Origin of the sequence: Aquimarina brevivitae, assembly GCF_004216895.1 — a bacterium.
Classification (GTDB): domain Bacteria; phylum Bacteroidota; class Bacteroidia; order Flavobacteriales; family Flavobacteriaceae; genus Aquimarina; species Aquimarina brevivitae.
The window spans coordinates 979754-1037424 of record NZ_SGXE01000001.1; the positions used below are offsets into that span (position 1 = coordinate 979754).

General features: G+C 36.0%; 51 protein-coding genes (1 of these 51 cut by a window edge). 20 read left to right on the forward strand and 31 right to left on the reverse strand.

Annotated elements, in window-relative coordinates:
* Window positions 1-126: 126 nt before the first annotated feature.
* Window positions 127-732 carry a thioredoxin family protein gene (locus EV197_RS04040; protein WP_130285447.1) on the forward strand — a complete coding sequence of 202 codons (606 nt, stop codon included), beginning with the start codon at window positions 127-129 and terminating at the stop codon, window positions 730-732.
* Window positions 733-738: 6 nt separating this feature from the next.
* Here EV197_RS04040 and EV197_RS04045 read toward each other — a convergent pair whose 3' ends face one another.
* The 7 genes from EV197_RS04045 to EV197_RS04075 all read right to left on the reverse strand — a co-directional run bounded on the left by EV197_RS04045 (window position 739) and on the right by EV197_RS04075 (window position 5231).
* Window positions 739-1389 (reverse strand): hypothetical protein, encoded by a 651-nt coding sequence (locus EV197_RS04045; protein WP_165388998.1) that lies wholly within the window; start codon window positions 1387-1389, stop codon window positions 739-741.
* Between the two features lie 62 nt (window positions 1390-1451).
* Window positions 1452-2159, reverse strand: a complete 708-nt coding sequence (gene truB, locus EV197_RS04050) for a tRNA pseudouridine(55) synthase TruB (protein WP_130285449.1) — start codon at window positions 2157-2159, stop codon at window positions 1452-1454.
* A 12-nt stretch (window positions 2160-2171) separates the two neighbouring features.
* Window positions 2172-2963 carry an undecaprenyl-diphosphate phosphatase gene (locus EV197_RS04055; RefSeq protein ID WP_130285450.1) on the reverse strand — a complete coding sequence of 264 codons (792 nt, stop codon included), beginning with the start codon at window positions 2961-2963 and terminating at the stop codon, window positions 2172-2174.
* A 63-nt stretch (window positions 2964-3026) separates the two neighbouring features.
* A complete protein-coding gene (locus EV197_RS04060) occupies window positions 3027-3692 on the reverse strand; it encodes a hypothetical protein (RefSeq protein ID WP_130285451.1) in 666 nt (221 codons plus the stop codon).
* A 2-nt stretch (window positions 3693-3694) separates the two neighbouring features.
* A complete protein-coding gene (locus EV197_RS04065; RefSeq protein ID WP_130285452.1) occupies window positions 3695-3961 on the reverse strand; it encodes a DUF3098 domain-containing protein in 267 nt (88 codons plus the stop codon).
* Between the two features lie 4 nt (window positions 3962-3965).
* A complete protein-coding gene (locus tag EV197_RS04070; protein ID WP_130285453.1) occupies window positions 3966-4349 on the reverse strand; it encodes a hypothetical protein in 384 nt (127 codons plus the stop codon).
* 3 nt (window positions 4350-4352) lie between these two features.
* Entirely contained in the window at window positions 4353-5231 is an 879-nt protein-coding gene (locus tag EV197_RS04075) for a cell division protein FtsX (protein WP_130285454.1), read from the reverse strand.
* A 263-nt stretch (window positions 5232-5494) separates the two neighbouring features.
* Here EV197_RS04075 and EV197_RS04080 point away from each other — a divergent pair, with 263 nt between their 5' ends.
* From EV197_RS04080 to EV197_RS04095, 4 genes are all read left to right on the forward strand, one after another.
* The gene (locus tag EV197_RS04080) at window positions 5495-6424 is read left to right on the forward strand and encodes a ketopantoate reductase family protein (protein WP_130285455.1); all 930 of its coding nucleotides are present in this window, start codon (window positions 5495-5497) and stop codon (window positions 6422-6424) included.
* Between the two features lie 112 nt (window positions 6425-6536).
* Window positions 6537-9539 carry a leucine--tRNA ligase gene (locus EV197_RS04085; RefSeq protein ID WP_130285456.1) on the forward strand — a complete coding sequence of 1001 codons (3003 nt, stop codon included), beginning with the start codon at window positions 6537-6539 and terminating at the stop codon, window positions 9537-9539.
* A 319-nt stretch (window positions 9540-9858) separates the two neighbouring features.
* Window positions 9859-10974, forward strand: a complete 1116-nt coding sequence (gene ald, locus EV197_RS04090; RefSeq protein ID WP_130285457.1) for an alanine dehydrogenase — start codon at window positions 9859-9861, stop codon at window positions 10972-10974.
* 99 nt (window positions 10975-11073) lie between these two features.
* Complete coding sequence (locus tag EV197_RS04095; protein WP_130285458.1) at window positions 11074-11766, forward strand: zinc metallopeptidase; 693 nt, start codon at window positions 11074-11076, stop codon at window positions 11764-11766.
* Between the two features lie 58 nt (window positions 11767-11824).
* Here the strand turns inward: EV197_RS04095 and EV197_RS04100 are convergent, their stop codons facing one another.
* Together EV197_RS04100 and EV197_RS04105 are read right to left on the reverse strand one after the other, a co-directional pair.
* Window positions 11825-12295, reverse strand: coding sequence for an Lrp/AsnC ligand binding domain-containing protein (locus EV197_RS04100; RefSeq protein ID WP_130285459.1), 471 nt, complete (start codon window positions 12293-12295; stop codon window positions 11825-11827).
* Between the two features lie 122 nt (window positions 12296-12417).
* Complete coding sequence (locus EV197_RS04105) at window positions 12418-13785, reverse strand: saccharopine dehydrogenase family protein (protein ID WP_130285460.1); 1368 nt, start codon at window positions 13783-13785, stop codon at window positions 12418-12420.
* 145 nt (window positions 13786-13930) lie between these two features.
* Between EV197_RS04105 and EV197_RS04110 the strand changes: the two genes are divergently transcribed.
* A complete protein-coding gene (locus EV197_RS04110; RefSeq protein WP_130285461.1) occupies window positions 13931-14320 on the forward strand; it encodes a DUF423 domain-containing protein in 390 nt (129 codons plus the stop codon).
* A 68-nt stretch (window positions 14321-14388) separates the two neighbouring features.
* A complete protein-coding gene (gene pckA, locus EV197_RS04115; protein ID WP_130285462.1) occupies window positions 14389-16005 on the forward strand; it encodes a phosphoenolpyruvate carboxykinase (ATP) in 1617 nt (538 codons plus the stop codon).
* Between the two features lie 101 nt (window positions 16006-16106).
* Here pckA and EV197_RS04120 read toward each other — a convergent pair whose 3' ends face one another.
* Window positions 16107-16853, reverse strand: a complete 747-nt coding sequence (locus EV197_RS04120) for a uroporphyrinogen-III synthase (protein WP_130285463.1) — start codon at window positions 16851-16853, stop codon at window positions 16107-16109.
* A gap of 22 nt (window positions 16854-16875) precedes the next feature.
* Window positions 16876-17532 (reverse strand): DUF4271 domain-containing protein, encoded by a 657-nt coding sequence (locus tag EV197_RS04125; RefSeq protein ID WP_130285464.1) that lies wholly within the window; start codon window positions 17530-17532, stop codon window positions 16876-16878.
* Window positions 17533-17677: 145 nt separating this feature from the next.
* On the opposite strand from EV197_RS04125, the gene EV197_RS04130 reads away from it, so the two are divergent.
* Genes EV197_RS04130 through EV197_RS04140 form a run of 3 tightly spaced genes read left to right on the forward strand, consistent with a single transcriptional unit; the run spans window position 17678 to window position 20285 of the window.
* Window positions 17678-18409, forward strand: coding sequence for a polyprenol monophosphomannose synthase (locus tag EV197_RS04130; RefSeq protein ID WP_130285465.1), 732 nt, complete (start codon window positions 17678-17680; stop codon window positions 18407-18409).
* Window positions 18406-19752 (forward strand): dihydroorotase, encoded by a 1347-nt coding sequence (locus tag EV197_RS04135; protein ID WP_130285466.1) that lies wholly within the window; start codon window positions 18406-18408, stop codon window positions 19750-19752. Before EV197_RS04130 ends, EV197_RS04135 begins: the two co-directional genes overlap by 4 nt.
* Window positions 19749-20285, forward strand: a complete 537-nt coding sequence (locus EV197_RS04140) for a DUF4296 domain-containing protein (protein ID WP_130285467.1) — start codon at window positions 19749-19751, stop codon at window positions 20283-20285. The genes EV197_RS04135 and EV197_RS04140 overlap by 4 nt, the downstream gene beginning before the upstream one ends.
* Here EV197_RS04140 and EV197_RS04145 read toward each other — a convergent pair.
* Window positions 20251-21264 (reverse strand): NAD-dependent epimerase/dehydratase family protein, encoded by a 1014-nt coding sequence (locus tag EV197_RS04145; RefSeq protein ID WP_130285468.1) that lies wholly within the window; start codon window positions 21262-21264, stop codon window positions 20251-20253. The genes EV197_RS04140 and EV197_RS04145 overlap by 35 nt on opposite strands.
* Window positions 21265-21373: 109 nt before the next feature.
* Between EV197_RS04145 and tyrS the strand changes: the two genes are divergently transcribed.
* The gene (gene tyrS, locus EV197_RS04150) at window positions 21374-22669 is read left to right on the forward strand and encodes a tyrosine--tRNA ligase (protein WP_130285469.1); all 1296 of its coding nucleotides are present in this window, start codon (window positions 21374-21376) and stop codon (window positions 22667-22669) included.
* A 106-nt stretch (window positions 22670-22775) separates the two neighbouring features.
* Here the strand turns inward: tyrS and EV197_RS04155 are convergent, their stop codons facing one another.
* The 11 genes from EV197_RS04155 to EV197_RS04205 all read right to left on the reverse strand — a co-directional run bounded on the left by EV197_RS04155 (window position 22776) and on the right by EV197_RS04205 (window position 39738).
* The gene (locus EV197_RS04155; RefSeq protein ID WP_130285470.1) at window positions 22776-23231 is read right to left on the reverse strand and encodes a YHS domain-containing (seleno)protein; all 456 of its coding nucleotides are present in this window, start codon (window positions 23229-23231) and stop codon (window positions 22776-22778) included.
* Window positions 23232-23285: 54 nt separating this feature from the next.
* Entirely contained in the window at window positions 23286-23804 is a 519-nt protein-coding gene (locus EV197_RS04160) for a DUF350 domain-containing protein (RefSeq protein ID WP_130285471.1), read from the reverse strand.
* Window position 23805: 1 nt separating this feature from the next.
* On the reverse strand, window positions 23806-24828 hold the full coding sequence (locus tag EV197_RS04165; protein ID WP_130285472.1) for an MIF4G domain-containing protein: 1023 nt from the start codon (window positions 24826-24828) through the stop codon (window positions 23806-23808).
* A complete protein-coding gene (locus EV197_RS04170; RefSeq protein ID WP_130285473.1) occupies window positions 24828-25808 on the reverse strand; it encodes a LuxE/PaaK family acyltransferase in 981 nt (326 codons plus the stop codon). The genes EV197_RS04165 and EV197_RS04170 overlap by 1 nt, the downstream gene beginning before the upstream one ends.
* A gap of 89 nt (window positions 25809-25897) precedes the next feature.
* A complete protein-coding gene (locus tag EV197_RS04175; protein WP_130285474.1) occupies window positions 25898-28582 on the reverse strand; it encodes a T9SS type A sorting domain-containing protein in 2685 nt (894 codons plus the stop codon).
* A 98-nt stretch (window positions 28583-28680) separates the two neighbouring features.
* The gene (locus EV197_RS04180) at window positions 28681-29025 is read right to left on the reverse strand and encodes a T9SS type A sorting domain-containing protein (protein ID WP_130285475.1); all 345 of its coding nucleotides are present in this window, start codon (window positions 29023-29025) and stop codon (window positions 28681-28683) included.
* Between the two features lie 435 nt (window positions 29026-29460).
* Entirely contained in the window at window positions 29461-31380 is a 1920-nt protein-coding gene (locus EV197_RS04185) for a beta strand repeat-containing protein (protein ID WP_130285476.1), read from the reverse strand.
* A gap of 22 nt (window positions 31381-31402) precedes the next feature.
* Complete coding sequence (locus tag EV197_RS04190) at window positions 31403-34258, reverse strand: TonB-dependent receptor (RefSeq protein WP_242610686.1); 2856 nt, start codon at window positions 34256-34258, stop codon at window positions 31403-31405.
* A gap of 853 nt (window positions 34259-35111) precedes the next feature.
* Window positions 35112-36275, reverse strand: coding sequence for a multidrug transporter (locus EV197_RS04195; RefSeq protein WP_130285477.1), 1164 nt, complete (start codon window positions 36273-36275; stop codon window positions 35112-35114).
* A 41-nt stretch (window positions 36276-36316) separates the two neighbouring features.
* Entirely contained in the window at window positions 36317-39172 is a 2856-nt protein-coding gene (locus tag EV197_RS04200) for a TonB-dependent receptor (protein ID WP_130285478.1), read from the reverse strand.
* A gap of 206 nt (window positions 39173-39378) precedes the next feature.
* A complete protein-coding gene (locus EV197_RS04205) occupies window positions 39379-39738 on the reverse strand; it encodes a toxin-antitoxin system YwqK family antitoxin (protein ID WP_130285479.1) in 360 nt (119 codons plus the stop codon).
* A 421-nt stretch (window positions 39739-40159) separates the two neighbouring features.
* On the opposite strand from EV197_RS04205, the gene EV197_RS04210 reads away from it, so the two are divergent.
* The 3 genes from EV197_RS04210 (at window position 40160) to EV197_RS04220 (ending at window position 44444) form a co-directional block, all read left to right on the forward strand.
* On the forward strand, window positions 40160-42547 hold the full coding sequence (locus EV197_RS04210) for an inorganic phosphate transporter (protein WP_130286186.1): 2388 nt from the start codon (window positions 40160-40162) through the stop codon (window positions 42545-42547).
* Window positions 42548-42680: 133 nt separating this feature from the next.
* Window positions 42681-43364: a response regulator transcription factor gene (locus EV197_RS04215; RefSeq protein WP_130285480.1), complete on the forward strand. Its 684-nt coding sequence runs from the start codon at window positions 42681-42683 to the stop codon at window positions 43362-43364.
* Complete coding sequence (locus EV197_RS04220) at window positions 43365-44444, forward strand: sensor histidine kinase (RefSeq protein WP_130285481.1); 1080 nt, start codon at window positions 43365-43367, stop codon at window positions 44442-44444.
* Here the strand turns inward: EV197_RS04220 and EV197_RS04225 are convergent.
* On the reverse strand, window positions 44382-45437 hold the full coding sequence (locus EV197_RS04225; RefSeq protein WP_130285482.1) for a glycosyltransferase: 1056 nt from the start codon (window positions 45435-45437) through the stop codon (window positions 44382-44384). The two genes, EV197_RS04220 and EV197_RS04225, sit on opposite strands and share 63 nt — an antisense overlap.
* A 111-nt stretch (window positions 45438-45548) precedes the next feature.
* On the opposite strand from EV197_RS04225, the gene trmB reads away from it, so the two are divergent.
* The 3 genes from trmB to EV197_RS04240 are packed head-to-tail and all read left to right on the forward strand — an operon-like array spanning window position 45549 to window position 47191.
* Complete coding sequence (gene trmB / locus EV197_RS04230; RefSeq protein WP_130285483.1) at window positions 45549-46223, forward strand: tRNA (guanosine(46)-N7)-methyltransferase TrmB; 675 nt, start codon at window positions 45549-45551, stop codon at window positions 46221-46223.
* Between the two features lie 12 nt (window positions 46224-46235).
* On the forward strand, window positions 46236-46865 hold the full coding sequence (locus EV197_RS04235) for a LysE family translocator (protein ID WP_130285484.1): 630 nt from the start codon (window positions 46236-46238) through the stop codon (window positions 46863-46865).
* Window positions 46856-47191 carry an MGMT family protein gene (locus tag EV197_RS04240; RefSeq protein WP_130285485.1) on the forward strand — a complete coding sequence of 112 codons (336 nt, stop codon included), beginning with the start codon at window positions 46856-46858 and terminating at the stop codon, window positions 47189-47191. Before EV197_RS04235 ends, EV197_RS04240 begins: the two co-directional genes overlap by 10 nt.
* 129 nt (window positions 47192-47320) lie before the next feature.
* On the opposite strand, the gene EV197_RS04245 is transcribed toward EV197_RS04240, so the two are convergent.
* The gene (locus EV197_RS04245) at window positions 47321-48160 is read right to left on the reverse strand and encodes a hypothetical protein (RefSeq protein WP_130285486.1); all 840 of its coding nucleotides are present in this window, start codon (window positions 48158-48160) and stop codon (window positions 47321-47323) included.
* Between the two features lie 213 nt (window positions 48161-48373).
* Here EV197_RS04245 and EV197_RS04250 point away from each other — a divergent pair, with 213 nt between their 5' ends.
* On the forward strand, window positions 48374-49519 hold the full coding sequence (locus EV197_RS04250; RefSeq protein WP_130285487.1) for an Mrp/NBP35 family ATP-binding protein: 1146 nt from the start codon (window positions 48374-48376) through the stop codon (window positions 49517-49519).
* A 4-nt stretch (window positions 49520-49523) separates the two neighbouring features.
* The gene (locus EV197_RS04255) at window positions 49524-49763 is read left to right on the forward strand and encodes a NifU family protein (RefSeq protein ID WP_130285488.1); all 240 of its coding nucleotides are present in this window, start codon (window positions 49524-49526) and stop codon (window positions 49761-49763) included.
* A 20-nt stretch (window positions 49764-49783) separates the two neighbouring features.
* On the opposite strand, the gene EV197_RS04260 is transcribed toward EV197_RS04255, so the two are convergent.
* The 5 genes from EV197_RS04260 to EV197_RS04280 form a co-directional block, all read right to left on the reverse strand.
* Entirely contained in the window at window positions 49784-50674 is an 891-nt protein-coding gene (locus EV197_RS04260; protein WP_130285489.1) for a metallophosphoesterase family protein, read from the reverse strand.
* Window positions 50675-50748: 74 nt separating this feature from the next.
* Window positions 50749-51498, reverse strand: coding sequence for a LytR/AlgR family response regulator transcription factor (locus EV197_RS04265; RefSeq protein WP_130285490.1), 750 nt, complete (start codon window positions 51496-51498; stop codon window positions 50749-50751).
* A 3-nt stretch (window positions 51499-51501) separates the two neighbouring features.
* Window positions 51502-54561, reverse strand: coding sequence for a sensor histidine kinase (locus EV197_RS04270; protein WP_130285491.1), 3060 nt, complete (start codon window positions 54559-54561; stop codon window positions 51502-51504).
* Between the two features lie 246 nt (window positions 54562-54807).
* Window positions 54808-55371: a hypothetical protein gene (locus tag EV197_RS04275; RefSeq protein ID WP_130285492.1), complete on the reverse strand. Its 564-nt coding sequence runs from the start codon at window positions 55369-55371 to the stop codon at window positions 54808-54810.
* A 198-nt stretch (window positions 55372-55569) separates the two neighbouring features.
* Window positions 55570-55842 (reverse strand): acylphosphatase, encoded by a 273-nt coding sequence (locus EV197_RS04280; RefSeq protein ID WP_130285493.1) that lies wholly within the window; start codon window positions 55840-55842, stop codon window positions 55570-55572.
* Window positions 55843-56059: 217 nt separating this feature from the next.
* On the opposite strand from EV197_RS04280, the gene EV197_RS04285 reads away from it, so the two are divergent.
* The gene (locus EV197_RS04285) at window positions 56060-56698 is read left to right on the forward strand and encodes a response regulator transcription factor (RefSeq protein WP_130285494.1); all 639 of its coding nucleotides are present in this window, start codon (window positions 56060-56062) and stop codon (window positions 56696-56698) included.
* Between the two features lie 3 nt (window positions 56699-56701).
* Here the strand turns inward: EV197_RS04285 and EV197_RS04290 are convergent, their stop codons facing one another.
* Window positions 56702-57671 carry the 3' portion of an MFS transporter gene (locus tag EV197_RS04290; protein WP_130285495.1) on the reverse strand. The gene runs 275 nt beyond the window's last position, so 970 of the gene's 1245 nt are visible here — the last part of the coding sequence; its start codon lies off the right edge, out of view; its stop codon occupies window positions 56702-56704.

Genomic DNA, 57671 nt, shown 5'->3' on the forward strand with positions numbered 1-57671 from the left:
TAAACCCTTTATCTATCTGACGAGATGCTTAACTTAGTCTTAGTATTGGTTAAAATGGATGGTAATTCAGTATCCAAGTAAGTATGCTCATAAAATTGCGTCTTACAAAAACAAAAAAGATGGACCATGGCATCAGACAGAAAAATTGAAGTAATCGAAAAAGCGTTACAACATTCTTACACCTATGACGAATATAAAGAATTGATCAAAAACTTATTGGCCGAAGGAAAATCGACTGGCCACGTCCAAACTGAGGATTTGTATAACTATAGTGTGTTGAACGAACGTAGAATGAAGCGATGGGATAAAACAGTTACTATTGATAAAGCGATTATTGAAAAGGCAACGCAAGCCAAGCTAAATATTACCTGGTTGGTCATCACCGAGGGTTGGTGTGGGGATGCTGCGCACGCACTGCCGATTATCCATAAAATTGCAGCGCTAAATCCAGGGATTGAACTACGGTTAGTACTACGAGATGACAATGAAGATTTGATGCATCTTTTCTTGACTAATGGTGCTAAATCCATACCAAAACTAATCAGTTATGCTACAGATTCAAAAGAAGTATTAGCAACCTGGGGTCCGCGTCCGTCAGAAGCCACTCAACTTGTAGAGGCTTATAAAGCAGAACATGGTAGTTTAGATCCTGTTTTTAAACAAGAATTACAAATGTGGTACAACAGAAATAAAGGTAAAAATATTGCCGAGGATTTAGCAAAATTGATCTGATATGTTTTACTCACTGTAATTGAAAAAATAAGTAATAGTTCCTTCCTGTTCTTCAATAGAAGACTTAGAAAATAATGCTTCTCGAGCGTAAGCCATTGCATTATCAAATAAACACTCATTACGGGTAGAGGACTTTCGCTTATCAATTTTGGTGTCAACAACGTAACCGTTGCTATTCACTTCAATCTTTACGACTACTTTACCACTACCGTTACAGGTGTATACAGGGTTTGGTATTTTCCCCATTAGCTTTCTTCCCTTTAAGCTCCAGCTGGATGAGCTATAGGAGCTGTTGGGTTTTACCTCTTCTTCAACTTTTTCTAAAGGTTTTTGAGTTTCTATAGCATCCTCAACTTCTTCTTCCGGCGAATCTTCAGTTTCTGTCTCTGGACTTTCAGTTAAGGATTTTAAGCGCTCTTCAAAATCATCATGGCTTTCAAAATCTTCATTAAAGGCTTTATGGGTTCGTTCAGAGGCTAACAGTTTACGGTCTTCTAATGGATCTTCCTCTTCTGGTTCTTCTTCTTCAACCAATTCTTGCAACATTTCTTCGGGGATCTCCATTAAGATTTCTGCCTGCTCTTTTTTCTTGTTGATCATATTGATGTTATACAACCCCATGATAAAGATACCCATTAACATGAGAGTGATAATCAATGCTTTATGTTTCTCTATAAACTCCATTACGTACTCAATAACTACATTTGTTCCATAATATTTTATGGAACGTTGACTTTATGTTGTATTTGGTGCTCAAAATCTACTACAGATATTCCATTTTCAACTCGATAATCTCCAATTTTTGTCCTTCTTAGCGCTGTTAGGTGCCCTCCGTTATCTAAGGCTTTACCAAAATCGTGAGCTAAAGATCGGATATAGGTTCCTTTGCTACAAACTACTCTAAAATGAACTTCAGGAAGAGATATTTTTGTAATTTCAAACTCGCTAATCTCCACGGTTCTCGTAGGGATATCAACTTCTACGCCTTCTCTTGCATACTCATATAATCGTTTGCCCTCTTTTTTTAAAGCAGAAAAGACCGGTGGTTGTTGTTGTATGCTGCCAATAAATTGGTGTGTAGTTTTTCGTATTGCTTCTTCGGTAATAGTATCCAACGAAAAGGTTTGATCTATCTCGGTTTCAAGATCATAGGAGGGAGTAGTAGCACCCAATGTAATCACACCAGTGTATTCTTTTACCTGTCCTTGAAGCGATTCTATTTTTTTGGTAAACTTACCCGTACAAATTAATAGAAGTCCGGTAGCTAATGGATCTAAAGTACCCGCATGCCCGACTTTTATTTTTTTAATCTTAAAGTTTTTGCGAATTAACCAACGAAGCTTATTAACTACCTGAAAAGAAGTCCAGTGCAGTGGTTTATCGATCAAAATAAGTTGACCGTCTTTAAAATCTTGTTCGGTTAACATTGAAGGGGTCGTTTAAGTCAATCCAAAACCGATGGCGATCAAGCCAACGACTATACAATATAAAGCAAAATAACTTAATTTACTCTTTTTTACTAAGGAAATCATCCAGGTACAGGCAAATAAACCTGAGATAAAAGCAGCGATAAAACCAACACCAATGCTCATACTTTGTTCGGTAGCAAAGGTAAGCTCACCACTCAACAGGTCTTTAGCTATTTTTCCAAAGATTAAAGGAATAACCATTAAGAAAGAGAATCGTGCGGCCTTTGTTTTGTCATTACCTAACAAAACTGAGGTGGATATGGTAGCTCCACTTCTTGATATTCCAGGAAGCATAGCGATGGCTTGCGCTACACCAATCACAAATGCGTTGGAGTAACTTACGGGTTTTAGTGTGTTTTTGGCTTTGTCAGCCAAAAATAGTAGCACTGCTGTGATCAATAACATACAACCCACAAATAGTACATTACCACCAAAAAGTTGTTCTAGTTGTTCTTCAAAGAATAAGCCGACGATAACAGCAGGGATCATCGAAATAATGATTTTAATAGAAAAGCGTGTCTGTTCATTGTTTTTAAACTGAAATAGCCCTTGTAGAATCCAAAAGATATCTTTTCTAAAAACTACAATGGTACTCAGTGCAGTAGCAAAATGAAGTACAACCGTAAACAGTAATGATTCTTCAGGCACGCTTTGATCACCCAGAATAGCCTTACCTAGCTCTAAATGACCGCTAGAGGATACCGGTAAAAACTCGGTTAAACCTTGAACAATACCTAAAATAATTGCATCAATGACTTCCATAATTCGTAGTGGATTATCAAAATTTGATGCAAATATAAAATTACCTATAAATTAATGAGGAGATTACTTCTTTTTCTTAGGTTTGATTATTAATAGGATGTCTGATATCAAATAAGAAAATCCAATCAGAAAGATAATTGTACCATATAGAAATGCTTCAGCTGCGAAAAATATAGTTAAGCCCAGGTAAATTAGAAATATGGAGAGAGGATAAAAGACAATTCTTGTAATTATTCTTAAAATTGAAAACCCCTTTGGTTTTTTTGTTATGGGCTCTTCATTGATACCGATGACATAACATAATTTTTGATATGCTATCTTGGCTTCAAAGGAATAGATACTTCTAGGGAGAAAAATAATTATAATAAAGCAAAGAGACCAAACTATTAAAAAGGATATTAAAGAATGCGTTATTTTGGCATCATACAACATCAAGAAAAGCGGTAATAGGTACCCAGCGATTAAGAAATATCCTAATGCTTTACCAAATTTATTTATACTAGGTTCAATCTTTGTAAGATTATTTTCATCATCAAATCTTAATTTAAAAACAGGATATACTCTTCTTGCCCAAAAGCTGGAAAACCAGATGTATATCAGATTATTAGTTTCGTCAATGTGTCCTGTGAATGGTTTCTTGCTAGAGTACCAAAGATGGGTTAAAAACGTATTTTTTTTATAAGTATGGATGTGCTTCAGGACATCCTTCTTAGTAATATGCTCACTCAATCTTACTTCTTTTTCTTCTTTTCAGGATCCAGTAAGATCGCATAGACTTCAATACCAAATCCAATTAATACCACTATAGGAGCAAGACGGATACGTCTAAAATTATAGATATCTGGATTAAAAACATTAGGATCGTCACTACCGCCTCCAGACATTAATACAAAGCCGAGTGTAATTACAGCAATTCCAATAGCCATCATTACATAATTTTGCTTTTTAAATACAAAGTCAGGTTGGTGTATGTTTTTTTTATTTTTTGCTTCGCCCATAGTTTTATTCTTTTATTTCGTTAAAGAGCGTCTTGTCTTTATACGTCAATTTTGCAATATGACCCATATTACCATCGGTGGTAAATATAGTCCATCTTTTAACAGGATACAATGTAACCGTTTTATTTTGGATTTGATCTTGTAGTTCCTGCACAGAAAGCCCCAATTGTAAACCTCTATTGATATAATAGTAATGGGGATCATCTTGCAAAGTTATGACAATGTCAAAACCAGATCCTTCTTGTACATCAGTAACCGTCCCTGTAATTTTTAATATATCCTCTGAAGTTACATTACGCACTGGTCTAAAGGTTTGTATCGCTAAAGCCATTACTACAACAAAAATTACCGCCACTATGGCAAACCAAATCTTAGCAATCTTACCCATATTTTAGTAGTATAATTCGTCTGTTCTTAAATTCAAAAAGCGCTGTGTGGCAAAAAACGTACTAATCCAGGTGATTACCACCCCAATCCCAAAAACAGTTACAAATAGTATAGCTAATAACAATTCATCTTTGACCAATTGCAGTTCTGGGAATGCCTCGTTGAGGTAATACAATACCACTGCTACTCCGATGAGTGCTACCACAGCTCCAACCATACCTAATTTAATGCTTTTCCAAATAAATGGCCTGCGAATAAAGGCTTTGGTAGCACCAACCATTTGCATGGTTTTAATGATAAAACGCTTGGAATACACCGAAAGTCGGATCGAACTATTAATCAATAAAACGGCAATAAAAGTAAAGATGCCACTGATTAGCAACACCCAGAAGCTGATTTTCTTAATATTATCATTCAATAGCGAGATCAGCGGCTTGTCATAAATCACCTCATCCACAAAGCTCTTATTGGTAATATCACCTGTAATTTCTTCAATTTTTGCTTGATCCACATAGTCAGCCTTAAGGTAAACATCGATAGAGTTTTGTAACGGATTGTAGCCTAAAAACTCCATAAAATTTTCTCCTATATCTTTACTATAGGCCTCTGCCGCTTCTTCTTTGGAGATAAACGCGGTGGACTTTGTATATTCCGCCAGGGCAAGGCTTTTTTCCAATTGTTTGATCTCTACCAGTTTCGCCGTATCCTTTAGGTAAATAGTAAGTGCAATTTTTTCCTTAAAATGATCAGCTACCTTCTTGGTATTTAATACTAGCAACCCTAATAAACCCAACAAAAAAAGTACTAACGAAATACTAATCACTACGGAGAAGTAGCTCGATATTAGCCGTCGTTTTTGATACTTTTCAAAGGAGGAACTCATAAATTCATTAATTTGACCGTAAAAATAATAAACTTCATCATACTTTAAAGGGTAGCTGCATTTAATTATTCGCTGTGCAACTTGTGGTAAAAGAGTTGTTTTGGTTAACTTTGAGATCACTAGTCATAACGACAATACGTACAAATTATTTTTTTAGGGCGATCCCCTTATGGTTCTAAGGGGTCGGGCTATCCGCTATATCCCTTCGGGGATGCCGCTGCTATCCCTATCGCAACTCAGAATATAATAAATAAGACACACATATGCACACAGTAATCATGGGGACAGGTGGAGTTGGAGGCTACTTTGGTGGTAAAATAGCTCAATCCGGGCAGCAAGTAACTTTTATCGCCAGAGGCAAACACTTAGAGGCTTTACAACAAAACGGGCTAAAGGTCAAGAGTATAGAAGGCGATTTTAGCGTGCCTTCCGTTACAGCGACTGATGCAATTGCAAAAGTTGGTAAAGCAGATGTAATACTGCTATCCACCAAAGCCTGGCAGGTTACTGAGGCGGCATCACAATTGCAACCATTATTAAAAAAAGAAACGGTTGTCATTCCATTGCAAAACGGAGCAGACAATGCAGATAACGTAGGTGATGTTATTGATCCGAGTCACGTGCTTGGAGGACTGTGTAAGATCTATAGCAAAATAGAAGCTCCTGGGGTGATTCATCATTTTGGATATCCGCCAGAGATAGTTTTTGGAGAGTTAGACAATTCCAAAACAGCCCGATTGCAACACATAAAAGCAATATTTGATAAAGCCGGAGTTACCAATACGATTGCCGAGAATATTCAAGTAGCGATATGGAACAAGTTTATGTTCATCGCTACCCTAAGTGGATTAGGAGCATTGACTAGAGCAACCATCGGAGAGCTGTATCAGGATGAGTCCTTACAAAAGATGCTTAGAGATACAGCTACAGAAATATACAAGGTAGCAAAAGCTAAGAAAATTCCGTTACAGCCTAATACGGTAGATACCATTCTGAATTTTATAAGTAAGCAACCTTATGACTCTACCACCTCTACACAACGCGATATTTTGGAGGGCCGTCCTTCAGAACTAGAGAATTTTAACGGCTACATCGTAGCAGAGGGTAAAAAATTAGCCATCCCTACTCCTGTAAATGAGTTTGTGTATGCCTGTCTTCAGCCCATGGAACGAAAAGCAAGAGATTCAAAGTAAAATTATTGTCAAGGTTCATTTGGTTTAATAATATTTGAATTCAGTCAAAATAAGTGGGATACCTTATTTTACTCATATAAAATTGTAAATTTGCGCTTTCAAAAAATAGGTCATGCAATACGATTTCAACGAAATTGAAGCCAAATGGCAAAAATTCTGGTCAGAGAACCAAACCTTTAAAGCAGAAAACCATAGCGATAAACCAAAATTTTATGTGTTGGATATGTTTCCTTATCCATCAGGGGCAGGCTTGCACGTAGGGCATCCGCTTGGGTATATCGCCAGTGATATCTATGCTCGCTACAAGCGGCACAAAGGTTTTAATGTATTGCACCCTATGGGCTATGATTCTTTTGGGTTACCAGCAGAGCAATATGCAATCCAAACCGGGCAGCACCCTGCTATTACTACCAAAGAAAATATAGCTCGCTATCGCCAGCAATTAGATCAAATAGGTTTCTCTTTTGATTGGAGCAGAGAAGTGCGTACCAGTGATCCGCAATTTTATAAGTGGACACAGTGGATCTTCATTCAGCTTTTCAATTCCTGGTACGATAAAGATGCAGACAAGGCCAGAGCTATTGAAGACTTGACCGCCATATTTGAAAAAGAAGGAAACACAACAATCAACGCTGCTTGTGATGAGGATGTAAAGCAATTTTCTGCTACAGACTGGAAGACCATGTCAGCCAAGGAGCAACAGCAAATACTTTTACAATACAGACTAACCTATTTGGCAGAAACTGAGGTCAACTGGTGCCCTCAATTAGGAACAGTGCTGGCCAATGACGAAATTGTTAATGGTGTCTCAGAGCGAGGAGGTTACCCTGTGGTACGCAAAAAGATGAAACAGTGGAGTATGCGTATCTCAGTGTATGCCCAACGTTTATTGGATGGACTACAAAAAGTAGATTGGCCACAACCTCTTAAGGATTCGCAAACCAATTGGATTGGTAGATCAAAAGGGGCGTCGGTGACGTTTGATGTTAAAAATCACGATGGCGAAACCATTGAAGTGTTTACTACGCGACCTGATACCATTTTTGGAGTCAGTTTTATGACCTTAGCACCAGAGCACGAATTGGTAGATAGAATAACAACGCCACAGCAGAAAGCTGCCGTAGATGCCTATGTAGAAGCTACCGCAAAGCGTAGTGAACGAGAGCGTATGGCGGATGTAAAAACCATCAGCGGGGTGTTTACAGGAGCCTATGCGGAGCATCCTTTTACGAAAGAACCGGTGCCGGTATGGATCGGAGATTATGTGCTGGCAAGTTATGGTACAGGAGCAGTAATGGCGGTGCCTTGTGGAGACCAACGCGATTACGATTTTGCAAAGCATTTTAATATTGCTATCCCTAATATTTTTAAAGATGTAGATATTTCGGAAGAAGCGTTTGCTGATAAGGAAAATACCGTGATCACTAATTCAGACTTCTTAAACGATTTAGGATATAAAGAAGCAACGACTAAGGCTATCGAAGCTTTGGAAGAGTTAGGACAAGGTAAAGGAAAAATCAACTATCGCCTGCGCGATGCGGTATTTAGCCGTCAACGCTATTGGGGCGAACCATTCCCGGTATATTATGTAGATGGAATGCCACAGATGATTGATGCTGAGCATTTACCGATACACTTACCTGAGGTAGAAAAATACCTACCTACCGAAACTGGCGAACCACCATTAGGGAATGCTACGGAATGGGCTTGGGATACTACAAATAACGAGGTTGTCTCTAACGATAAGATAGATCACAAAACCGTTTTCCCTTTAGAATTGAATACTATGCCAGGCTGGGCAGGGAGCTCCTATTACTTTAATCGCTATATGGACCCCAATAATGATCAGGAAATTTTTTCGCAAGACGCAATTAAGTATTGGAAGGATGTAGATCTATATATAGGAGGCAGCGAGCATGCTACAGGTCATTTACTCTATTCCCGTTTTTGGCAAAAGTTTCTATTCGATAGAGGAGTAGTTCCTGTACAAGAATTTGCCAAAAAGCTGATCAACCAAGGGATGATTTTAGGGACAAGTGCTTTTGTTTATAGATTTGACATTACTGGAGGAGCATTGGTTTTAAACGAGGATTTAAAAAACTCTGCTTCCTTAGTTAAAAAGCACATGATATTTGTTTCGAAAGGATTTTTAGAGAAACTTAAAGAGGATAAAGCATTATTAAGAGAATTCAATTCAAATTTTAAAGACAAGCTTCAAAAGTATTTCGAAAATTCTGTTGGTAGTTTTGATCCAATACCACACGAAGTACATTCGATTCACGCTCCTGTAGAGTTTGTTAATGGTTCTGATCAATTAAATGTGAAACGTTTTAAAAATTGGTTGCCAGAACTGGAAGAAGCTATATTTATCGGAGAAGAAGGTCGTATTATTGATGGTGAAAATGATGTTTATGTTGTTGGACGTGAAGTTGAAAAAATGTCTAAGTCTAAGTACAATGTTGTTAACCCTGATAATATTTGCAAAGACTATGGTGCGGATACCTTGCGTTTATACGAAATGTTCTTAGGGCCTTTAGAACAGGCTAAACCATGGAATACCGCTGGGATTACGGGCGTACATAACTTTCTTAAAAAACTATGGAAGTTGTACCATAACGGAGAGGTGTTCGAGGTAACGGATACTGAACCTACTAAAGATAACCTTAAAACCTTACATAAAACCATTAAGAAGGTAGAAGAGGATATCGAGAATTTTTCATTCAATACCTCTGTGAGTACTTTTATGATAGCGGTTAATGAATTAACGGCACAGAAATGTAATAGTAAAGAAATTTTAGAACCTTTACTGATTTTAATTTCTCCTTATGCACCACATATTGCTGAAGAATTATGGAGTAAACTGGGTCACCAGGAATCAATAGCCACTAAGCCTTTTCCGGTATACGATGAAAAGCACTTGGTGGAAAGCACCAAGGTGTACCCTATATCTTTTAATGGTAAAAAACGATTTGAATTGGAGTTACCATTGGATATGAGCAAAGAGAATATCGAAAAAACAGTAATGGCGCACGAAAAAACGCAACAGCAATTAGCTGGGAGAACACCTAAAAAGGTAATTATTGTTCCGGGTAAAATTGTTAATATAGTAGGATAGTAAAAATGTACTATCCCTTGTGTAAATTATGATGTGTTATGATTATCACTTAACTAGGTTTTCTAGCTCTTTTATGCAGTTCAGATATTAAAATTTTTAGATATCGAGGTATGGATTAATGAAGCTTAGTTGAGAATTTGTTTAAATTTCTAAAAATTATCTTTGAAATTAGCGTAAATAAAATGATAGAATTTAGATTTTATGCTGTTTTTTAACATTTATAATGAAAACAACATAAAATTATTGATAAAATATTTTTACCTATCATTTTTTTGTTTTATTTCAACAAAAAATCTAATTTCGACCAAAAATTAAGAATATGTTAATTGGTGTTCCTACCGAAATTAAAAATAACGAGAACCGTGTCGGGTTAACCCCAGCAGGTACCTTAGAGCTCGTTAAGCACGGGCATACTGTTTACATTCAGAAAAATGCCGGACTTCAGAGTGGATTTAAAGACGAAGAATATATCAAAGCAGGAGCTAAGATACTTCCTACCATTGAAGATGTTTATAAGACGGCTGAAATGATTATCAAGGTTAAGGAACCTATTGAGCCAGAATATAACTTAATTAAAGAAGATCAGTTACTATTTACGTATTTCCATTTTGCTTCTAGCGAGGAACTAACTATGGCAATGATTAAAAACCGTTCGGTTTGTATCTCCTATGAAACTGTTGAAGATTTTGATAGAAGTCTACCTCTTTTAACTCCTATGAGTGAAGTAGCTGGTAGAATGTCTATTCAGCAAGGAGCTAAATACTTGGAAAAACCACTGAAAGGTAGAGGAATTCTACTAGGAGGGGTTCCTGGGGTAGCCCCTGCCAAAGTACTTATCTTAGGAGGAGGAGTAGTGGGTACCCAGGCTGCAAAAATGGCAGCAGGTATGGGAGCCGATGTGACCATATTAGATATCAGTGCTAAGCGATTGAAATATCTGGATGATGTGATGCCTGCCAACGTAAATACCGAATATTCCAACGAATATACTATACGAAAACATATCAAAACTGCCGACCTTATTATTGGTGGTGTATTAATTCCTGGTGCAAAGGCACCAAAATTGATTACCAGAGACATGCTGAAAGAGATGCGACCAGGTACAGTTATGGTTGATGTGGCAGTGGATCAGGGAGGATGTTTTGAAACTACAAAACCGACCACACACCAAGATCCGGTGTATATTATTGATGATGTAGTACACTATTCGGTAGCAAATATGCCAGGAGCTGTACCTTATACGTCTACTTTGGCGCTGACAAGTGTCACTTTGCCATATGCCATTCAACTGGCTAATAAGGGATGGAAAACTGCCTGTGCAGAAAATGAACCACTTAAAAAAGGATTAAACGTTATTAACGGTGATGTTGTGTATCCTGCAATATCAGAGGCATTTGACCTGCCTTTAAAAGACGTTGATACGTATACAAATTAAACTCGACTTATTGGCTAACTCAAGTTTATTTAACTGAAGACCCCGCTATTATGGCGGGGTTTTTGCATATATTAATGTACGATTAAAATAGAAAAAATTATGATGGGATACTATATCATTGCGGGTATTATATTCTTGGTGAGTATGTACGTAAGCAATAAACTAAAGAGTAAATTTAGAAAATATTCTCAGACAAGACTAAGTAATGGCATGAGTGGGGCAGAAATAGCTACTAAAATGCTAAAGGATAATGGCATATATGATGTTAAGGTAATTTCGACTCCGGGGATGTTAACGGATCACTATAATCCGGCGAATAAAACTGTAAATCTGAGTGAAGGTGTTTACCAGCAACGTAATGCAGCTTCGGCGGCTGTCGCGGCCCACGAGTGTGGTCATGCGATGCAACACGCTACAGCGTATAGTTGGTTGACACTACGGTCAAAGATTGTACCTGTGGTTGGAATTGCTAGTAGACTTGCTAATTTTGTAATCTTAGCAGGAATCATTATGCTTGGTATGGGTAATGTATTAGGAGATACGGTTTTTCTTCTTGGAATTGTGCTTTTTGGAGTAACTACCTTGTTCGCTTTTATAACCCTTCCTGTGGAATACGATGCGAGTAATAGAGCATTAGCCTGGCTTAAATCTGAAAGTATAGTTACTCATCGGGAGTATGACGATGCAGAAGATGCCTTGAAATGGGCAGCGCGTACCTATGTGGTGGCTGCTTTAGGTTCCTTGGCTACTTTATTATATTTTATCTCCATTTTTTTGGGAAGTAGAGATTAAATCGTAAACAGGAATGAAGTAAACGAATACATAAAGGCGCTACACAGTAGCGCCTTTTTTATATTTTGAGCTGTCGATTGATTTGTTGATTAAGCGAAATAAAGGTTTCTGTTCGCGAAACACCTTCAATCGCCTGGATGTTTTTGTTGAGTACGTGCATCAAATGTTCATTGTCCTTACACAAGATCTTGATAAAGATAGACCAATGTCCTGTGGTGTAATGACATTCAATAACTTCAGGAATTTCCTCGAGTTGTTTTACTGCTTTAGGATTACTCACGGCTTTATCTAAGTAAACACCAACATAGGCCATTGTTTTGTAACCAAGAACTTTAGGGTCAATAATAAATTTTGAGCCTACAATTAATCCAGAAGCTTCAAGTTTACGAAGTCTTTGATGAATAGCCGCCCCCGAAATTCCTAATTTTCTGGCTATTTCTAAAATAGGTCTTCTTGCATCTTCCATAAGGTTTCTCAAGATTTCCTTATCTATACCGTCAATTTTAATATCACCTGATATTGATTTCATAATTTAAATTATAATAAACTGTAAGTAAAAATACTGAGTTAATTTAAAAAATGAAATTAAATAACGATAGAAAGCTTATAACTAATACTGAAATGTGCTTTTAGATAAAAATCTAGATAATACTAGCTCAATCGGTCTGGATTATATCCATAGTAAGGCATTTCCTTCTCCTTAAAAATGATATCATAATCCTCCAATTCCTTAAGTATAGGCCCATAAATCTCTTTATGAATAGGAATGAGAACTCCAGCTTTGGAAATAGTTTTATTTAATATTCTCAACGCAGCCATACCTACCGGAAGCCCAACTGTACGTGCCATAGCGGTATGCGCCTGGTTTTCTCCTATACTGACTAAGGTAGAATCAATTTGTTTTTTTTCACCATTGAGTTCGTAACCAAACTTGTGATACATGACTATCATATCTTTGTCATCGGGATCCAAAGACCATTTTTCTGTAAGTATTTTTTGTAGAATTTGGGCGGGTGTAGCATTGACAAGTCCAACTTTTTTATTGGGATTAAACAGATCAAGTTCTAGTAGCTTTTCCCACATAATATCATCCTGATCAATTTTTAAATAATGACGTAGCTTAAGCTCCACAGAATCCGTTGGAGAATAAGCCAGGAACGAATTAATAAAATCTCGGTAGCTCATGTGTTCCGAGTTTTCCATCGTGTAGTCATCAGCAGTCATGCCTAACTGTACAAAAGTATTCCAAGCTCTAGAAAACCCCACTCTTCTTATCGTTCCCCGATAAAGGGTAAGTACGTTGTCTAAGCCATATATACTTTGATATTTAAGCGAATCGCGATTGGCATAGCCTTCAAATTTACCATAGCCTTCAACCTCTAAAAATTCCGTTCTTCTAAAGAGTTTATGATAAGGAATGTACTTATAAGTACCTTCCTGCAAAAATTTAGCAGTACCTCCTTGCCCGGCAATAACCACGTTTCTAGGGTTCCAGGTAAATTTGTAATTCCACAGATTATTGTCACTTTCTGGAGCTACGAGTCCACCAGTAAAGGATTCAAAAAGAATGACTTTTCCTCCTTTGTCTCTGATCTGGTCAATTACCTTCATTGCACTCATATGGTCAATACCGGGGTCTACTCCAATTTCGTTCATAAAGGTTAGTCCTTTTGCCTTTACCGCTTCATCTAATGCTTGCATTTCAGCACTTACATAAGACGCTGTGACCATATTTTTTTCGAATTCTAGGCAATCTTTTGCTACATTAATATGTAAGCTGGCAGGCAACATGGAGATGACTAAATCGGCATTTTGTATTGCTTCTTGGCGAGAATTTTTATCAAATATATCTAATTGAATCGCATTTGAGGCAGGATGATTTCCTACAAGCTTTTTTGCATTATCTATAGAAATGTCGCCTATAGTGATGCTTATATTTTCTTTTGTTGATTTTTCTTGTAGATATTTTATTAAGACGGCTGTTGATTTACCAGCACCAATAACAAGAATCTTCCGCATGTCAATATTTATTTAATAACTTTGATGCGAATGTAATAAATAAGGAGGATAAAACACTTTTTGAATTAGCTGATTAATTATTTTTCTACTAAAAACATGTTTATTACACAGTCTTATTTTAGTTTTACTATCAATTTAATTAAAAATGAACCAAAATAAAACAATTTTGATTACGGGGAGTGTCGTGGCTTTGCTAAGTGTGCTATTCGGAGCTTTTGGTGCCCATGGATTGAAAGGTTTAGTGGATAGTGATGGCATTGCTTCTTTTACCACTGCTGTGAGATATCAAATGTATCACGCTTTATTCTTATTAATCTTAGGAGGTCTTTCATTTTTATCGACACAACAAAAGCGAATTATTTACAGACTTATACTGGCAGGTATCCTACTTTTTTCAGGTTCAATTTACATTTTGGTGCTTGATGAAATTGTAGGAGTAAATTTGTCTTCTATTGGATTTATAACTCCAATTGGTGGCCTGTTGCTGATTACAGGATGGGTTTTTACGACGTATTACATCGCTAAGATTAAATAAGATTTTTATCGTGTGGTTTGGATATTATTCCTAATTTTGTACGAACATAACAAACACAACATATTTTTATGGAATCACTGTATCCAACTACGAAAACGTTTTCGTTAAAGAATTACGGGATAAAAAATGCAACCACTCGATACCAACTATCTCCAGAGGAATTAGAGAAACAAACCGTGCAAAAAGGGCAAGGTGTAGTTACTAAGTCTGGTGCTTTGGCAATTAACACCGGAGAGTTTACGGGTCGATCTCCTAAAGATCGATTTATTGTTAAGGATAAAATTACTGAGGACAAAGTTTGGTGGGGTGATATCAATATTCCTTTTGAACCAGACGCGTTTGATAAATTATATGATAAGGTAACAGCGTATCTTTCTGGAAAAGAAATTTTCGTAAGGGATAGTTATGCCTGCGCAGACCCAGAATACAGATTAAAAATTAGAGTAATCAACGAATATCCGTGGTCGAATATGTTTGCGTATAATATGTTTATTCGACCTGAACCAAAAGAACTTGATGATTTTGAACCAGATTGGTTGGTTGTTAATGCACCTGGTTTTATGGCAGATCCTAAAGTTGATGGAACACGTCAACATAACTTTGCCATCCTTAATTTTACTAAAAAAATAGCATTAATAGGGGGTACAGGATATACAGGAGAAATCAAAAAAGGTATATTTTCTGCCTTGAATTTTATCTTGCCGGTAGAACGTAATTGCTTGCCAATGCACTGTTCTGCTAATGTGGGCGAAGAAGGCGATACGGCAATTTTCTTTGGACTTTCTGGTACAGGAAAAACTACTTTGTCTACAGATCCTAATCGTAAGCTTATTGGAGATGATGAACACGGTTGGACGAAAGAGGATACCATTTTTAATTTTGAAGGAGGATGCTACGCTAAGGTGATCGATCTTTCTGCAGAGAATGAGCCAGAAATCTATGGCGCAATTAAAAAAGGAGCTATCCTAGAAAATGTTATTATTGATGATAACGGTGAAGTTGACTTTTCGGATACTTCGATTACACAAAATACAAGAGTAAGCTACCCTATTTTTCATATTGAAAATATTAAGGAACCATCAATAGGTAAGAATCCAAAGAATATTTTCTTTTTAACAGCAGATGCCTTCGGAGTGTTGCCTCCTATATCTAAGCTTACACCGAGCCAGGCAGCATATCATTTTATGTCGGGTTACACGGCTAAAGTAGCAGGAACGGAAGCAGGAGTTGTAGAACCGCAACCATCGTTTTCTGCTTGTTTTGGAGCACCTTTTATGCCGCTACATCCTGCGAAATATGCAGAAATGTTGATTAAAAAAATGAAGGATGCGGGTGTAAATGTATGGTTAGTAAATACAGGTTGGACCGGTGGACCATATGGTGTAGGTACACGAATGAAATTAAAATATACTCGTGCTATGATACAAGCCGTTCTTAATGGAGACTTAGGTTTGTACAATTATGATGATTATCATATCCATAGTGTATTTGGAGTAGCGCAGCCTAGAAAGTGCCCTGGTGTACCAACAGAGGTGTTAAGCCCTAGAACCACCTGGAATGATGACGAGGCATATTATAAGACTGCATTTAAGCTTTCCAACGCCTTTAGAGAGAACTTTAAAAAGTTTGAAGCTTATGCTAACGAAGAAATAAGACGAGGTGGGCCTCAGCGTTATGCTTTTTAAGTAGCATTAAATATAAAACCAAAAAAGGCTTGTAATTTTGATTACAAGCCTTTTTTTATATCTAATTTTCAGAATTAAGAGTTATCTTCTTTCTGATAGGTTTATTTTTTGTTTACCTGCTTTATGTATTTCTGTAATGCCATAGTCATGGATGGTGTTTCCGGAGTAGGAGCTTGGATATTTACTACAAGACCATGCTCTTCGGCTGCCTTTACGGTTGAATTACCAAATACCGCAATACGAGTATCTTTCTGCTTAAAATCAGGAAAGTTTTCAAATAAAGACTGAATCCCTGAAGGGCTAAAAAACACCAAAATGTCATAAAATACGTGTCGTAGGTGAGAAAGATCACTAACTACCGTACGATAAAATATGGCTTGTTTCCAATTCACTTTTAATTCATCTAGTGTTTCCGGTACATCTGGCTTCAATTTATCAGAAGAAGGGAGTAGAAATGTTTCTCCTTTGTATTTTTTAATTAAAGGAGATAGTTCCTGAAAAGTACGCTTGCCCACATAAATTTTACGTTTTCTATATACTACGTATTTTTGTAGATAATAGGCTACCGCTTCACTTTGACAAAAATATTTCAAAGAATCTGGCACCTTGTATCGCATTTCTTCGGCTATTCTAAAAAAGTGATCAACTGAATTACGACTGGTAAGTATGATAGCTGTATATTTCGAAAGATCGATTTTTTGCATCCTAACTTCTTTGGAATCCACCCCTTCCACATGGATAAAGGGTATAAAATCGATTTTTACTTTCTCTTTTTCTTCAAGCTCAAAATAAGGTGAATTTTCTACTTTAGGCTCTGGTTGTGAGACCAAAATTGTTTTCACTTTCATATGTTATTATTTTGCGATGTTTTTACTGCCCCAATAATTTGTATAGCACAAAATAAGGTGCAATTTCAAGTGCGCAAAGATACAAAATAAAATACAACAAGTGATTTAAAATGACCTTTTCATTTTTTTTGAAAATAGAAATCAATACCACCGTGTTCAATAAAAGTACGGCTATGCCTACCATTAAAAGAACAATTTTTGAGGGTTCTACAGTGTACGTAAAAATAATATTAAAAGGCAGTAAAATTATACCCAAAAAATTGCGATATGATAATTTGTAGAACACGTAATCTTCAATAAGTGTTTCGATCTCAAAAACCGTAGCGACTATTTTTTCAATTAAAATTTTACTTATTATAAATGACAAGTAAAAAAATGTAATTTCAGTAAATAAGATTAAGGCGTTTTCTGATTCAATGCCTTTAAAGGTTTTGATACAAATTAATATAAACAATGAGATCGATAGTGCCTGTGCAACAATTAAAAAACTATTGAACAAGGAGGATAGCTGATTGCCTTTTTGGCCAAAAATTACATATTTGCTAGAGTTGAATAAACTTATAAAATGTGCAAATCGTAGAGGATTGGTAAGCTTGGCAGCTAATAACGCAGTAAGTGTAAGTATAAAAACTACAGTTATCCAATTGGTACTTACTATTTCTCTACTGATTACTTCCATGCTTATAATAGATCTTGTAAAAGTATTGTTTATCGGTTAGATTTTAAAATCATAAAAAATTTAAATTTTAAATTCAAAAATTACAGGATACCGAACACCAAAAACCTTTTGAATATTTAATTATATTTGCCTGAAAATATCTTGCATGGCTAATGCCTTAGTTATTATACCTACGTATAACGAGGTTGAAAATATCGAACGAATCACCCGAAATGTTTTTTCACTACAACGCAATTTTCATATTTTGGTTGTAGATGACAATTCCCCGGATGGAACCGCAGCATTAGTTGAAACAGTACAAGAGGATTTTGAAGGTAAACTATTCTTGCTTAGAAGACAGCAGAAAGAAGGACTGGGAACCGCTTATATCTCGGGTTTTAAATGGGCATTGGATAGAGATTATGACTATATTTTTGAAATGGATGCGGATTTTTCGCATAACCCTAACGATTTGATTCGTTTATATAATGCCAGTGCCAAAGGCACGGCTGATGTTGTTATAGGATCTCGATATGCAACAGGAGTTAATGTTGTTAATTGGCCGATGAGTAGAGTTTTATTATCTTGGTTAGCCTCAAAGTATGTCCGCTTTATAACCGGTATGGATATCCATGATACTACAGCTGGATTTATATGTTATCGAAGAACGGTTTTAGAAAAAATAAATCTCGATAAAATAAAATTTGTGGGTTATGCTTTTCAGATTGAAATGAAATTTAAAGCCCACCTTTTAAATTTTAATATCGAAGAGGTGCCGGTAATTTTTACAGATCGAACTAAAGGAATTTCCAAAATGAGTAAAGGAATCATTTCCGAAGCCATTTTTGGAGTGCTTACAATGAAAATAAAGAGTTTATTTAACTTATATGAAATATGACCACAGAACAAATACTAATTAAAAATGCCCAGATTGTTAACGAGGGAGAAATTATTAATGGGGACGTGTTTATAGAAAATGGTGTTTTTAAGAAAATAGCTACACAAATTAGCGCAAAGTCACCTAATACCAAAATTATCGATGCGGAGGGCAACTATTTATTACCTGGGGTTATAGATGATCAAGTACATTTTAGAGAACCGGGCTTAACGCATAAAGCTACTATTGAAACTGAATCCAGAGCAGCAGTAGCTGGGGGGATTACGTCTTTTATTGAACAGCCTAATACTGTTCCGCAGGCGGTTACTATAGAACTGTTGGAAGACAAATATGAAATAGCTTCAAAGACGAGCTATGCAAACTATTCGTTTATGTTTGGCGGAACTAATGATAATTTAGCTGAAATTTTGAAGGTAAACCCAAAAAATGTTGCTGGATTAAAATTGTTTCTTGGATCATCTACCGGAGATATGTTAGTCGATAATCCAAAGGTTATTGAAAAAATATTTTCTTCTACTAAATTGCTTATAGCTGTGCATTGCGAAGATGAACAAACAATTCAGCAAAACACCAAGAAGTATGTGGCAGAGTACGGTGATGATATTCCTATTGCATTACACCCTGAAATTCGTAGCGAGTTAGCTTGCTATTTATCCTCTTCCAGAGCTGTAGCATTGGCAAGAAAAACAGGTGCAAGATTACACGTTTTTCACCTGTCTACTGCTAAGGAATTGGAGTTATTTGACAATGATATTCCTCTTGAAGAAAAAATGATTACTGCAGAGGTTTGCATTCATCATTTATGGTTTAGTCATGAAGATTATAAAGAAAAAGGAACCTTGATTAAATGGAATCCGGCTGTTAAAAAAGCTTCAGATCGCGATGCATTATTTGAAGCCTTATTGGCGGATAAAATTGATGTTATCGCTACAGATCACGCACCACATACCATTGAAGAAAAGCAAAACCCGTATACCAAGGCACCTTCAGGTGGTCCACTAGTGCAACACGCACTTCCGGCTATGCTAGAATTTTATCATCAGGGAAAGATTTCTTTAGAAAAAATAGTAGAAAAAATGTGTCATAATCCGGCTAAGCTTTTTAAGGTGGAAGGTAGAGGATATATAAAGGAAGGATATAAAGCGGATGCGGTATTGGTTGATCTTAATGCGCCTTGGACCGTTACTAAGGAGAATATTTTTTATAAATGTGGGTGGTCTCCGTTTGAAGGGAGCACCTTTAAATCCAGAATAACGCACACCTTGGTAAATGGGGCTTTAGTTTATGAGAATTTTAAGCACAATGAGATAAAAAATGGACAACGCCTAACCTTTGATCGATGAAAAAATTATTGATCATTCTCGTATCTTTTGTAGTTATTTTGGCTTGCCAAAACGTAAAAAAAGCACCTAAACCCGATCGTGTAATCGAAGAAGAGCTTATGGTGAAGATCCTAACTGATATTGCCGTGGTTAAAGCTGCTAAAGGATCGCATCGAAGACTTATGGAAGAACATCACATCAATCCTGAAGCTTATATCTTAAATAAATATGATATTGATAGTGTTGTCTTTGCACAAAATAACGCCTGGTATGCGAATCAATTAAAAGAGTACGAAAGAATTTTTGCCCGTGTAAGAGATCGTCTTTCGGCTTCCAAAGAGGAATATAAATTATTAAGTCAAAAAGAAGACTCTATACAAGCTATCAAGGATTCAATTGCGCAAGCAAAAACGAATAAAGCGTCAGACGGACCAAAATTTTCAATAGATGAGTTAAGCAAACAAAGTGAAGAGGAATTATCAATAGAAGACGAAGAAACGGCAAGAAAAAAGCGATTTTCTAAGAATACTCAGTTAAAAAATAAGAAGCAGTAGTAGTTATAGACTTCTGTATGGGTTCAAATTCGAAATTAAGATCCTTTTCAATCTTTGCACTACTGTAATTACTTTGGGAAAATGCACTTTTTATTGAGGCTTTAAAAATAGTTCTTTTAGATCTAAAAACTAGATGTAACAACCATTCGGCATACATGGCAAAGGTCATTAGATTTTTGGATGCTTTTTTGGTAGGTGCTTTTTTGCCTAACGCGTTTGCGATGAAACTAAAGGAGTCTTTGAAACTCATATTTTCGGCAACCAATATATATCGATTATTTTTTAGATCACTTTTCATTAGGCCATACATACTTTTCACCACATCGTGGACTCCCACATAACCCGTTATACCAGGTGTGTAATAAGATAATCCTTTATAAATTCGTTTGAAGATGACTCCACTTCCTCCATTAAAAAAACCGGGACCGATAATGATACCTGGGTTGACGATAACCGCATCTAATCCTTCTTGCGTACCTCGCCAAACCTCCATCTCTGCACCATACTTGGTAATAGCATAAACTGAATTGGTACTTTCGGGATTCCATTCGGCCGCTTCCGTAATAATGGAAGTATTATGATCTTCTCCCAAGGCTGCGATGGAGCTTACATGACAAAATTTCTTAACCTTGTTCACGATACATAGGTTGACAATATTGGCGGTTCCTTCAATATTTACTTTTCGTAATAATTTATATCTCGCCGGATTGAAACTAATCTTGGCAGCACAGTGATACACCTCAGTGATCCCTTGCAGTGCTTCGGTTAAATTTGGAATATTAGTGAAGTCTCCTTTAAACCACTGCACCTTATTGAGTAAGCCAATTTCTTCGTCTTTTAAAAAATCTTTGATCAATTTTATGGCTTGATCTCGTTTTGGTTCACTTCTGTAAAGTGCTCTTATTCGGTCTTCTTTTTGGATTAAATGCAACACTAAGTGACTGCCAACTAAACCGGTAGCTCCTGTAACTAAGATCATGGTGTTATGGTTTAATTACGAAAGTAAGCATTCTTAGCTTTTAAGTATAAATTGTAGGGCAATATTGTCCATATTTTTATCTTTGTCGCTATTAAAGAAAGCATCACCAATGGTCAAGAATTTTATCGAAGAGTTACAATGGAGAGGTATGTTGCACGATAGCATGCCCGGAACCGAGGAACACCTTATGGAAGAAATGCGATCAGCTTATGTAGGTTTTGATCCAACTGCTGATTCCTTACATATTGGTAATCTGGTTCCTATTATGTTATTAGCACATTACCAACGTGCAGGCCATAAACCTGTAGCCTTGGTAGGAGGAGCAACTGGTATGATTGGAGATCCCTCTGGTAAGTCTGCGGAGCGAAATTTACTAGATGAAAAAACCTTGAAGCACAATCAAGATGCGATCAAAAATCAACTGTCTAGATTTCTTGATTTTGAAAGTAAAGCAGCTAATGCAGCGGTTTTAGTGAATAATTATGATTGGATGAAGGATTTTTCATTCCTAGATTTTATCCGAGATGTCGGTAAACACATTACAGTTAATTATATGATGGCTAAGGATTCTGTTAAAAATCGAATTTCGTCAGAATCTTCTGAAGGAATGTCGTTTACAGAATTCACCTATCAGTTGGTGCAAGGGTATGATTTCTTGCATTTATACCGAGATAACGATTGTACACTACAAATGGGAGGTAGTGATCAATGGGGGAATATTACCACAGGTACTGAATTAATTCGACGAATTGCAGGTGGAAAAGGGTATGCACTTACTTGTCCGCTAATTACCAAATCAGATGGCTCTAAGTTTGGGAAATCTGAAGGTGGTAATGTATGGTTAGATGCTAAACGTACGTCACCTTATAAATTTTATCAATACTGGTTGAACACCAGTGATGAAGATGCTGAGAAGTATATCAAAATCTTTACTTTTTTGGATAAGCAAGAAATCGAGGGATTGATAAAGGAGCATAATGAAACACCGCATTTACGGATACTGCAAAAGAAGTTAGCTGAAGAAATCACGATTATAGTACATTCTGAAGAAGATCTTGCTAATGCTATCACAGCTTCTAACATTTTGTTTGGTAAATCCACCTCTGAAGATCTAAAAAAATTGGATGAAGCAACATTTTTAGATGTCTTTGAAGGAGTTCCTCAAGCTGAGGTATCAAGAAATGTAATAAAGGATGGAATGGATATTATTGCTGCTTTAGCTGAACAATCCGGATTTTTAAAATCTAATGGTGAGGCCAGAAGAGCGCTTAAAGAAAATTCCATCGCGGTCAATAAAGAAAAGGTGAGAGAAGGGTATGCTATTTCCTTGGATGATCTCATCAACGACCAGTTTGTATTATTGCAAAGAGGAAAAAAGAATTATTTTGTACTTAGAATAGTATAATTTGATACAAAAAATAAAGCCTGTAAGCACTATGCTTTACAGGCTTTATCAATCAACCAATCAATCAATTATTGAAAAAACTTAGCGTTTAGTTATATTTTATTAACTATCTTATCTTTTGGTTACTTTCTAATTTTTTCCAGTTTTTATCAGCTTTTGCTCTTAATGACTCGGCGCCTTCTTCATTCCATTTGTTTAAGGTGTTAATACCCCAGGAATTATAAAAAAGATATAACTTGCCATCCCTGATTTCAAATGTTTCTGGATCAATGCTTACTTTTTTTCCATTTTTACCTATGGCGTAAGCACAATAACCTCCGTATTGAGGCACATATTTTTTTGGATTGTTTTTAAAGGCAACTAAGTTTTTTTGAGAAGAAAACTTAAATTTTGCACCGTCATATTCAGTAGTATACGTTTCCTTTCCTTCCACTGCTTGTTGGTCAAAATAAGCAACTATGTCATAGCCTTCTGCTACAAATCCTTTTTTGGAGTAGTACTTATCCTGCTGAGCTGAGCTGATGAGAATGCTAAATAGAAATAATAAAGTAAGATGTTTCATTCGCTGAATTTTAACTTGCTCATTCAGTCGATAAAAAACCTAAACCTTACAGTACTAATACAAAAAGTTTGTAGTATCTGGATAAGGTACTAACGCACTAATCAAAAGACTGATGCTTTCTTTGGTGATCAGCGTTATGGCTAATAAGATCGTAGTTACCAATATTGCTGTCGCCAGATTATTTTGTTGAATATCTTTAAACTCATTTACTCCTTTGGTAAATGCCGAAAATAACAGAAACACTGCAAGATTGATTAAAACCGCCATAATAAAACCAATCAACAGATACAGTCCTGAATATTGAAAAATTTCGGAGGTAGAAATATCGTTATTGGAAGAAAGTGATAAACGAATCATGTTGGTTATTGAAGGTATAATTTCGGCAATGATTAATCCGATTGACAATACTATACCCGATGTAAAAACAGCAAAAGAAATGTGTTCTTTGTCAATTGAGATATCTTTAAAAAATAAACGTTGTAATAGCCTAAAAGAAACAAAGAATATGACCACAGAAATCGTGAGACCTAAAAAAATTTCAATAAGCGCAAGAGTTAACAGTTTAGATTGCATATTAGTTAGTTTTGGTTAATACAAAATACCAATGATTTATATTGTTTACATTTTTTGGTAAGGTACCTATGGTGTACGATTTATTAGTCGTTTCCCAAACGTAGTATCGCTTACCATGATAGGTTTTATACGTGCCACTAGCAGGAATATTTAATCCTAAAATAGAATGTTGATAGAAATCACTGTTGAGTATAGCAACATCATACCCAAAATGGGATAATATTGCATAGATAAATACCGTGCGAGTATCGCAGTCGCCCTTTAAATTGCCCATAAAGCCTGTAGGATTTTGAATGCCATAAGGGATCTCTCCTATGCAACACTCGGGACATTGTTTTAATATTTTTTGGATGGATTCTACATACGTATCTGCGCTTTGACAAGCTTCATTAAACACAAATGAATACGGAATATCCTGTACAAAAGTTACGACCATCTCGGCAAACGCCATAGGGTTTAAGTTTTGTTCCTGGCGAATTTGATCCAAAGATGCTATAATGAGATCTAAAGAAGGTGTATCTGTTGTTATATGATATTGATATAGCTCTTGCCAGGTTTTTGGATTGATTTGTCGAGAATAGGTGGCATAGTTGTTTTTGGTCCTATTATAATCTTGTTGCCGTACAGAAAATACGCCTTGATATGATTTGCCATAATTATCCAACCAAGAACGTTGATGTGATAAAAGCGTAATGGAATCTCCTTTTTCTAAGATTTGTTCTTTATAAACCTCTTCAGCAATATCTTTACTATAGTCAGACGTATGGTTATTTTGCTGAAAGGCGCTATTAAACACAAATACTAAAATGGTGATAATAATGCTGTATAGTATGTACCGAGAAGATCGTTTTTCCTGACCTGAATTTAAAAACCGTTCAATTAACCAAGATAATAGAAACAGACAAACTAAAAATGAATAGTAAAAAGAAATTCCGGTAATAGCTGAAAAAAATGTGCTACCTACTACTGCTACTAACAGTATGCTAAGATAACCGAAACAGCCTAATATTCCTTTACTTGCCATTATAGTGTCATTAAATTACATCCTCTGATATCACTATGATCAAACCTTCCAAGAACTTCAAAATCGCCATTACTATTTACAATTTTTCCTAGGTCTTGTGTAGCAATAAAAGAGCAAGAATTGATGTTTGCTAAATCGATTACATTGATCCCTCCGGATTTGTTTACATCTAATAACTGAAGCGGGTCTTCTGGATCTCGGATACAGATTTTCATCCAGGGAGGGCAAGTAAAAATTCCATTACCTTTGGAGTACGCCTGGGAGAGGAGCTCGGTCATACCATATTCGCTGTGTATGTTAGAGGTGCCAAATCCTTTTTTTAATAGGGAATGAAGCTCTGCTCTTATCATCTCTTTTCTTCTTCCTTTCATCCCACCCGTTTCCATAACAATAAAATGTTTAGGCAGCGAAAAGTCTATTTTCTCAGCCAGATCGAGTAACGCGAAAGAGACACCTAAAAGGAGTACCTTTTTGTCTTGTTTTTTTAATGTTTTTAAAACAGCAATTAATTCTGAAACTTCATTAAGGTAAAACCCACTTTCTTTAGCACTACTGTTTTTGATCATATGATCAGCCATATATACCAAAGAAGATCCCTCTCTTTCTAGATAGGAAGGGAGTAATGCTAAAACGGTATAGTCTGAAATGTCGCCATAAAAATATTCAAATCCCTTGGTAAAGCTTGATTCGTATATGCTGAGGTCACTTACAAAATGGTTGCTTGGCGTACTACCCGTGGTACCGCTGCTAGTAAAAAGCTGTTCTATTTTTTGATGGCTAAGTACTTTTTTTAGCTTAAAAAAAGCTATGGGTAAAAACGGAATATCAACTAAGCTTGATACTTCAGTTTTGCTGACACCCAATAAATTACAATATTGTTGATAGACACGGTTGTTGGTATATTGAAAACGAAAAATTTTTAATGCTAACTGCTCAAAGGCGTTATGGCTAGCAATGGAGAAAATTTCGTCTTTTACCATGGGTTACTTTGCTATAAAGGCGAAAAGTAAGCACAAAAAAAACACTCTCCAAATAAGAGAGTGTTTTTTAAAATGCTACACTATGGTAGTTATCTTATAATTAATTTTTCGGTAGTCACTTTTTTACCATTAACGATAAATTGTGCTAAATATACACCTTGGTTTAGGCTGGATACATTCAGTGAAGTTCCGTTTAGTTTTTTAGACAGTACTTCTTTCCCTAAAATATTGTAAATTTTAATTTCTATGTTTTCTGTAATAGCAGTTGAGAAACGTAATTCTCCATCCGCAACAGGGTTTGGATATATTTTAAAGCTTCTTTCTTGTGTATTAAAGTCCACAATAGATAATGTGGCGTCTGTAACCTGTGCCCAGGATGTTCCTATCTTTAATTCATCCATGATCATAAAAGGAGTTTCTGAATCACTATCCTGACGAATTAAAAAACTAGCAATCGTAGTGGCAGGGCTAGAGTCAGTTTCCGTTAAAGTTGTTGATGGTTCAGAAGTTCCGGCCTGTGGATTTACCCAAAGACTTGCCACCCCAGTGGCTAAATCGTAACTATATACTACAAAAATGTCTGTGTTTATAGCGTACCCTTCAGTAGTGTAAACGGATGTAGAGCTACCATTACCAATTCCTACTTCAATATCGTTAGTAGTATTGCTTGGTCTTAAAAATACTCTTGGAGCAAAGGCACCGCTACTCTCTCGTAAGGCAGTGAAATATCCTGCAGTGTTGAAAGTGGTAATATCTGTGACACGCATTAAGAATGAAGCGTAAACCTTACCGGAGTTTACTTCTGCAAACTCGATAAAACTATCAGATCCAGCACCGTCAAAGCTAACAGAGTTACCTACATCCGAATCTAAGCCAGCATAGCTTAAATTACCACTAGCAATTTTGATTTCGTCAGTGCTTGTGGAGCTATTTTCCCATAAGTCTTGATTGACCAAATCTTCACCAACAACATAGTCAAACTGCTCAATTAATGGTAATGATGGAGGTGGGCTGTCTATAGAAAAGCTAATGGTTTCCGTAACTTGTGGACTTAATGAGCCTCCGGCATCTTTCAATTCCAGGTTTACGGTATAAGATGTACCATCCGTAACATTTATTGTTATTGGGCTTGTAGTTGTAGTTTGAGCTGATCCACCGTTAATAGTATATTCTACAAAGTTTCCACCAATTAAATCGAAGTTTTCAGTGGTAAATTCTACATCAACGGTTGCAGTACCGGCAGCAAAGACATCGTCAGCAGCTGGTGCAGTTATAGTTAATACAGGATCAGAAGTTGCCGCTACAATATCATTGTTGTCTCTAGCTGTTATGAAATAGCTATTTCCACTTCTTTCAGTTATGAGTCCTGTAATGGTAACGGGTATGGTAGGTACGTTTTGTCCTATATAATCGGCACTAAAGAATGAAGTTCTGAAGTTAAAGTTATCAGTATTTTGTGTTAGTACATATTCAGTTCCGGTATTCCAAGTGGCAATAGTGTTATCAACAGTAACTTCAACGACGGTTACTAATTCCGCTTCATAGTTCTCTGGAGTTGCATTAAGCTGAGCTAAAGTAACTTCTTGTGGGGTTATGGTGTTTCCGGTTGAGGAAGCTGCACCTGCATCTTCAGTGGGTACAAATTGTAGTTGTCCGTTAAAGTCTCCTAATTGTCCGGTGATTCCTGTGATACCATCACCTATGGCATAACTATTTGTTAGCACTCCAGCGCTATCATCAATTAAAATTGCTCCAGTACCATCTTCTATGAATTTTTGATTTCTAAAGCTTTGTTGAAAAGTAATAAAAGCTTCTCCAGTAAGTGTATAAAATCCATCAAGAGTTGCTGCTCTTAATTCAGCAATTGTAGCAACAGAAGTTACAGAAGATACAGAAAAGTTAATGGTTTCAATTACCTGTGGAGTTAGAGAGCCTCCTGCGTCTTTTAATTCTAACGTAATCGCATATGTTTGTCCATTAGCAGTTGCGATAGTAATTGGACTAGTGGTTGTAGTTTGTGGTGTTCCACCGTTAATGATATATTCTACAAAATTACCTCCTGTTAAGTCAAAATTTTGCGTGCTAAATACTACATCTACTGTTGTAGTACCGGGATCAAAAACCTGACTGTCTACGGGAGAAGAGATAGAAAGCGTTGGATCATTAGATATAGTTCTTACATAGGTCCCAATTGGGAAAGGGTTGGTTGCACTAGCTTGATCAGTATCGTCATCATTTTCGTTGATTCCACTGAAAGTCCAATGGGCTAATGTAAATGAAGCTCCATCAGGCCCTGTACTGTCATTTCTATATGCCCATCCATCAAGATAGTCCCAAGCTTGGCCGGTACCATCAGTGTTGATATCTCCGAAAGTATCAATGACATCTCCAGTAAAACCGCCCATGCCATCGCTTACAACATTATTAAAGAGTTCAACAGCATCATCACCATTATTATTGGCAGCACTAGAGATAAAATCTGGATCAAATCCAAAAAATGTATTAAATTGAGGTTGCTCTGAAGCAATATATAGAAAATCTCCGGCAGAAGCAGAACCAGTTAGTTGCAGTTCAATACCATCAGTTCCACCACCATTATTGGCTGAACCCACACCATAAGTGCTCAGATCAGCTATATCATTGATTACATAAATTTCTATGGCTTTAGGCGTACCACCAGTTAGTGGACCATCAAAAACTCCTGTTATGACAAGGTCCTGCCCAAATGAGAAAATGGTGAGTAATAAAAAAAATAAGTAAGTAATTTGTTTCATAAGACGTTAGTTTAATATCAGCTCACAAAAGTAGCAAGTTGACCTAAATTAAACTAGCTCATTTTTAACAAAAAATTATACTTAACGCAAAAATAATATTAATTCCTGAAAAGTTTAACAGTAGCTTCAAGATCACCTTCTTTGATTTTTAAAATATACAAACCAGGACTCAATGCCGAAATGTTTAACTCTTTTCCTATCAGCACTTTAAACAATACGCGTTTGCCAAGTACGTTATAGGCTGTTACAGTTTTGGTTTTATTAGACGTGGAAGTAATATACACCTTATCCCCGCTAACGGGATTAGGAAATACTTGAAGACCGTCTATGGCTCGGGAAATTTTCGATTTTGGTGAAATTATTTCTTGTTGCGCATTTACTTGAGCAGTAAATACCATCAAAAAAACACCAATACATGTGATTACATAGTAGATTTTCTTCATACGTGGTTATTTTGGGACTATAAAGATAACCTTAAAATTATAAATTTTTAATTAAATCAACACTTTTTTTAAGTAAAAATTGGTCTTAACGTTTTTTTTGAGGTTTTGACAGCGTGAGCCTACGGTTTTTTAGGAAAATGATAAAAAAAACTATTAAATATTTGAAAATGAATAAGATGAAAGAGGTCTATGCAGTGTTGACTATTTGAATTTACCCTTTAAAGTTCTTATTAATTTTATTTTTTTAATGTAATTCTAGTTCTGATGCAGCGTTTTCGCGTTAATTACATAAGTTTTTATTTTTAAATAGGTTGGGTTTATCTAGTAACACTAATTTATAATGAGGTTTTAAGATCGTTTATCCCGATAAGGTAAATTTAAAAAAAAGACCGCCATTTGGCGGTCTTTATACATCTTGTGTTACACTGTTTTTACTTATAGACTTGTAGCCCAAGCAAAATCAGCAGCTGTTGTTGTAGAAGTGCTATAAGAAGCAGCTTCATTAGCATCTGCACCGTCAGCTTGTAAGTTTGAAGCTGGAGCACTATCTCTAAAATCAAACTGAGTGTCAAATCCGGTTAAAGAAAGACCGTTGATTGTAGCACCAGAATTATTTTTGATTTGGATTCCAGTACCACCTGTAGTAGATACAGCGGTAAAGTTAACCAAGGTTGGGTTATTGTTTACCCCATCTGCTTCAATAGCAGTTGAAAAATCAGCGATAGTAATATTAACGAACGTATTAGTCAATGTTCCGTTCCATCCTTCAGTCCAGTCTACTGCATCATCTTCAAGATTTTCTGCATAGAAGTTAGTCATGTTTACAGTTCCACCAAAGAATTCCACTCCATCATCAGAACCTCCGATTACGGCTACATTAGAAATCGTTGTACCGTTCCCAACTGCGTATAATGTTAATCCGTTAAATTGAGAATCAGCGTTGATCTGAGCACCAGTGTTTTTAAGTACTAAGTAGTTAATTGTACCAGAGTTGTCTGCGTCATTAGTACCACCATATACTAGTCCACCAACTTCAGCAATAGCATCAACACCTTCAGTCGTTGTAGCATCACCACAAATTAGTAAACCACCCCAAGCTTGACCGTCAACAGATTCCATTACTACTGGACTAGCCATAGTACCCTGAATATCAATGCTAGCACCTTTTAATACTGCAATATAGTTAGCTGTACCTGATTCAGAAACAATCTTTGTTCCTGCAGGGATAGTTAAAGTAGCTCCGTTACTTACCAGTACTGGACCACTAACAGAATATTCCACCGCAGCGTTTAAGGTAAGGTCATTAGAAATGTTTGCTGGTAATTCTGTATCAGAACCTACATCAGCGTTAGTTATCCAAGCAAAAAGGCTTGCATTGGTAGAAGAAGAACTAAATACAGCATCAGCTGTAGTATCAGCATCCGCACCATCAATTTGTAGGTTAGAAGCTGGAGCACTGTCTCTAAAGTCAAAAGAAGTATCAAAACCAGTTAATGTTAATCCGTTGATAGTAGCACCAGAATTATTTTTGATCTGGATTGCCGTACCACCAGTAGAAGAAATAGCAGTAAAGTTTACTAAAGTTGGGTTGTTATTTACTCCGTCTGCTTCAATTGCAGTTGAAAAATCTACGATAGTGTTAGTAACATAACCGTTAGTTAAAGTACCATTCCATCCTTCAGTCCAGTCTACTGCATCATCTTCATTATTTTCTAGGTACATATTCGTTACAGAAACTGTTCCTCCAAAGAATTCAACACCATCATCAGTACCGTTGATGATACCTACGTTGTCGATTGTAGTACCAGAACCTACAGCATAAAGGGTAAGACCATTAAACTGAGAGTCTGCGTTGATCTGAGCACCAGCATCTCTGATGATTAGGTAATCGATATTACCTGAGCTATCAGCATCATTAGTACCTCCATAGATCAATCCACCAACTTCAGCAATCGCATCTGTACCTTCAGTAGTTGTAGCATCTCCACAGATTACTAATCCACCCCAAGCACCTGCTTGACCGTTAGATCTCATAATTACTGGGTTAGCGGCTGTACCTTGAATATCAATATCAGCGCCTTTAAGAACTGCTAGATAATTTTCAACACCTACATTAGATACGATTTCAGTACCTGCTGGGATCGTTAAAGTCACGCCTTGTGCAACCGTTACGGTTCCTGTAATTCTATATTCAATTGTTGGGTCTAAAGTTAAATCCTCATCAATAATTCCATTTAATTCAGACTCATCAACTGGAGTTGGACCAGGAGCTGCATCGTCGTCATTACTACAAGCTGTAGATAACAAACCTGTAATAAATAATAAGCTTAAAAATTTACTTAACGTTTTCATCATTGTTTATGTTTAATTAAAAGTTTTAAAATGTATACTTGAGACTTAAGGAGGTCTCTATCCCCGTAGAATATGATAATATGGTACTTTCAAATTGATCCCCGCTTACTACTTCTTGTATAAACTGTCTTCGTTTAATCGTTGGGTTTAATAAGTTTTTAGCCGTAAGCCCTAAACTCCAATGGTCATTGAATTCTTTATTAGCAATAAAATCTAGGGTTACAAAACCTTGCTCTATGATTTCACCATTAAAGAATACATCGGGTTGCTGTTGGTTTCTAGGTGCTCCTAGCGCAAATATCTTGTCAGAGGCATAGTTTCCGGTCAGTGTAAATTCATAAGGAGTATCGTTACCAGAGTTATAGGTTAAAGACAAGTTGGTAATCCAGTCTGATGCCCCTTCAACACCTATTTCGGATTTACCTCCGTATTTAAAGGTTTGTTCCAACGTTCCATCTGCTCTAAATACATCCTTTAAATCTTGTTCGTGATTTAAATAAGATACATTACCACTTAGTCTTAGGCTTTGAGAAGCCTCTTGTTTTTTTATGATATAAACTCTACCCTCTAATTCAACTCCAAAAATACGTGCTCTATCACCAGTGTTGAAGTAAGAAAAGATATCTTCTCCACCTCTTTGTAATCCACGGTTGATAGGATCTTCGATTCTTTTGTAGAAAGCACTAAAGGAGAGTAGCTCATCATTTTGAGGAAAGAATTCTACTTTAAAATCAAGATTAAAGTTCTTTGATCTTTCTACATCCGGATTCCCTTGAAAAACCTGTCCTACCTGAGAAACATATTGGAAAGGTGCAATCTCTTTAAATTCAGGTAAGGTTTGACTAACACTACCCGAAAGACGTAAGGCTAATTTATCGCTCAGTTCATACTTCAGGTTTACGTAGGGATAAATATTGTCATAATTTTTATTGGATGTTCCAACCCTTGCCTGACCTGTAGCTGGATTCACATAATTACCTACATTAAAGTCTACATCAATTTCATCTTTTTGATAGCGCACACCAACTTGTGCTGTAAATTGTTCAAACACACCGGTAAAATCGGCAAAACCAGCATAGGAAAGTAATGTTGCGTCATAGGTGTCAACCGGTTGTACATTAAGTTGTAATAACCCATTGTCAAAATTTTCTTGTGTAAAAATCGCCCCAATATCATCTATAGAAGGAGGGTTGATATCTGATCCGCTACCTTCTTCGATTCCAAAGAATCTAGAGGTAAAATCTCTGGTTTTGTTTCTAACATCACCTCCTACATTGGCTACAAAGATCTTATTGTCATCCTCATCACGTTTGAAAACTAATTCATCCGAGATTCGTGCATTTAGTTCCAGGTCTGTAATTTCCTGAACGGATTTTCTTTGTTGAAAACCTCCGGTAAACCCTAATTCAATGATACCGTCTTCGTTTTCGGGAGTGTTAGGGTTATCATTAAGAATGTTAACTTCATTTCTGATACGGTTTGGTTCATTAGCTACTAAGTAGTTAAACCCTGCTGCCCAGTCTAAGGAGTTATTTTTTGATATGTCATGTTTTCCTATAAGCTGAGTAACTGAAAGTAAAGTATTTTTAATGTTTTGATCTCTGATAAATTGTGAACCTTCTTCAATATTATCAAGTTCTTCAAATATTTCAGTAGTTCTTTCTCGTCCTGCTTCTAGGGTTTCTTCAAAAGCTTTATTAATGACAAAGGTGTTGAAGGTTAGATTGTTGTTATCGTTTAGTTTGTACTGACTATGTAACATTCCGGTAGTGTTTACCGTTCTTAACCATCTTCTTAGATCATCAGGTGGCACAAAATCCCGTAAGTTACCTTGGTCATATTCTCTAAACAATCCTTCTCTATATTCGTGATCAACAGACTGACCTCCGCTAAAATATAATTTCCAATTTCTTTCTTCACCTATTATTCCTCCTACATTAAATCCAAAGCCATAATTGATTGGCGAGGATAACTGAGTTGGGTTCCAGGATTGTTCTGTGAGTGCGTTTACAAGATTGTCTGATTGATATGCACGGTTGTAGATACCTAAAGTGATATCATTATTAGTTGCCGTTCCTTTAAAATTACTAAAGATCTCACTATCTCCAACGTTGGAATTTATACCGCTGGAAACACTAGATCCGATATCTTTATTTTTGGTAACAATTTTTGAAACAATATCGATATTACCTGAAGCTAAATCTGCGGAATTGTTAGGAGAAAACGTTTTGCTGATGGAAACATTTCCGATGAATCGTGCAGGGAATAACTCTAAATTAATATTCTTTTTGTCAATATTATCAGATGGTATTGGCAAACCGTTTAGTGTCGTACTCAAATAACGATCCCCTAAACCACGTACATAAATATCGCCAGATCCTTCAGTTTTGGACACACCAGATATTTTTGTAGTAGCTGCAGAAGCATTAGAAACTCCAAGAGTTTGTAGTTGTTCTGCACCAATACTTTCTTTAACGATTACTGCGTTTTTTTGCTCTAAAAGCAAAGCTTCTTCGCGTTCTCTATTGGTTACTACTTTAATAAATACTTCTTCGAGTGCTGCTGCTGTAGCACCCATAGTTGCATTAACTACAGCTACTTTATTAGGTTCTACAACAACATTTGGTATTTCTACCGTTTGATACCCCGTAAAACTAAATTCTAAGGTATACGTTCCTGGTGGAACACTGTTGATTTCATATAAACCATCGAAATCTGTGGAAGATCCTTTTGAGGTTTCTTTGACAATAACATTGGCAAAGGGTAGTGGTTCATTGTTATTTTCTTTGTCTAATAATTTTCCTGCTACGCTTCCTGTAGCTTCTTGAGCATTGGTAAATCCAATCACTAACAGCGCTATTGCTGTAAAAATTCGTATCATGTCGTATTCGTAAAAATCTGGTACAAATAAATACGGTTTTACAGTAAAACTTTTTAGCTAAATATTATCCTTGTTTTAAGGGATTGTGATGCTGGTAAAAATTGATCAATACTACGTAACAAAAAGATAACACAGTAAAGAAATTGTATTTTAAACCTTGGTTGTCAATTAGTTGTAGTATTTAGATTTGAATTACTAAGAATTAATTTAAAAAATGAATGTTAACTTATTACTATCAAACTGTTTATTCGGCATTAATTAAGCTTTAATAACATGTTAAGTGCAAATACGGTAACTTTTTAGTTAACATAGTAGTAAAGTGTTAAAATCTAATTTGGTGAATTCGGTTAGCCGAATTGCTAAAATAATGGAGAAATTGGTGTCGAAAAAGAGAAGGTATCGGGAGGTTACGTAATGTAGGAATTCGCCAACCCCCCTTACCTTCTACGAACACGTATTTTTATAGAATTCCTAGAAGAAACGTATTGGCTAAAAACAAAAGTTGATCTTGTTTTATTTTTTCAATGTTCAAGAAAAGAGCTACTGTTCGTTGTGTGCTCTGTGGTTACAAATAAAAAGAGAATAAAGCATTAAGCTTTTAAGCTAATCTTATAGTTGTATTATGGTAGTGTAACCTTAATGCTAAGAATGAAAATAAAAGGTTAAGACGTGATCGATAGTTTATGTAAAAAAGTAGGCTGTTTAAAAAGCTATAAAGGATTTACATTGATTGGGTTAAGTGGAATTCTAAGTCTTAGTTGGGCCAAGATTTTAGAGACCCAATATTATCAATACCCTTATCAGATAGCTTTTTAAACAGCCTGTACTATGGTGGCTAAATTTTCTAATTTAATTAGTTACGAGTCCACCCTGCATTCCAAGAGTTGTAATCAGCACCTACACCATTACCTACTCCAGTAATTACATCAGCTTCATCAAATGTAGCGCCAGTATCATTTTTTAAGGTTAGTGTAATATCATCAAATGTAATATCAGTTACTGAAGTTTCACCGTTTAATACACCTGTACCTGTTTCCGTATCATCAAGATCAAATCCTTCGGCAAATCCTTGTAGATACACGTTAGTAAAAATAGCTCTTGTTCCTGCACGCAAACGGATGGCTTCGTTTTGGTTAGAGGATCCAATACCGTTAATGGTTAGGTTTGTAATTGTTGGAGCAGACCAAAATACAGGATCTGCGTTGTTACCAATATCGGTGTTAAAGCCATCTCCTTCGATACCTTTGTCATGAGCCTGTCTGTGCTCAATATACACGTTAGTTAAGGATCCTGTGTATCCTTCAGTCCAGTCTACAGAATCATCTTGCGCCCCTATTACAGAGATAAATGAAGCGTCAACAGTTCCTCCAAAAAATTCTACACCATCATCAGCACCTTCAAACGCTTGAATGTATTGAATGGTAGTTCCATTACCTACGGCATAAAAAGAGAATCCATTATTTTCTGAAGCGGCGTCTGCAGCACCACCAGAGTATTCAATACGTACATATCTAAGAATACCTGAATTATCGTTTGCATCACTACCACCATAAGGAAGTCCTCCGATCTCAGAGGTAGAGGTAGCATCACCACCTACAACAGAATTTATTGGTGCTCTACCTAATATAATAAGACCACCCCAATCCCCAGGGTTGGGTGTAGCAGTAGCTGAGGTAATTACGATTGGGTTTGACGATGTACCCTCTGCATTGATCATTCCGCCTTGCAAAACTGCAATATATACATCAGATCCGGTCGCAGCTTTAACCACTACGCCTGGCTCTACAGTAAGTGTAATTCCATCAGGCACTATTAAAGCGCTGTTTAGCGCATATTCATTTCCGGTTACAAGGGTAAGATCTTCAGTTAAGGTACCTCCAATTACCAATTCAGAAGGATCTACCGTTTGTCCTCCATCGCCAATAGTAATATTTACATCAGCAGTATCATCATTTGCACATCCTACAAAAAGCGTAGCTATGGCAAATACGTTCAATAATAATATGTTTGCTTTCATATCTTCTAGTTATTAATAAATTCTATTTGTGTTCGTATTAATTAAAAAGTGTATTTGAATTGTAATCCGAAGTTTATACCTCTCTTATAGCTAGATAGTGCAAATTCATCTATCGGATTAATTTCGTTATTTTGATTTCTGGTAAATGGAATGTTTAAGGTAGTCAGTACATCCTCAGAGATCGTAGCATTTTCTCGAACTCTTTCAATGGTTGGGTTCAATAGGTTTTTAATGCTAAGATTGATTTCGAAGTTGTCGTGGATTTTATTTTTCCAAACAAAATCTAAAGTAGGTACTCCTTTTTCTACAATATTTCCTAATTGTCCAGCTCCTAATGCGTCAATTCTATCAGAAAAATAAGAGAATACCAGGTTAGCTACGGGCTTGTAGGTTCCAAATGTTGGTGTATAGCTTACATCCGCATTTACTAAGAATGGAGAAGCTCCCTGTAGTTCGTCAGAATCTCGGTTGAAGTTAGTATTAAACGTTCCTGAAACTGTTTTTAGATCCTGCTTAGTTGACGTATAGGTTACGTTTAAACCAGCAGATAGCAAGCTTTCATCTTCACCTTTAGATAAAAGGGATTTGCGAGCTTCTAATTCAAGTCCAAACACCTCTGCCTTATCACCAGTTCTAAAGAAACGTTGCGTTCCTGTTGCATCATTTGCAGACACCAAGTTTACCGGGTCATTAATTTGCTTTGCAAAAGCAGCTACAGAAAATACCTGACCACGCTCAAAGAACCACTCATATTTTAAATCTAAATTGATGATAGAAGAGAATGCCGGATCATTCAATAAATCTGGATTTCCACCGATACGATCGGTTACGTTTTCATAAACGAAAGGCGCTACTTCTTTAAACTCTGGATTAGAAACGGTTCTACTCGCAGCAAAACGGATGTTTTGATCTTCGTTTAGTGCATATTTTACATTTAAACTAGGTAGTAAAAAAGTTTCTGAAGCTTCATTACGGCCTGGATTGTTGAATACTAGGTTAATTACATCATATTCGATACTTTGGTTAAAAGACTCTACACGTAGTCCAGGAACAAAAGTCCACTTTTCACCAACTTTATAAATTGCGTTACCATATAAGGCGTGCACGTTTAATTTTCCTGTATACGTATTTTCAGCTAACCCTGGTAAATTTGTATCTCCTAATCCAATGGACGGATTAATCGGATTGATAACCACAGTATTGTAGATCAAACCTAAGTTCTCTCTATTAAAAATACTATTAAAGTTGTTAACGTTGGTAACTTCAGTATTTGGTTCAATGATGCTTAATCCAAAACGTTGGTTATCAAAAGCACGTTCTTTGATACGTCCATTATATCCAAAATTAAAAGAAAGCTTTTCTGAGTTTTTATATTCTAAGTTAACTCTAGCATTCCACTCTTCGTCTTCAATATTTTGAAAATAACGTTGGTTGTCAAAATCCACATTACGATAAAGTACTGGATTTGTAGTTGGGTCATTATCCTGCGATAAATCAAATTGCTCTAAGGCAATACGCTTTCTGTCTGGTTGACGCGCTAATACATTATTAAATCCAATTCCGTAGTCGAGCTCTATTTTATCATTAATTTTACTAACGCCTGATAATTGGTTAACAAAGATCATATCTTGCTCAAACTGTACATTTTGAGTGAAATAACCAAAATCATCGATATCAGCAATGGTATTTCTATTAAATCCATTACCATCTATTCCATAACGACCTACTTCATCAGTAGCGTCATTAATAAATAAAGAAGTAAACTTTATTCTGTGATCTGGATTTATTCGGTACAGAAGGTTAGTCATCGCAGTAGTAGTGCGGCTGTATTCAAAGGCTTCAGCGACTCTAAAGATTTGATTCTCTACCGCAGTTACGTTTGCCTCTTGTCCTCTTCTATATTCAAAACTACTACCAAATGAAGCCGTAGCAAATACACTTAGCTTTGATTCTTCTCCAATGTTCCAGGATTTACCAGCGGATATAGACCCTGAAAGACCAACAGGCCCACCTGAAGAAACTGGATCCACACCGTGTGATAGGATCACTGCAAAAGGATTATTGCTATATCTATTATAAAATCCAAATAAACCTGTTCCTTCACTCTTTAAAAATTGCTTGCCTATAGCAGCAGAGTTAATGCTATTTCCTAAATCAGCGTCAACAAACGCGCTTCCTACGTGCTCTTTTGCTGTAATATCTACATTACCTGCTGCAAAATCTCCGTAAAAATTAGCGGCATAGGTTTTACTTACACCTATGTTTTGAATAACATCTGATGAGAAAAGACCAAGGTCAATATTCTTTTTGTCTACGTTGTTAGCAGGAAGCGAAAGACCATTAAGTGTAGTGTTAAGATATCGGTCTCCTAATCCTCTAACGTATACATTTCCTCCGCCTTCTTGTTTGGAGATTCCTGAAATTTTTGTGACTGCAGCTGCTGCATTACTTACCGCTTTATTAGAAAGTTCCTGTGCACCAATACTCTGCTTTTGAACAACTGCCTTTTTTTGTTCTAGTAGTAAAGCCTGTACGCTTTCTTTCTTAGTACTAGTGGTTTTGATGACCACTTCATCTAAAGCAGCTGCACTTGCTCCTAAAGTTGCGTTTACCGTTATGGTTTGTCCCGCAACAATTGTAACTTCTTTGCTTATTGTTTCATAACCGATAAAACTAAATTCTAAGGTGTAAGAACCTGCTTGGATGCCTTCTAAGGTATATAAACCATCAAAATCAGAGGTAGTACCTTTTGTAGTTCCTTTTATTAATATATTAGCGAAGGGTAAAGGTTGTTCTCCAGACTCCTTATCTAATAATGTTCCTGTAACAGTTCCAGTGTCTTGCGCGTATGTAATTCCTACAAAACATAGCGCAAGTAAGATTGCTATTTTTTTCATGTACGTGTTCGTAAAATTCGGGGCAAAGAACGCGACAAGTTGTTAAGTAGGTGTTACTCAAAAATTAAATAAGCGTAATAATAGTGTTACCTCAATGTTACCAAAAAAGTATAACGTTAAGCAGGTGTTATCTCAAGAAGGGATAGAAACAGAAAAACTCTGCACTAGGCAGAGTTTTATATATTTTAAAATAGTATTTTTAAGAGTTAATTGTTCATATTTACCACAAAGTCGCTTTTGTTAGACCAAGTGGTAACAGTAGCAATAGTATTGTCCGTGTAGTTAACTTCAGATAATTTATTTTCATTCCAGAAAAACCATTTTCCAGTTTTTACACCATCTTTATATTGCCCCATAGCGATTTTATTTCCGTCAAGGTCATAAGACTTCCATTCTCCGTGTAGTTTGCCCTCAGCATTGTAAAACCCCTGTTGCCTCACTTCACCATTATCATAATAAAAGGTACCTTTAATAAAGTCTCCTTGTTTTTCAAATTTTGGTTTAACTTCCTGACCCATCATTGATGCAGAGAATAAAAATACCAGTAAGATTGCTAAATTTTTCATATCGGGACGAATTTTAAAATTGGGGTTTCTTAATATTTATATTACAAATATAACATTAATTTTACTTTCAAGCAACATTTAGGTAACATTAAATTAACATAGAACATATATTTAACTGATTATCAACATTTTATTAAGTTAACTTTGTGTTATCAAGTTAATATTGGAGACTGAATTGAATATAAATTGTCCAACTACCAATACATCTAAAAACTTTTTGCTATTCGTAGCTATTGATTTTATGGGGGATTTCAGCTATTGGTAACTTAGGCTAGTAGAGTAACTTAACCTCGTTTTAACCAATAAACTTATTTCAAAATAAGATGATTCCTACTTTAAACCCTAAAAAGATAACATTGGAGTAACATTTGACTAGAATTTAAATAACATTTTTGTGCTCAATATCTATGTGATTAATGCTATGAATGATATTTATCTTTTAATGATCGTTGCGCTTGCTTTTTTAGCGATAGCGGATTTGATCGTTGGTGTAAGTAATGATGCTGTAAACTTTTTAAATTCCGCTATTGGTTCCAAGGCAGTTTCTTTCAGAACAGTAATGATTGTAGCCAGTTTAGGAATTGCATTAGGTGCTATTTTTTCTAGTGGATTGATGGAAGTAGCCAGAAAAGGGATTTTTAACCCTGGAGAGTTCTACTTTAATGAGATCATGATTATTTTCATGGCGGTAATGATAACCGACATCTTGTTGCTTGATTTCTTTAATTCCTTAGGGATGCCGACCTCGACTACAGTGTCAATTGTATTTGAACTTCTTGGGGCTGCGGTATGCGTTTCATTGTTAAAAATCAGTGCAGACAGCGCTATAAGTTTTGAAGATCTAGGTAGTTATATCAATACCAAAAAGGCAAGTGAAATTATAGCTGGGATTTTATTGTCGGTAGTAGTAGCCTTTTCTATTGGGGCAGTAGTGCAATATTTCTCAAGGTTATTACTTTCTTTCAATTTTGAAAAGAAGGCAAAATGGCTCGGTGCTTTATTTGGAGGTTTGGCATTAACTTCCATCCTTTATTTTATATTTATTAAAGGAATTAAAGGAACCAACTATGCAGACGCTATAGTTTCTGTTTTACAAAATGATTCAGGCTTAAGTTTTTTAGAATGGGCAAACGCGCATTTCCAAACCTCTTTTGAGTCAGTTAAAGCCCTAATCGCAGCTAAAGGCGAATCTCATATTATTGACCCAGAAAAAGGAACGCTTTCCTTAACCTTAAGAGGAATGCTCGAAACCAATGTGTTAACCATTGTAGGCATTGGCTTTATTGTTCTTTCTGCTTTGTCTTATGTATTTATGACTGCTTTCAAAGCAAACATATATCGTATTATTATAATTGTAGGAACTTTTGCGCTAGCCTTGGCATTTGCGGGTAATGATTTGGTAAACTTTATCGGTGTACCCATCGCAGCTCTAAAAGCTTATCAAGCCTGGGAAGGATCCGGACAATTAGCTACGGAGTTTTCTATGGAGGTTTTAAGTGGAAAGGCAGAGACGCCTACCTACCTATTACTAGCATCGGGGATGATCATGGTATTAACCCTTTGGTTCTCGGCTAAGGCGAGGGATGTAGTAAAAACATCTATTGATTTATCACGGCAAGGAGACGGTCAAGAACGATTTAAACCTAATTTTTTATCCAGAGGTATCGTAAGAGGTACTGTAGCAGTTTCAGAATTTATAAATTCAATTTCACCTGCACGTTTCCAAAAGTTTACTGAAAAACAGTTTGATCAAGCTGGTGTACCTAAAACTGCAGTTAAGCGCGAGGATCAACCAGCTTTCGACCTGGTTAGGGCAGCCGTGAATCTTATGGTAGCAGGGGTTTTAATATCTATAGCAACTTCTATGAAATTACCGTTATCAACTACCTATGTAACCTTTATGGTTGCTATGGGAACTTCTCTAGCGGATCGCGCCTGGGGTACAGAAAGTGCGGTATATCGTGTAGCTGGAGTATTAAATGTAATCGGGGGGTGGTTCTTCACAGCACTTAGCGCATTCGTGGCTGCTGCGGGGATTGCATTTTTGATCAATTTTGATCAACCAATTATGACCGCTGTATTACTATTGGTAGCAACTTTCTTAATTGTAAGAAACGCTATACGTTATCGCCAAAAAGCCAGAGCAGAAAGAGCGGAGGACAAATTAAAAAAATCTGAAAGTAGCTCAATCCAAGGAGTTATTGAAGAAAGTGCAGATAATATAAAGTCTTTTGTTAATCGAAGCAATAAGATTTATAGTAGTACGATTGATAGTTTGGCAAAGTACGACTTATCTAACCTAAAAAAGAATAGAAAGGGAATAGCAAAGCTGGAAAAAGAAATTGAAGGATTACGTGATAATATCTTCTATTTTATTAAAAACTTAGATGAATCCAGTATCGGCGCCAGTAACTTTTATATATCTATTTTAGACTACTTAGAAGATATGACCCAGTCGTTGGAATATATATCTAAGGTAAGTCATAAGCACGTAAACAATAACCATAAAAAGTTGCGTTTTAATCAAATCAAAGATTTAAAAGAGATTGAAGAGCGATTAGAGAAGCTTTTCAAGCATATTAATGACATTTTTGATAAACGTACGTTCTCAGAGTTAAATGGTATCATAAATGAAAAGCAAGAGTTGTTTGGCATTGTTACGGACAAGATTAATAAACAAATCTCTAGAACACGAACAGAAGAAAGTAGCCCAAAGAATACAACTTTGTATTTTAGCCTGTTAACTGAGACAAAGGATTTAATAGAATCTACAATGGATCTGTTAACTACCTACAGGGATCACCAGTAAGTTATCTGCTTCGTTAACTTAATGTTATGTTTATGAAATTTTTAGGTTAGATTATGCTTCTGGGCTTAAAAAGATATGAATACTTTCATTTAACATAGTATATTTACGGAATTAGATTACTAACTCAATCATAATGGACACAAAAGATATAACCATTTTATTAGTCGATGATGAACCGGATATTCTAGAAATTGTAGGGTATAATTTATCATCAGAAGGCTATACAGTGGTTACTGCCAAAAATGGTGTTGAAGCCGTTAAAAAAGCAAAGAAAAAGAAGCCGCAACTGATCATCCTTGATGTAATGATGCCAGAAATGGATGGTATCGAAGCTTGTGAGCAAATTCGAAAAATACCAGACCTACAAAATACTATAATTACCTTCTTAACTGCCAGAGGAGAAGATTACTCTCAGGTAGCAGGATTTGATGCTGGAGCTGATGATTATATCACCAAACCCATACGGCCAAAAGTTTTGGTTAGTAAGGTAAAAGCTTTATTAAGAAGACTTAAAGAAGAGGATACCTCCAGTAATATTGTCCGTATCGGAAATTTGGTTATTAATAGAGACGAATACAAGATCATTAAGGATAAAAACGAGATGGTATTGCCAAGAAAAGAATTTGAATTATTATCTTTATTAGCCTCTAAACCCGGAAAAGTCTTTAAACGCGAGGATATCTTAGATAAAGTCTGGGGTAATGAGGTTATCGTTGGTGGAAGAACAATTGATGTTCATATCCGTAAACTTAGAGAGAAAATCGGAGATAAAAGTTTTAAAACGATAAAAGGAGTAGGATATAAGTTTGTAGTGTAAATGGCAGAGAACTTTAAAAAGTCGTATAGGTTTGCCTACCTTTCGTCTTTATATATCACATTATTACTAACGCTCGTATTGAGCGTTTTTTTGTATTTCCAGTCTGCATTAAATGCGATTAGCATCATGGTTTTCTTACCGGTAAGTTATGCGGTATGTTTTTTTATTATCCAGTATCGGGTAGAGAAGTTCATCTACAGGCGTGTGCGCAAAATCTATGATGACATTGAGATGCTAGAAATGGATCCCGTTGGCGATAGCCCGGTGACTACCGATATGCGGACATTAATCAAAGAAGTTGAAAAATTTGCAAAAAACCGTAAAAAGGAAATCGAAACTTTAAAAATTCGAGAGGACTATCGAAAGGAATTTATGGGTAACGTTTCTCATGAGTTGAAAACCCCTTTATTTACAGTACAGGGCTATCTGTTGACTTTATTGGACGGCGCCATGAAGGATAAAAAAATCCTGAAAAAATACTTAGAACGGGCCAACAAGGGAGTAGAACGTTTGATTTATATCGTAAAGGACCTCGATATGATAACAAAGCTCGAAGTTGGAGATCTGAACCTCAACTATACAAATTTTGATATCGTAGAATTGATACAAAGTGTGTTTGATTTGTATGAAATGAAGGCTGCAAAAAAGAAGATCATATTGACTTTTGACATGCATTATCAAGAGCCTATTATGGTGCACGCGGATAAAGAAAGGATACAACAAGTGCTTTCGAATCTAGTGGTTAATTCCATAAAATATGGTAAAGAAGATGGTACTACAGAAGTAAGTATTGAAGATCTGGTAAAAAGTAAAGTGATCGTTAGGGTTACCGATAATGGCGAGGGTATTGCACAGTCGCACATACCTCGCTTATTTGAACGCTTCTACAGAGTAGATAAAAGCGGCTCCAGAAAAGAAGGAGGTTCTGGCTTAGGATTGGCTATCGTAAAGCATATTATTGAAGCCCACCACGAGCGGATCTACGTAGAAAGTGACTATAGGGTAGGAAGTGAATTTTCATTTACGCTGGAAAAAGTTAAAAAGTTCCCCGTAGTCGATCTCGGTACTGAAACTGTGTAGCCCTTTGTATTGTGTGATGTCTTTTAGTTTTGAGATGGTAAAATCATTCTGATTACAACTCGGTACCAGTTTAAAATTTCGCAAGCGCTCTGCGATATACTCTTGCTCAAACTGACCAGGGGTAGGTATAAAGAAGGCTTTCTTTTTCAGCTTCGCTAAGTCCATAACAGTGGTATATCCTGATCTTGATATGATAAGATTACTAGCATTTATGGTATTTTGAAGCGCTTCTCCTGTAAGAAAATTATGAATTACGATGTTGTTTTTAAGATAGGTTTTATGTTCTTCTTCGATAATACCCCTAACTAATACAATACGTTGATCACTCTGTTCAAATTCTCTCAGTAACTTTTGCTCTAGCAACGTACGTTGTGGCTCTGGACCAGAAAGTAATACCATAATATCAAATTCATTATCCACATATTTATATTCAAATCGACTCAAAGGACCCAAATAAGTAACAGGAATACAACTTCGTTTAGGATGACCTAAAGCACCGCTTAGATTAGGGTTATCGGCCATATCCGGTACCCAACAGACATCAAATTTCTTGATATAGCGATTATGTATTTTCGTGCTAAACAAAGTGGTTCTGCCACTTAAAACCGTAAGTTGGTGAGTGATAAATACAGAGGGAACTCTTTCATCACGTACGCCCATTCTGTTATCTGAAATTATAGCACAAAAATCTTCATTATCAATTATCTTTTCAGTAATTCTTTTTTCCTGTGCGATAGCTCTCACGATTTTTGGACTATTGAGAAGCATTTTAAGCTTAAACGTACTTTTCTTCTTGGAATATTTAATATGGTACGAAGGCATTACTTTATAGTGCAGTTTGGGAAACTCCTTTCTTAAAAGTTCTAGTGCTTCACCATCAGTAGCTATGACGGGTATAAAGTCTTCGGATAGAAGTGCATTAATAATAGGAATGCATCGGGTGGCATGACCCAACCCCCAGTTTAAAGGCGAAACAAGTACTTTTCTGCTCAAAATATAGTCGGTTTAGTAATGCTAATATTATTTTTTTGTCATCTCTAAAGTAGTGTTATTACCTTATGCATATATTTCCTTAATTTTACCAAAAAATTAAGAAATTGACTCGTGGGTAGTAAGAATAAGCTTAAAAGGTTCAAGGAAAATAAAACATTTACGAATGTAATAGAACCTACTAGAAATGAAGTAATTAATGATACGCATCAATTATCGGGTAACTGGAATGAAAAGATATTTAAAAATGATAATCCAATCATTCTTGAGTTGGGTTGTGGAAAAGGTGAATATACCGTTGGTCTGGCCGAACGTTATCCGGATAAAAACTTTATAGGTATAGACATAAAAGGAGCTAGATTTTGGAGAGGTGCAAAAACTGCTATAGAAGATGGTTTGTCTAATGTGTATTTTATCCGCACTCAGATAGAATTAATTACCCATCTTTTTGATCAAAACGAAGTAGCTGAAATTTGGATTACATTTCCGGATCCTCAGATCAAATATAAAAGAACTAAACACCGACTGACCAATCAAGCTTTTTTAGAGCGATATAAAACAATTTTAAAACCAGATGGGGTAGTGCACTTAAAGACCGATAGCGAGTTTATGCATGGGTATACCTTAGGCCTGTTGCACGGTGCCGGCCACGAAGTATTGTATGCTAACCATAACATATATCATAATGAAGGTGCGCCAGAGGTGGTTACCGCGATAAAAACGTTTTATGAAAAACAGTTTTTAGAACAAGATAAGCCAATTACTTATATTACCTTTAAAATCTCCTAAATTGTCTTTAGCTTGGAAATAACTAAACTCTTTTTAATCACTTTTTTTGCTTCTCTCGTAGGGGTTATACCACCGGGTTTGGTAAATATGACAGTAGCCCGAACCTGTTTGGAACGAGGAAAGCAAAATGGTATTTTGGTCGCAGTTGGTGCTTCCTTTGTTGTGTTTTTTCAAGCATTTGTTGCTATTTTATTAGCTAAATACATTTTTAATAATGTGTACATAAAAAATATGCTATTGCGAACAGGAGCAGTAATTTTTCTGCTTATGGCCATCTATTTTTTTGTAAAGGCAAGACAACGTCAAACTAAGATAAGAGTCTATCGAAAGGCGGATACGCGTAGCTTTTTTAAAGGTGCTATGATATCGCTGATCAACGTTTTGCCCATACCTTATTTTTGCGCTGTAGCAGCTGGTTTAAGTGTTAGCGGTAAATTGAATTATGATATTATAAAAATGTTGCTTTTTGCCTTTGCAGCTTCCTTAGGAACCTTTGTTACGCTTTATTTTTATGTGTTTTCATTCCTAAAAATAGAAAAAAGGACCGCTACAATTACAAAATACTCCAATTACTTTATGGGGATTTTAATGCTCATTTTAGTACTCATTACAATGGCCAGAATCATTTATACATGGGAGTAACGGATTCATCTAGTTTTTTTGATCGGGTATATGAAGTAGTACGCAAAATACCTCAGGGAAGAGTCACCTCTTATGGCGCTATTGCTCGATATTTAGGTGCTACTCGAAGTGCTAGAATGGTAGGTTGGGCGATGAATGCCTCACACAATCTAGATGATGTACCTGCCCATCGCGTAGTCAATCGACATGGTGTGCTTACCGGGAAGCATCATTTTTCGGGTACCAATGCGATGCAACAATTACTGGAAAGTGAAGGCATTAAAGTTATCGATAATCAAATTCAAAATTTTGAGGAACTTTTTTGGGACCCCTTGAAAGAGCTTTAGATGATCTTATATCATTAAGGTGTGATTACAAAACTATACATGCTGCAATCTTTATTAAAAGTAATAAAGTGTGTATTCCTAGGTTTATAAAAACAAGATGACTTCTTTTGTTAACGACACTTAGGTTTATTAAAAAGTAATTCCTAAACCTGCGGTAATTAACGAAAAATCCTCATTACCTATTTTTAGGTGTTCAAACCCTCCAAAAAAAGTAAGGTTACGATAATGGTAATTTAGTAAAGGTGTAATTCTTAAAATATCTTCATCATTAATAAAAGATTGATTTAAGGTAAGCTCTAGACTCAGCGGTCGTGCAATAAATGCTTCAGCTCCCAGACCATAAGCAAAACCACCATGATCTACGAAACCATCTGCATAGGTGAAGCCAAGACCCCACCACAAATTGAATTTTTCAGTACGTACACGATGGTATTTACCAAGAAACGTATATAAAGCAAAACTATTTTTTTCAAAATTAACGCTTTCTTCCCATAATTGAAGGTAATTAAATTCTACACTCATTCTTGGGATAAAGTGAAAATCAAAATTGAAATGGTTACCATAAAGCTTGCCATTTTCTGCTACAAAACGAGAATTAATATGAAAATTCATTAAACTAGCATCATCCCCCCATTCATAGGTAAAATTTCCTTTTTTTGCACTGTGATAGGGATATTTGGTCAAATGTGCAGTACTGGCTGCGTGTTCTTTTTCTTCAGGCATTTCGATCAATAGGCCGTATGTTGCCCCAAAAGCTATTTTGATAATAGCCGTAACAAAAAATTCTGTTATACCGGTGTTACTATTAGAGGAGTTACTATTGCTGTTTCGAGAATACCTGGATCTGGGCGGATGATCCTCCTTTTCTTCTTTTTGAAGACTTTTTTGGGCTCGATCTAATTTGCCCTGTGCATTGATAGTTTGTGAAATAGTTAGTAATGCTACTATGAGCAATAATTTGTGATTCATGTGAGTAATTTGTGTTTTAGGTATATACTATTTATTTAAAACAGTAGCCGTCCATCATAAATTATGCCAATACCCATTGCAAAAGCCGATTAAAGTATAAATCAATTCGATTTTGGTGTTTTATTATCTTAACTTTTAGAACTATCTTTGCATTTAGATTTAATCTAGATTAAAGTAACTAGAAGAATTATAGAAAAAGAAAATAGTCATTTGATGAAGTTAGAAAAAGCCGAAATATTAAAAGCCTTAGAAACCATAACTGTAGCCGGAGAAGGTAAAAACATGGTGGAGAGCGGTGCTGTAAAAAACGTGATTACTTTTGGTGATGAGGTTATTGTTGATTTGGTATTGAATACTCCTGCTTTGCATATAAAAAAGAGAGCAGAAGTTGATGTGCTCAAGGTGATACAGGAAAAGGTTTATGAAAAGGCTAAGGTGAAGGTGAATGTGAAAGTGGATGCTCCGGCAACTGATAGTAAAACGCCTAAGAACGAAATTAAAGGGAAACCGATTCCAGGAATTAAAAATATTATTGCGGTAGCTTCTGGTAAAGGTGGGGTAGGTAAATCTACCGTCACCGCAAATTTAGCAGTCACCCTTGCTAAAATGGGATTTTCAGTTGGTTTGCTAGATGCTGATATTTATGGCCCTTCTGGTCCTATAATGTTTGATGTAGAGCGCGAGAGACCGTTATCTGTAAAAGTAGGTAATGCATCTAAGATGAAGCCTATCGAAAATTATGGCGTTAAAATACTATCCATTGGATTCTTTACCAAACCCAATCAAGCTGTGATTTGGAGAGGTCCTATGGCTGCGAAAGCACTGAATCAAATGATCTTTGATGCCGCTTGGGGAGAATTGGACTTTTTATTGATTGATTTACCACCAGGTACAGGAGATATCCATCTTTCGATTATGCAATCCTTGCCAATAACGGGTGCTGTAGTAGTAAGTACACCGCAGAACGTAGCATTAGCGGATGCCCGAAAAGGAGTTGCAATGTTTCAGCAAGAAAGTATCAATGTTCCTGTTTTAGGGATTATTGAAAATATGGCGTATTTCACACCAGATGAATTGCCTAATAATAAATATTACATCTTTGGTAAGGAAGGTGCAAAAAATTTAGCAGAAGACCTTGAGGTTCCATTCCTTGGAGAAATCCCTTTGGTGCAAAGTATCCGAGAGGCGGGAGATATAGGTAGACCAGCTGCCCTGCAAACAGCTACACCTATAGAAAAGGCTTTTGAAGATATTACTAAAGAGGTAGTGCAAGAAGTAGTAGCGCGAAACGAAAATTTACCTCCGACTGAGGCTATTAAAATAACAACCATGGCAGGGTGTTCTGCTGTTAAAAAATAAGACGATGACATCAGAAGAGTTACGTATAAATGTAGAAAAAGCATTGGATGAAATCAGACCATTTTTGCAAAGTGATGGTGGGGATATTTCATTGATCTCTATTGAAGATGATAAAAGGGTTAAAGTCCAGTTAGAAGGCGCCTGTGTAGGTTGTAGTGTTAATCAAATGACCTTAAAATCTGGTGTAGAGATGACCATCAAAAAGCACGCTCCTCAAATTGAAGAGGTGCTTAATGTGGAGTAACACTTTTATTTTTAAAAGTATTATATAAAATCAGTAAGTCTTTGAGGTCCTTCTAAAGGAATTCTAATAATTTTTAATACACCATCCTCTGTGGTAGCAATTTGCCATTTGATAAGCGAGATTGCTCCATTTTCAATTTCCATACCTGTAATAGATCTGGGATGTACACAACTACCATCGTTAAATAGCAAAGGCTCTCCAACTTCTGGAAAACGAGGTCTATGCGTATGCCCGATCACCGTAAATTGATTATTATTCTGTAAAATCCATTTTTTAAGCCGTCTTTCTACCTTTATGGTTTCTTTAAAATTTTGAGCTGGGCTAGTAGGATCAGATATACCGATTACCTGAAGTGGTTTCCAGAGTACACGTACTAAAAATCGGTGCAATCGCCAACCCACATAATTCATAAAGTCGGCTTGATGCCCGTGAAGCAGAAATAGTTGCTGTTGTGTCTCTGTATGTTTTAATAGGATGGCTTCTTGATACTCAATACCAGGGAAAAGAGGTAACTTTTTACCGGTTTTATGATCAAAAAAATAGCTCAATGTTTTTTTTACATATTTTGGGTCTCTATACACCATATCGTGGTTCCCCCAGATCATATGCAGTCGGTTTTCTTGATAAAAACGCTGTAGTAGACCGTAGACATCTTTATGGGCCCTAAAAATGGTCTTGAAACTTAAATTTTCCCAAAGTTCGTCGCCATCTCCTAATTCACAATAGGTAAAACCTTCATTATAATAATGTTTTAAAGCGTGATAGTAGATATTTCTATTGTTGGCAAAATCGTCTGCAAAGCTGTTATCACCTCTATGACAATCACTAAAAAGTACAAACTTTGAATTATCATTAAAAGGAACAACTAAGGCATTTTTATAAGCTCTATCTAATCGATATTTGTGAAACATAGCTAAGCTTTACTTCCCTGAGTTGAGGAAGTAAATTTAGTTAAATGTATAAAATTACAAAGTTGCATACTAGTTTATCGATGCATTTGATCAAGGATTTCGATAATTTCAGTTTTTTTGCGAACAGACACGGGTATATTTTCGCCATTTTTTAGCAGTAGGTATCCACCATCACTCTTAATGAATGCACTGATGCATTGCAGATTGACGAGGTGACTTTGATGCACCCTTAAAAACTGATAGTTCTTCAACATATCTGCAAAATACTTTAAGGTCTTGGTTACAAAAACCTTTTGTCCATCCTTTAGATAAAATATGGTATTATTACTATCCGATTCACAGCGTATGATGTCATCTAGATTAACAATTATAATTTTATCAAGCGTGTGCAATGAGATTTTATCAGGTTTTTGCTCCGGAGAGGTAAGCGTATCTTTTAAAATGCTTAAGCGTTCTCTGTTGGGCTGAATTTGTTCTTTAGCTCGGCTTATCGCCTCGGATAGCTCTTGACTAGAGTAGGGCTTTAATACATAATCTATGGCGGCAAAGCGAAAGGCTCGTATCGCAAACTCATCACTGGCAGTAACAAATATTATTTTTGATTTGAGATCTGGGAAAATTTCAAGAATATCGAATCCTGTTCCATCACCGAGCATGATATCTAAGAAAAGTATGTCTGGCTGTTCATTTCTCAATGTTTTGGCAGCTTCAACCACACTCTGAGCGGTATTGATTATTTTTAAGTCTGGGTGATTAGCTTCAAGATCACTTTTAAGCAATTGAAGCGCATCGGGCATATCTTCAACAATTACAGCAGTAAGCATAATTTAATAGTCTGTTAGTAATGGGATTTTAAATTCAATTTGGGTTCCTTTTATAATTTGATCCTCTACGATCTCCTTCATAACCAAAGTATTTTTGCCGGCAATAGACTCTAATCGTTCTCTTGTTACTGTAAGTGCCATAGATTGATGGTCTGTTTTTGTTTTTTCTTTCTTTTTTTGCGAAGTAAATATACCTGGTCCATTATCTTCAACGCTACAAACCAAGAAATCGTCTTCGGCACGGAATTTTATCTTTAAAAGACCTTCGCCTTCACCTTTTAAAATACCGTGGCGAACAGCATTTTCTACAAAGGGTTGAATCAACATTGGAGGTATCAAAATTTCTTCAGGATCTATGTCCAAATCTAAGGATATTTGATATTTAAAAGGTTTATTAGACATTAATTTTTCGATTTCTACGTAATGTTGAATCGTTTTCATTTCTTGATCCAGGGTGATGTAATCTTTTCTTGAATTATATAGGGTTTCTCTAAGTAAAGTGGCAAAAGTGTTTATGGTGGTTTTCATTTTTACCGGATTACTAGTACTCATTGCCTTAATACCATTTAGAGCATTAAATATAAAATGCGGATTCATTTGTAATCGCAATGCTTTTTGTTCTAAGGAAAGTAAGTGATTTTGCATTTCTAAGCGTTTTTTCTCCTCTTGATTCTTTTTCTTAAATCTTCTTACGGATGAAAAAGTAATAAGGGCAATCAGTAACACAATACCTCCAAGCACGGACCATTGAAACCAGGTTTTTTTATAGATTGGACTATCAATAAAAAAATGAAAGGTTATAGGGTCACTTTCTTTATAGCGAAAGTTTCGGGATTGAGCAGAAAAAACGTGCGGCCCATAGGCTAAGCCTGCAAAATTTTGTTTACTTTCTGAACTCCAGGGACTCCACTCCGAATTATTTAATTTATAGCGATACTTTATATCACCAGGATGATCCAGGTCTATGGTTTTATACGAAAATGAAAGCTCGGTTTGTTTTGGACTTAACTTTAGTACATGGTTGTCCTTTGCCCAGGCATTAACATTTATACTATCGATACTACTGTAAGAGACTTCAATGTTTTCAAAGAAAATCTGAGGTTTAATGGCTTCTTTTGTAGAGGTAACCGGATGATATTTGGTTAGTCCATAAATCGCACCAAACCATAAATTTCCTCGATTGTCATTGATAGATGCGTTAAGGCAGGTTTCAATTCCTAGAAAACCATCATTTCTACCAAAATGGTAAATATCCAATATGGTATTATCTGAATCTAGTTCTATCTTGTCGACGCCTTTTTCACTACCTACCCAAAGATTACCCACATCATCAAAAACCATTTGATAAATATTATTGGAGTAGAGTTCTTTATTTCCCTTAATTTTTTTGAAGGCTACATTTTTATTCAAATCTGAGTAATAGATTCCTCTGCCTCCTGTACCGAGATATAGGTAGTCGTTATGAATTAGAAGCGAATTAATTGCCGTCTTTTGATTAATGATATTTCCTAAGTGGTTGACCTTGTCATTTTCGATATACCCCAAATGGCCATTCTGGGTGGCGTACCAAATTTTATTATCCGGAGCCAAAATCATATGGCTCATCTGCAAATCTTTAATACCATTCCTGGAGCCAAATTTCTTTACTTTACGTAATCGTTTTCTTTTGAGATCATATTGAAAACGAAGAATACCAGTAGAGTAGGTTGCTGCCCATACCGTGTCACCTTGTACAACTAGGGTTCGTATCCAGTCTGAAGGTAATCCTGTATCGCTGTCGATAAGGTGATTTTTAAAAGAGGTAACCTGAACTGTATCTGTAAGAACTTCGAATTCTTGCTGCTCGGGTACGGTCCGTATCGTGTCGATAGCAATACTATCTTTAACGATTCTTTGTTTGAAAAGAATACCTTTTCCATCGGTACCTGCCCAGATATTACCAGAGGTATCACTAGTAATGGTTTTAATTTTTATTTCTGCTAAACGATCATCTTGCGGTATGTGAAAAATACCGGTAGAATCAATTTTTACTAAACCGGCTTCAGAATTAGAAGCCCAAATTTCATCATTTACTGCATGTACAGCGTATACTCGATCTCCTTTGAGACCATTATTTTCGTCAAAATGGATAAAGTTATTTTCAAAATATTTATATAAACCGCCACCTGAGGTTGCTATCCATATATTTGATTGTCGATCTATGATGGTTTTTCGGATATGAGATACTTTAAGGCCATTTTTCTTGCCGATTGTTCCGGATTGATTTAATGTATTGAGATGTATAATCACAATACCTTGACTATCCGTAGCAAGCCATAACTCATCTTTATAATGGACCGTCATATGATTGATAGAACTGGTATTGTATATCCAATCGTTACCGTAAGATTTTCCTTTAGTTTGAATGGTCAGGATACCAATATCAACCGCTGCAGTGTACAATACGTCATTGTGGATAGAAGCGGCCGTAAAGTTAAATGCACTGTGTCTTGCTAAAATTTTGGAATCATTGGTCAATTCACTGAACTTCCATAACCCTTTATTACTTGCAATCCAATAGAGTTTACCATCATATACAATGTCATTGATAATACTAGTGTTGAGATTGGGATTGAGATTTAGTTTTTGTAAGCCTTCATTCTTGTTAAATTGATATAAACCAATATTGGTAGCTAAGAGTATCTTATTATTGAGGCGTATGATTTTATTAATCTTGGGGCCTTCTACATTATGAAAATGTTGTTTATATTTAATCGAAAGTCCTCTTCGGGTTCCTATAAAGAGCGAATCATTGCGCTGTGCTAAGGAGAAGATATAATTAGAGAGCAGTCCGTCTTCTTCGTTCCATACTTTAAATTCTTCGCCATTAAATCTACTAAGGCCACCTCCTTGTGTACCAAGCCAAAGGTATCCTTTTTCATCCTGAAGCATATCAAAAACCTGAGATTGAGGCAGACCATCCTCTAGTGTATAGCTCTGTAATTGATTACTTTGTCCTGAAACTAGTACAGGAGCAATTACGATGGAAATAACGAAAATATACCGCGTTAAGAACTGGATCATTGAAGCAAATTCTGGTCTTTACAAATATAATCAACACAATTATAATTTACCGCGTATAACAAGAAAGATCGGTAAGGATAGTTGAGTTATCGCTATAAATGTAATCAGAATGTGATCAATGATATCAACGTTTCTTTATAACTGATTAAGGTATTATTTCGACTTTGTAAAAATAGTATCCCAAGAAACAGGAGTACGCAATAAACTAAAATAATAGAATTGAAGAAGTACTCCTTTGTTTGTGGATTAATAACTTGTGATTGCATTTGTTTTTGAAAGGTCATAGGTAGATCCATTCCAGGAGTAACTTTGTTTAAGATTGACATATTTAACTTTAGCTTGTTCTGTATAAAAGGTTTGGGTTTTTAAGATATTGGCTTCAATACCATATTCTTGACCAGGAAAAATATATTGATAATCCATGTCAGCATTCTGGCAATATACATTCTTAACTTGTGGAAGTTCTATAACCTCTCCTGAGGTATTCACCAAAAAGTAATAGGCATCTACGTACGCACAACAGGCTAGGTATTCTACCTCTACTTTAATTACTTCAGAGACCCCTTTTAAGCCGGGGTTCTCTAAAGTAGTTACAAAAATATCTTCAAAAAGTTCTGTGTCGTTGATGGTTAGTGTTGACATCACTTTTTGATCTTTTTCAGCATTCAAAATATGAAATGTGTAAACCTGTTTTTGGTCTTGGTCAGAGATATGAGTGCTTACCAAGTACCGACTTGAATGTTGAAATTGATTCTGAGCTATTATCCACTGAAAGCAGAGCAGCACACAGATAAAGATATTTCTTTTCATAGTAATTTATTTTGAGGTTGGCTATTCACCTCTATAAAAGTAATTACTTCATCTGCTTTAATTTAGCACGTTCTAGAATTCGTAATGAGTAATCTAGAATTCGTAAAAAGGGTTGAATTCAGTTATTTATTTAATCTGTAACTGTTCGTGAAAATAGGTGCTCTATCAATTTTAAAGGCCGCAGAATTATAAATGAGACTAACGTTTAATTTCAAAGCTTGTAAAGTCTTTCAGGCCATCCTCTTTCTTCTTCACATCAGCGACGAGCGCAAATTCTGGACCTTGATGACACCATTCTACTAATTTGTTTAATTGAGCTTCTGCACCTTCGGCCTCGATATATACATTACCATTATCTAAATTTTGCACATAACCAACAAGGCCTAACTGGTCCGCAGTTTCTTTAGTGCTTTTGCGATACCAAACTCCCTGTACTTTTCCGGTAATGGTGATATTGTAATGTTTAGTCATGAGGTAATACTTGGTTAAGGCTTAAAGATACTAAGATCAGCTTGCTTATTAAAATAGGGAGCACTTATTTTTACCGATAAATCGATTTGTTTTATACTAGTCATATCATTAAAAAATGTTAAAAATTAATGTTATTTTAACAAATTTTATAGTATCTTTTATGTGTATTTAGAATACAGCAACAACAAACCATAGACAACCTAACACACACAAACCATTGAAAAATTCAGTTGTTATTGTAGAAGATCACGCGCTTTTTTCGCAAGCTTTGACCTCTTTGGTCAATAGTTTGGTGCAATATGAAGTGTTGTTTACTGTAAAAAATGGGGCAGCATTATTAAAATCTTTGAAAAAGCAAACGGTACTTCCAGATATTATATTAATGGACATAATTGTACCTGCATATGATGGTTTGGAAACAATCAGTGCCTTAAAAATACAGTATCCAAGAATAAAAGTTTTGGTGCTTTCAAAATTTGAGAATAAAAAAATTATTCTCAAAACCATACTTGCTGGTGCCAAGGGGTACTTGCCAAAGGATGCAGAAAAAGGGCTATTGAGAAAGGCATTAATTGAATTACAAGATAAAGGGTTCTTTCATACCAAAGAAGTAGCCGAATTATTGATCGGTGCCTTGCACCCTGCTACCAAAAGTGAGGTGGAATTAAAAGATCGTGAGCTAGAGTTTGTCAAACAAGCCTGCACAGAAAAAACCTATAAAGAAATTGCCCAAGATATGTGTGTTAGCCCGAAGACCATTGAAGGATATCGGGATGCTATTTTTGAGAAACTAAACCTTAAAAATCGCACAGGTATGGTACTCTATGCCATCAAAAATCATATTTTTAGTCCCTAGTTATTAACCACTTGTGGGTAATTTTCTACTTTTTTGCCAATATATTAATAAAGCTAAACTTACTATAGCAGCTACAGATATTCCAAAAATCAGTCCAATGCTTTTAGCTTCATAAAAACGCTGGTTCAAGAATTCAAAGAAGACCGAGGTTACTTTTGACGGGATAAATATCAGGCTAATCATTATTGTCAGATATTTTGGATTAGCATATTTGGTAATAACTGAATATACAATAGGGATGATATGAATTTGAGCAATGGACAAACATAAGGCTGAGATGATATAGAATGGTAAATGGTTTGAAGTACTGCTTTCTGGTATAAAGAATAAGGTTGTTAACGCTACACCAGCAAGTACAAAACTTACTATAATTTTAATGACTTGACGATTATAAATATACAACCATACAAAAGCTGCAATTACTCCAAGGAGGATACTAAAAATTTGGGATAAGGTTTGCCAATCAGCCTGAAAGAAGAAAATGGAATGCAATTGATCCAAGCCTAAATTTATTGAAAGTATTGGGAGGTATGCAATTTCATATACACCCCAAAAAATACCCACTAAGATCATAGCACTGATTACTTTAGCTCCATTTATAGGCTTTTTCTTCATCATAGTAGTCAGGTCAATATCTGGATCAGGATATTTTGAGCTGATAATGACGGGTGTAATGGAAGATAAAATCAAAACGGAACAAATTAAGAAAGCAGTTTGATACCCAAAGATTTCAGTTATATACCCTATTGCCAAAACGCCTACAAAACTACCTAGGATAGTTGCTACATAAAATAAGGTAAAGCCTGCGTCCATTATTTTAGTGTTGTTAAAGTACAACTTTCCATAACTGGCAATTATATTGGGGGTATAGAGTCCACTACCCAAAACAAGTAAAAATAATCCCGGATAAAGCGTAGCTGAAAGTGATATGGCTAATAATGCTGCACCTGCAGCCTGAAAATGAACTCCAAAA

Coding starts and splice junctions, on each gene's coding strand:
- EV197_RS04170 (WP_130285473.1), bottom strand. CDS start 25,808: ATGGTAAAAGACGAAATTTTCTCCATTGCTAGCCATAACGCCTTTGAG.
- EV197_RS04245 (WP_130285486.1), bottom strand. CDS start 48,160: ATGAATCACAAATTATTGCTCATAGTAGCATTACTAACTATTTCACAA.
- EV197_RS04160 (WP_130285471.1), bottom strand. CDS start 23,804: ATGCAATCTAAACTGTTAACTCTTGCGCTTATTGAAATTTTTTTAGGT.
- EV197_RS04080 (WP_130285455.1), top strand. CDS start 5,495: ATGCACACAGTAATCATGGGGACAGGTGGAGTTGGAGGCTACTTTGGT.
- truB (WP_130285449.1), bottom strand. CDS start 2,159: ATGTTAACCGAACAAGATTTTAAAGACGGTCAACTTATTTTGATCGAT.
- EV197_RS04165 (WP_130285472.1), bottom strand. CDS start 24,828: ATGGCAAGTAAAGGAATATTAGGCTGTTTCGGTTATCTTAGCATACTG.
- EV197_RS04215 (WP_130285480.1), top strand. CDS start 42,681: ATGGACACAAAAGATATAACCATTTTATTAGTCGATGATGAACCGGAT.
- EV197_RS04120 (WP_130285463.1), bottom strand. CDS start 16,853: ATGAAAGTGAAAACAATTTTGGTCTCACAACCAGAGCCTAAAGTAGAA.
- EV197_RS04070 (WP_130285453.1), bottom strand. CDS start 4,349: ATGGGTAAGATTGCTAAGATTTGGTTTGCCATAGTGGCGGTAATTTTT.
- pckA (WP_130285462.1), top strand. CDS start 14,389: ATGGAATCACTGTATCCAACTACGAAAACGTTTTCGTTAAAGAATTAC.
- EV197_RS04175 (WP_130285474.1), bottom strand. CDS start 28,582: ATGAAACAAATTACTTACTTATTTTTTTTATTACTCACCATTTTCTCA.
- EV197_RS04265 (WP_130285490.1), bottom strand. CDS start 51,498: ATGCTTACTGCTGTAATTGTTGAAGATATGCCCGATGCGCTTCAATTG.
- EV197_RS04195 (WP_130285477.1), bottom strand. CDS start 36,275: ATGAAAGCAAACATATTATTATTGAACGTATTTGCCATAGCTACGCTT.
- EV197_RS04190 (WP_242610686.1), bottom strand. CDS start 34,258: ATGATACGAATTTTTACAGCAATAGCGCTGTTAGTGATTGGATTTACC.
- EV197_RS04145 (WP_130285468.1), bottom strand. CDS start 21,264: ATGATCTTAGTTACAGGAGCTACCGGTTTAGTTGGCAGTCACTTAGTG.
- EV197_RS04185 (WP_130285476.1), bottom strand. CDS start 31,380: ATGATGAAAACGTTAAGTAAATTTTTAAGCTTATTATTTATTACAGGT.
- EV197_RS04125 (WP_130285464.1), bottom strand. CDS start 17,532: ATGGAAGTAATCAGTAGAGAAATAGTAAGTACCAATTGGATAACTGTA.
- EV197_RS04110 (WP_130285461.1), top strand. CDS start 13,931: ATGAACCAAAATAAAACAATTTTGATTACGGGGAGTGTCGTGGCTTTG.
- EV197_RS04270 (WP_130285491.1), bottom strand. CDS start 54,561: ATGATCCAGTTCTTAACGCGGTATATTTTCGTTATTTCCATCGTAATT.
- EV197_RS04220 (WP_130285481.1), top strand. CDS start 43,365: ATGGCAGAGAACTTTAAAAAGTCGTATAGGTTTGCCTACCTTTCGTCT.
- ald (WP_130285457.1), top strand. CDS start 9,859: ATGTTAATTGGTGTTCCTACCGAAATTAAAAATAACGAGAACCGTGTC.
- EV197_RS04275 (WP_130285492.1), bottom strand. CDS start 55,371: ATGAAAAGAAATATCTTTATCTGTGTGCTGCTCTGCTTTCAGTGGATA.
- EV197_RS04180 (WP_130285475.1), bottom strand. CDS start 29,025: ATGAAGAAAATCTACTATGTAATCACATGTATTGGTGTTTTTTTGATG.
- EV197_RS04085 (WP_130285456.1), top strand. CDS start 6,537: ATGCAATACGATTTCAACGAAATTGAAGCCAAATGGCAAAAATTCTGG.
- EV197_RS04130 (WP_130285465.1), top strand. CDS start 17,678: ATGGCTAATGCCTTAGTTATTATACCTACGTATAACGAGGTTGAAAAT.
- EV197_RS04210 (WP_130286186.1), top strand. CDS start 40,160: ATGAATGATATTTATCTTTTAATGATCGTTGCGCTTGCTTTTTTAGCG.
- EV197_RS04155 (WP_130285470.1), bottom strand. CDS start 23,231: ATGAAACATCTTACTTTATTATTTCTATTTAGCATTCTCATCAGCTCA.
- EV197_RS04075 (WP_130285454.1), bottom strand. CDS start 5,231: ATGAGTTCCTCCTTTGAAAAGTATCAAAAACGACGGCTAATATCGAGC.
- EV197_RS04255 (WP_130285488.1), top strand. CDS start 49,524: ATGACATCAGAAGAGTTACGTATAAATGTAGAAAAAGCATTGGATGAA.
- EV197_RS04240 (WP_130285485.1), top strand. CDS start 46,856: ATGGGAGTAACGGATTCATCTAGTTTTTTTGATCGGGTATATGAAGTA.
- EV197_RS04065 (WP_130285452.1), bottom strand. CDS start 3,961: ATGGGCGAAGCAAAAAATAAAAAAAACATACACCAACCTGACTTTGTA.
- EV197_RS04205 (WP_130285479.1), bottom strand. CDS start 39,738: ATGAAAAATTTAGCAATCTTACTGGTATTTTTATTCTCTGCATCAATG.
- EV197_RS04260 (WP_130285489.1), bottom strand. CDS start 50,674: ATGTTTCACAAATATCGATTAGATAGAGCTTATAAAAATGCCTTAGTT.
- EV197_RS04100 (WP_130285459.1), bottom strand. CDS start 12,295: ATGAAATCAATATCAGGTGATATTAAAATTGACGGTATAGATAAGGAA.
- EV197_RS04105 (WP_130285460.1), bottom strand. CDS start 13,785: ATGCGGAAGATTCTTGTTATTGGTGCTGGTAAATCAACAGCCGTCTTA.
- tyrS (WP_130285469.1), top strand. CDS start 21,374: ATGGTCAAGAATTTTATCGAAGAGTTACAATGGAGAGGTATGTTGCAC.
- EV197_RS04040 (WP_130285447.1), top strand. CDS start 127: ATGGCATCAGACAGAAAAATTGAAGTAATCGAAAAAGCGTTACAACAT.
- EV197_RS04135 (WP_130285466.1), top strand. CDS start 18,406: ATGACCACAGAACAAATACTAATTAAAAATGCCCAGATTGTTAACGAG.
- EV197_RS04280 (WP_130285493.1), bottom strand. CDS start 55,842: ATGACTAAACATTACAATATCACCATTACCGGAAAAGTACAGGGAGTT.
- EV197_RS04095 (WP_130285458.1), top strand. CDS start 11,074: ATGATGGGATACTATATCATTGCGGGTATTATATTCTTGGTGAGTATG.
- EV197_RS04250 (WP_130285487.1), top strand. CDS start 48,374: ATGAAGTTAGAAAAAGCCGAAATATTAAAAGCCTTAGAAACCATAACT.
- EV197_RS04140 (WP_130285467.1), top strand. CDS start 19,749: ATGAAAAAATTATTGATCATTCTCGTATCTTTTGTAGTTATTTTGGCT.
- EV197_RS04200 (WP_130285478.1), bottom strand. CDS start 39,172: ATGAAAAAAATAGCAATCTTACTTGCGCTATGTTTTGTAGGAATTACA.
- EV197_RS04055 (WP_130285450.1), bottom strand. CDS start 2,963: ATGGAAGTCATTGATGCAATTATTTTAGGTATTGTTCAAGGTTTAACC.